This window comes from Lentzea atacamensis (assembly GCF_003269295.1).
Classification (GTDB): Bacteria; Actinomycetota; Actinomycetes; order Mycobacteriales; family Pseudonocardiaceae; genus Lentzea; species Lentzea atacamensis.
In genome coordinates, this window is the sequence record NZ_QLTT01000015.1 from 1 (window position 1) to 56,961 (window position 56,961).

Here is a 56,961-nt window from a genome sequence, read left to right on the forward strand (position 1 = left end):
GCAGGAACACGTGTTCGAATGCCATTCCACAATCGGGTGAACACGCAGGTCAGCGGCCCTATGGCACCGTGCGCGCACACTCTCTCTAGTGCGCACCACGCGCCCAGCAACCACCTGCGCAACCGGCGCTCGACGCACGCAGCAGGGGGGCATGTGCCGGGTCGCCGAAGGTGAAGCCGTGCCACCCCAACGCAACCGCCGCCCGCCCACGCAACGTAACCACCGCCCAAAACAAACGCACCCGGCAGGCGTTGACGAGCCGGCTCAAAGCTCCCAGCTGACGAACGCCCCGTCGTCGATCGACCCGCCCGCCTTCTTGTAGGTGGCCTGCGCGGCCGCGTCCCCCGCCGCGGTACCGGTCCACATCGCGTAGCAACCCCGTTCGGCGGCAAGGGCTTTGAGCGCCTCCACCAGCGCCGTGCCAATACCGCGGCGCAGGAACGCGTCGTCCACCCCGAGCTCGTAGAGGAACATCTCGGTGCCCTTGTCGGGGTGTGTCGTCTCCACTCCGGACACGAAGCCGACCGGCTGGTCGCCAACGTAGGCGATCAGCAGATGGCTGTGATCCTGCGCCAGGAAGCGGGACGTCGCGTCCGGCAGCGGCGGCGCGTCGAACAGGTGCGCGGCGGCGAACACGTCGTCGGGGGTGGCGGCGCGGCGGATCTTCATACCGCCAGGCTAGGTGAACTTTCCGGAACAGGCCCGAAGGCGCGTCAGCGGTCCTCCACGACGGCGGGCAGCTTGCCGTTCTTGACCAGGTCGGCCAGCGAGGCGTGGTCGGCCTCGGTCTGGTCCGCGTAGTCGAAGGCGTACTTCGCGAACGCCTCGTCCAGGTCCTCACCGCCGCCGTTCTGGAAGTACCCGGCGAGCAGGCGCGGATCCAGCGACCTGGTGTGCGCGCGGGCCAGCAACGCGCCTGCGAAGCGGCCGTAGTCGTCGAGGTCGTCGCGCTTCAGGGTCGTCGCGTCGATCTCGCCCTTGCGGTTGCGGAACTGCCGCACGATGAACGGCCGGCCCTCGATCGTCGTCCAGCCCAGCAGGATGTCGGACTCGGCCTGCACGAGCCGCGCGCCGTGGACGATCCGCTTGCCCTCGTGCTTGGCGGGCTCGACGTCCAGGAACGGCTGCAGGGCCGAGGTGCGGGCTTCCTTGGCCTGCAGCACCAGTGCCTCGGAGCCGTTGCCGTGCAACAGGATGAGGTAGTTGCGCAGGCCGACGCTGCCGGTGCCGACGACGCGGAACGCCACGTCCGACACGCCGTAGCGCATGATCAGGTTCGTCCGCGACTCGCGCAGAGTGTCCACGTAGGACGGCAGCGCGGCGATCACGGCCTCTTCGGTCTCGGGGGAGACGTCCGTGAACGTCGGCGGGTTCGTGATGAACCGCCACTTCTCGCCGTCGTGCGCCGTCCACTTGGCGGCGAAGCGGGCGCTGGTGTTCTTGCGCGACTTCTCTGCGGCCTTGGAGAAGTCGTTGAGCAGGTCGTCAGCCTTGACCTTCGACAGCGTCGACTCGTCGCCCAGAGCCGTCCACGAGTCCATGAACGGGATCTCCGCGAGGTGCCTGATCACGTTGCGGTACGCGCGCACGGCGTCCTCGGCGGCGTCTCGGCACCCCTTGTCGGACACGCCGCCGACCCGGCCCGCCAGCACCAGTGACGCGACGAGGCGCTTGAGATCCCATTCCCACGGGCCCGGCAGCGTCTCGTCGAAGTCGTTGATGTCCATGACGATCTGGCCCTCGGGCGTGCCGTAGAGGCCGAAGTTCGCTGCGTGTGCATCACCGCACAACTGAGCGTGCAGGCCGGTCGAGCACCCGGCGGCGAGATCGCCCGCCTGGAGTCCGGCGGCGCCGCGGAAGAACGCGAACGGGTTGGCGAGCATCCTGCCGATCCGCAGCGGGATCAGGTGCTCCAGCCGCCCCTCGTTGCTGGCGTGCATGAACTCCAGGACGGTCGGGCGCGAGGGCGCCAGCGACACCGCGCGGTGCGCCTTGAAGTCCACAGAGGACCTCAGCGCGCGGCCTCGCGCGTAGACCTCCTCCGGCTCAGTCCATCTGCCCAGTGCGACAGCGGCCTCAGCACGCACCCGTTCACCCATACGAGCAATGATGCCTGCGGCGGACGAGCCAGATGGACCGTCCGCCGCAACTGTGACCTAGCGAGGCGGGAAAATCAGCCCAAATCGGGACGAACAACCTCCGCGATCGCCCGCACGCCCAGGTCGATCTCGTCCCGAGTGATCACCAGCGGGGGTGCGACGCGCAACGTGGTCGCCTGCGTCTCCTTGCACAGCACGCCACGTGCGGCCAGCGCCTCGGAGGCGGCGCGGCCGACCGGCCCGCCGGGGGAGATCTCGACGCCGGCCCACAGCCCGCGGCCGCGGACCTCGGCGATGCCGTGCCCGACCAGCTTGTTCAGCTCGGCGTGGAGGTGGTCGCCCAGTTCGCGGGAGCGCTCCTGGAACTCGCCGGTCTCCAGCAGCCGCACGACCGCACGGCCCACCGCGCACGCGAGCGGGTTGCCGCCGAACGTCGACCCGTGCTCACCCGGCTTCAGCACGCCCAGCACCGCGCGTGAACCGACCACGGCGGACACCGGCAGGATGCCGCCGCCCAGCGCTTTGCCCAGCGTGTAGAGGTCGGCGCGCACACCCTCGTGATCGAGGGCGAACAGCGCGCCGGTGCGGCCGAGCCCGGACTGGATCTCGTCGGCGATCATCAGCACGTTGTGCTCGTCGCACAGGCGGCGGATCCCGGGCAGGTAGCCGGCGGGCGGTACGACCACGCCGGCCTCGCCCTGGATCGGCTCGATCAGGATCGCGGCCGTGCGCGGCGAGATCGCGGACTCGATCTCGTCGAGGCTGCCGTACTTGACGACCTTGAAGCCCGGCGTGAACGGGCCGAAGTCGTTGCGGGCGGTCTCGTCGGTCGAGAACGACACGATCGTCGTGGTGCGGCCGTGGAAGTTGGATCCCGCGACGATGATCTCCGCGGTGCCCTCCGGCACGCCCTTGACCTGGTAGGCCCACTTGCGCGCCACCTTGATCGCGGACTCCACGGCCTCGGCGCCGGAGTTCATCGCGAGCACCATCTCGGTGCCGGTCAGTGCCGCGAGCTCACGGCAGAACAGGCCGAACTGGTCGTGGTGGAACGCGCGGCTGGTCAGCGTCACGCGGCCGAGCTGCTCGACGGCGGCGGCCACCAGGGCGGGGTGGCGATGACCGAAGTTCAGCGACGAGTAGCCGGACAGGAAGTCCAGGTAGCGGCGGCCTTCGACGTCGGTGACCCACGCCCCCTCGCCGTGCGAGATGACCACCGGCAGCGGGTGGTAGTTGTGCGTGCTCCACTCCTCGTCGAGAGCTACGTAGTCAGCGCTGGTGGTGGTCTGGTGCTCAGCGATGGCTGTCATCCTCCAAGGCTAAGGGGCCGAACAAGCGATTTCAGCCGCGAAGTGTTGCGAACGACCGTTAAACGTTGCGTAGATTCACTGAACAGTGGGTGATCTTTGCGCAACAGGCGGGCCAGACGGTTCATCGCTACGCTCGGTTGATGGCGAAGAAGTCGGTTCGTGAAGCTCTGCGACTCGATGAGGTGGATCTCTCCACCCTCGACCCGGCCGGCCGCCCGGTCGGCCCCAAGAACAAGAAGGAGGCGGCCGAGGACCTCGCCACCACCGGGGCAGAGCTGGACGGCCTGCAGGAGGCGTTGTACGCGGAGAACTCTCGCGCGGTCCTGCTCGTGCTGCAAGGTATGGACACCTCCGGCAAGGGCGGCGTCGTCAGTCACGTCGTCGGCCTGGTGAACCCGCAGGGTGTGCGCATCGCGTCGTTCAAGAAACCGACTCCCGCCGAACGCCGTCAGCACTTCCTGTGGCGCATCAAGAAGGTGCTGCCGGAGAAGGGGCGCATCGGCGCGTTCGACCGCTCCCACTACGAGGACGTGCTCGTGCCCAAGGTCGAGCGTCTGCTCACCGCCGCCGAGATCAAGAAGCGGTACCAGGAGATCAACGCGTTCGAGAAGGAGCTCGCGGACAGCGGCACCACGGTGATCAAGTGCTTCCTGCACATCTCGCCCGAGGTGCAGAAGGAACGGCTGCTTGCCCGTCTGGACGATCCGAAGAAGAACTGGAAGTACAACCCGGCCGACATCGACGTGCGTTCCAAGTGGTCCAAGTACCAGGACGCGTACACCCGGGCGTTGAAGAACTGCTCGGACGCGCCCTGGTACGCGATTCCCTCTGACCGCAAGTGGTACCGGAACTGGGCCGTGAGCCGGTTGCTGCTGGAGACCATGCGCGAGATGGACCCGAAGTTCCCGCCGCCCGTCTACGACATCGAGGCCGAGAAAGCCCGGTTGATCGCCCACGACCCGTTGCGCTGAGCGCAATCTTCGTTGCGGCTATTGCCTGACTGTAACGGTCTAGGCCACTGTGGGCTGCGCCGCCGTTGAGTATCCCGGAGGTGTGGACGTGGGTGTGGACCGGCGACGATTTCTCGGAGCCATGGGTGTGGGAGCTGGACTGCTGATGACCGGAGGGACCGCGCAGGCGGCCGCGACGCGGAGAGTCTTCTTCGGCGCCTACACGACGTGGAGCGGTGGCGCCAAAGGCATCGGCATCGGCACCTACGACACGGCGAACGGCCAGCTGAAGACGACCGGCGTGATCGGCGGCGTGGTGAACCCGTCGTTCGTGATCGAGTCGCGCGACGGCCGGTTCCTGTACGCGGTCAACGAGATCAGCAAGGGCGAGGTCACGGCGATCAACGCGGGCTCGCACAAGGTGATCAACAAGCAGCCGACCGGCGGCGCGGACCCGTGCCACCTGACGCTCGACCCGTCGGGGAAGTTCCTGATCACCGCGGACTACTCGTCCGGCTCGCTCAGCGTCTTCCCGGTCAAGGCCGACGGCAGCCTCGGCGCGCGCACGCAGAAGGTGCAGCACAAGGGCTCAGGGCCGGATCCCTCGCGTCAGGAGGGTCCGCACGCGCATCACATCGTGTTCGACCCGGCGGGCAAGCACGCGCTGGCGGTCGACCTCGGTGCGGACTCGGTGTTCGTGTACTCGTTCACCGGCGGGAAGCTGACGCTCGTCTCGACGGCGAAGTTCAAGCCGGGCGCCGGGCCGCGCCACATCGCGTTCCACCCGAACGGCAAGACCGCGTACGTCGCGAACGAGCTGGACTCGACGATCGTGTCCTGCGCTTACGCGGACGGGAAGCTCACGCCGGGTCAGGTGCTCAAGACCGCGCCGCCCGCGACCGTGCGCAACTACCCGGCCGAGGTGCTGGTGTCCGGTGACGGGAAGAACGTGTACCTGTCGAACCGCGGGCACGACAGCGTCGCGCACTTCGCTGTCAACGGGGCGGAGCTCGCGCTGGTCGGCCACACACCGGCCGGCGGCAAGTACCCGCGGCACATCACGCTGGACCCGTCCGGGCGATTCCTCTTCGCGGCCAACCAGAACTCGAACCTGGTGACGTCGTTCGCGGTGGACGCCGTGACCGGCAGGCTGACACCGTCCGGCACGCCGCTCAAGACCGAGATCCCGGTGTGCGTGCTGCCCACCCGACTGGGTTAACGCCCTTCAAGTCGATCGTCCACAGTGGTACTCCGGCCTCATGGGTCTCATGGCTGGAGTACTGGCAGTTGCGTTGATGGCGCCCGCACCGGTCGCACCGGAGTACGTCGCACTCGGCGACTCCTACGCGTCCGGCGCGGGTGCCGGTTCCTACTCGGGCGGCTCGTGCCGTCGCAGCGCGAACGCCCATCCGGCGTTGCGCGGCAAGGACTTCCCGTCGTTCCGGTTCGTGGCGTGCAGCGGGGCGACCACGAGGTCGCTCAAGCCGCAGTTCAAGGCGCTCAGCCCGGCGACGACGCTGGTCACGGTCACCGTCGGCGGCAACGATCTCGGGTTCGCCGACGTGATGACGACCTGCACGCTCAAAGGTGACAGGGCCTGCGTCTCGCGAGTCGCCAAAGCGGTGAAGTTCATCCACGAACAGCTGCCCGCACGGCTCGACGCCACCTACGCCACGATCAGGAGCTCCGCGCCGGCGGCCGAGCTGGTCGTGCTCGGCTATCCGCGGTTGTTCACGCCGAACGACAGGTGCAGGACGCTCTCGGCCGCCAAACGTGCGGCGCTCAACGGCGCCGCGGACCAGCTGTCCGAGGTGACCGCGGCGGCTGTGGCACGGGCCGGTGCGCGCTATGTCGACGTGAGGCAAGCGTTTGCGGGGCACGGCGTCTGCTCCGGGGAGCCGTGGATCAACGCGCTGGTCAGCCCGACCGACGACTCCTACCACCCCAACAAGGCCGGTCAGGCGGCGTACTTCCAGGCGTTGACAAGCTCGCTTTGGTAAGTTCAGACTTACCGTTCGTGGGGACTTACCAAGAGGCCTTCGCGGCGCTCGGCGATCCGACCCGCCGCGAGATCTTCACGCTGCTCGCGGCCAGGCCGCGGGCGGTGGGGGAGATCGCCGCCGAGCTCCCGGTGTCGCGGCCGGCCGTGTCCCAGCACCTCAAGGTGCTCAAGGCGGCACGGCTGGTCCGCGTCGAGGCCGAGGGGGCCCGGCGGCGGTACTCCGTGGACCACGTGGGGGTGGCCGCGATGCGCGACTACCTCGACGACGTCTGGGGCCAGGCGCTCGCCAACTTCGCTGCGGTGGTGGAGGAGACATGACGGAAGTCAGGCGATCGGTAGTGGTGAACGCGGGCGCCGACCACGCGTTCAAGGTGTTCACGGAGAAGTTCATGACGTGGTGGCCGCCGGCGCACCACATCGGCGATGCGGACCTGAAGGACGTCGTCGTCGAACCGCGCGAAGGTGGGCGCTGGTACGAGATCGGCACCGACGGCGCCGAGTGCGACTGGGGTGCGGTCAAGGCCTACGAGCCGCCGGCACGGCTCCTGCTGGCCTGGCACCTCAACGGTGACTGGGACTACGACCCGGACCCGGCGCGGGCATCCGAAGTGGAGATCACCTTCACGCCCGAGGGCTCCGGCACCCGCGTGGAGCTGGTGCATCGCAACTTCGAGCGGCACTTCACCAAGCCGGAACGGCTGCGTGAGGGCGTCAGCGGCGAAGGCGGCTGGGGAGGAATTCTGCTCGGCTTCCAGCGGGCGTTCGTGTGATCATGCCCCGGTGAATTCGTTGAGGGAGGTCACGGCCACCCGGTACGTGACGCCGTTCCGAGAGGGCGGTTCCATGCCGGGGCTGGTCGAGGCCGACGACCTGGGTATGTACGTGGTCAAGTTCCGCGGCGCCGGACAGGGCGTGAAGGTGCTCGTCGCCGAGATCATCGTCGGCGAGCTGGCGCGGCGGCTGGGCTTCCGGATACCCGAGATCGTCCTGGTGCACCTCGACCCGGAGCTGGCACGCGCGGAACCCGACCAGGAGGTCCAGGAGCTGCTGCGGGCCAGCGGCGGCCTCAACCTCGGCCTCGACTACCTGCCCGGCTCGTTCGACTTCAACCCGATCGTGCGCGACCCCGGCACCGAGCTCGCGACGCAGCTGCTCTGGTTGGATGCCCTGGTGCTCAACGTGGACCGCAGCTGGCGCAACCCGAACATGTTGCTGTGGCACCGCGACGTGTGGCTGATCGACCACGGCGCCTCGCTGTACTTCCACTACTCGTGGAGCCCGGAGAAGCCCGCCACGAAGGACTTCCGGTTCGACCCCTCGGACCACGCGATGCTGCCGAACGCGGGCGCTCTGTCCGAAGTGGACGCCGAGCTGTCCGCCAGGATCACGCCGAAGCTGCTCGACGAGGTCCTCGCACTCGTTCCCGACGAGTGGCTGGAAGGTGATCCGGTGGAACTCCGCCAGCGTTACAAGGACTTCTTCACCCACCGCCTCGCCCACCGCGGCTGGGTCGACTCGCTGGAGGCCGCGCGTGCCGCACGTGTTTGAGTACGCGCTGCTGCGGGCTGTGCCGCGGCAGGAGCGCGGCGAGTTCATGAACGTCGGCGTCATCGTCTACTGCGCCGCACTGGACTTCCTGTGTGCGAAGACCTATGTGGACGGTGATCGGCTGCGGGCGCTGGACCCGCGGCTGGACGTGGAGATGCTGGAGACGTCGCTGAGGCACCTCACGAACTCGTGCGACGGCACGCCCGACGCCGGGCCGGTCAGCAGGACAACGGTTGGGCAACGGTTCCGCTGGCTGACGGCGCCGCGCAGCACCATCGTGCAGACCTCACCTGCGCACACGGGCTTCACCGAAGACCCGTTGGCCGAGGTCAACCGGCTTTTCGAAGCGCTGGTGCTGCCACCCCGGTAGGTTCGTCGCAACCTGAAGGGGCGCGTCGCGTCCCTAGTTGCAAAGCGAATCTAAAGCGATCGGGGTTGGCGACACATGAGCGCTGGGTATCACCACGGCTACCAGCAGCCGCGGCGTCCCATGCCGCCGCAGCGGCCGATGAAGAAGAAGAGGCGTCCTGGACGCGTCGTTCTGGTGCTGCTGCTGGTCCTGCTGCTGGCCGTCGTCGGATTCGGCTTCTACGTAGACTCGACGCTGAAGCGGATCGACGCGCTGCCCGACTACCAGGGCCGTCCTGCCGAGACGCCGGGCACCACCTGGCTGCTCGTCGGCTCCGATGCTCGCGACGGACTGACGCAGGAGCAGAAGGACACGCTCGCCACCGGTGACGCGGCCGGCCGGCGCACCGACACCATCATGATGCTGCACCTGCCGGACAACAGCGCCGCCAAGCCGGTGCTGCTGTCGATCCCGCGTGACTCGTACGTCGCGATCCCGGGCAACGGTCGCAACAAGGTCAACGCGTCGTACGCGTTCGGCGGGCCGCAGCTGCTCGTGCAGACCGTCGAGGGCGCGACCGGCGTGCGGATCGACCACTACATGGAGATCGGCTTCGGCGGGTTCTCCGACATGGTCGACGCGGTCGGCGGCGTGGACATCTGCCTCGACCAGCCGATCAAGGACCCGCTGGCCGGCATCGACCTTCCCGCCGGTTGCCAGGAGCTCGACGGGCCGCAGGCGCTCGGGTTCGTGCGGACCCGTGCGTTCGCGACCGCCGACCTGCAGCGCGTGCAGAACCAGCGGCAGTTCCTGTCGGCGCTCTTCACGAAGGTCAAGAGCCCGGCCACGCTCGCGAACCCGTTCCGCGTGATCCCGCTGATGAACGCGGCGTCCGGCTCGGTGTCGGTCAACGAGGACGACCACGTGTGGCACCTGGCGAGCGTCGCGCTCAACATGGGTGACGCGACGAGCGGCACCGTGCCGGTCGGGTCCACGCCGACGGTGCCCGGTGCGGGCTCGGTCGTGCAGTGGAACAAGGAGAAGGCCTCGCAGCTCTTCGACCTGATCAGCAAGGATCAGCCGGTCCCCGCCGAGCTGATCGCCCCTCCGAAGTAACTACTCGGCGGGCTCGGAAGTGGGCTCCGAGCTTGTCAACCCGGCCTCCTGTGCGATCTCCTCGAGTTCGCGCAGGAGGTCGTCGTAAATCGGTGTCGTGGACATCGTCTAGCCCCCTCGTTCTGGATCTTCCCCCGTTCAGGTGACGGGAGCTTACGCCCCTGTACCCGTTCTTCTCGCGTCATATGCCTGTGAGACGCTAAATGTTGGCTAACGCCACCTCTTGACCAGGCAATATGTGTGCCAGCCACATGTTGGGCACGCCGCGTGACGCCTACCGTTTCCGGTCATGTCGAGTGTCACTGGTCACACCGCGCTGGTCACCGGAGCCGCGAGCGGCATCGGCCTGGCCTGCGCCCGCGCCTTGGCCGATGCCGGCGCGAAGGTCCATCTGGTCGACCTCGATCCCGGCGTGCGGGACATCGCCTCCGAGGTCGGTGGGGTCGGGCACGTTCTCGATCTGACGTCCTCGGTCTCCGCGTTGCCCGCCGAGGTCGACGTGCTGGTCAACAACGCAGGTGTCCAGCACGTCGCACCGATCCACGAGTTCCCCGCCGAGCGCTTCTCGGCGATGGTCGAGCTCATGCTGGGGGCGGCGTTCCGGCTCACCCGGCACGTTCTGCCGCACATGTACTCACGTGGCTGGGGCCGGTTGGTCCACATCTCCAGCGTGCACGGACTGCGCGCGTCCGCGTTCAAATCCGCTTACGTCGCCGCGAAGCACGGCCTTGAGGGGTTCTCCAAGGTCGCGGCTTTGGAGGGCGCGCCTCACGGCGTGACGTCCAACTGCGTGGCCCCCGGGTATGTGCGGACTCCCTTGGTGGAAAAGCAGATCGCGGACCAGGCCCGTGTGCACGGCATCTCCGAAGCGGATGTCTCCGGGCAGATCTTCCTGCAGCGCACTGCCGTCAAACGGCTGATCGAGCCTTCCGAGGTTGCGGACGCCGTGATGTGGTTGTGCGACAACAGTTTTGTCACAGGCACGTCGTTGGCCGTCGACGGCGGCTGGACCGCTCAATGAGGAGTTGTCGATGATCAAGAAAGTGGTAGGCGCGTCGCTCATCGGAACAACTGTCGAGTGGTACGACTTCTTCCTCTACGGCTCGGCAGCCGCCCTGGTGTTCAACAAGCTGTTCTTCCCGACCGCGGACCCGCTGACCGGCACGCTGCTCGCGTTCACCACGTACGCCATCGGGTTCCTCGCCCGGCCGCTGGGCGGTCTGGTGTTCGGCCACTACGGCGACCGCTTGGGGCGCAAGAAGTTGCTCGTGTTGTCGTTGCTGCTGATGGGTGGCGCGACGATGCTCATGGGTGTGCTGCCGACGTACGCCGCAGTCGGTGTCGCGGCGCCGTTGCTGCTCACGTTCCTGCGGCTGGTGCAGGGCTTCGCATTGGGCGGTGAGTGGGGCGGGGCCGTGCTGATCGTGTCCGAGCACGGTGATCCGGCGCGGCGCGGCTTCTGGGCGTCGTGGCCGCAAGCCGGTGTGCCGTGCGGAAACCTGCTGGCGACGGGCGTGCTCGCGGTGCTGGCGGCGGTGCAGTCGGACGCGGACTTCCTGGCGTGGGGCTGGCGGATCCCGTTCCTGCTCTCTGGTGTGCTGGTCGTGATCGGCCTGTGGATCCGGCTGACGGTGTCCGAGTCGCCGATCTTCCTCGCAGCCCAGGAGAAGGCGGCGCAGCAGAAGGAGCCGGCGCTGGAGAAGGCGCCCGCGCTGGAGCTGCTGAAGCACAACTGGCGCGAGGTGCTGATCGCGATGGGCGCGCGGTTCGCCGAGAACGTGTCGTACTACGTGATCACGGCGTTCATCCTCGTCTACGTGGTGACCGGGCTCGGGCTGTCGAAGTCGGTGGGGCTCAACGCGGTGCTCATCGCGTCGGCCGTGCACCTGGTGACGATTCCGGTCTGGGGTCACCTGTCGGACCGGTTCGGGCGGCGGGTGATCTACCTGGTCGGCGCGGTCGGCATGGCGGGGTGGATCTTCGCGTTCTTCGCGCTGCTCGACACGAAGGACCCGGTGCTGATCACGGTGGCCACGACGGTCGGACTCGTGCTGCACGGTGCGATGTACGGGCCGCAGGCGGCGTTCTTCTCGGAGCTCTTCGGGACGCGGGTGCGGTACTCGGGTGCGTCGGTCGGCTACCAGCTGGCGTCGATCGTGGCCGGTGCGCTGGCCCCGTTGATCGCGACGGCGTTGCTGCAGGCGTACAAGTCGTCGTTCCCCATCGCGATCTACGTGGTGATCACGTGCGTGATCACGGTGGCGGCGATCGCCCTGGCGCGTGAGACCCGTGGTGCGGATCTGGAGGAACGTGACAGGGTTGGGGTGTGACACGACGGCGTGAGGCCGAACTGGCGGCGTTGTTCGAGACCGCGTCCGAGCTCGCGGGCATGCGCGACCCGGACGCGGTCCTCCGCTCGATCGTGCGGAGGGCACGAACCCTGCTCGGCACCGACCTTTCGTACCTGACGATGAATGACCCGGCCGGCACCTACATGCGGGTGACGGACGGGTCGGTCTCGCCGTTGTTCCAGAAGGTGCGGCTGGGGCTCGGCGAGGGCCTGGGCGGGCTGGTGGCGCAGACCGCCAGCCCGTACGCGACGTCCGACTACTTCGCCGACGCCCGGTTCAACCACACCAGGCCGATCGACTCGGCCGTGCGGGACGAGGGCCTGGTGGCGATCCTGGGTGTGCCGCTGAAGCTCGACGCCAAGGTCATCGGCGTGCTGTACGCGGCCGATCGGACCTCGCGGGAGTTCCCGCCGGAGGAGGTCGCCCTGCTGTCGTCGCTGGCCGACCACGCGGCGATCGCGATCGACACCGCGTCGTTGTTCGCGACGATCCAGTCGCACAACGAGGCGATGAAACGGGCGGAGGAGGCGCACGACCGGCTCACGGACCTGGTGCTGCGCGGCGGGTCGTCGGCCGAGGTCGCGGCGGCCGTGGGAGAGCTGCTCGGCGGGCCGGTCGACGTGCTGGAAACCGTGCCTTCCCAGGCGGTGCGGGCCAACGGACGCGCTGTGCTGTTCGACGGCGTGTGGGTGTGCGCGGTGCTGGCGGGCTCCGAGCTGCTGGGCGGGATCACGTTGTCCGGGCGGCCCGACCTGCCGGACGCGGACCGGCGGGTGTTCGAGCGGTCGGCGGCGGTGACGGCGTTGCTGTTGCTGCTGCGGAGAACCGTGGCGGAGGCGGAGAACAAGGTCCGCGGCGAGCTGATCACCGACATCCTCGACGGTCGGGACCCCGCCGGGTTGCAGGCTCGGGCGCGGCGGGTCGGGGTGGAGCTGAAGGACCCGCACGTCGTGCTGGTGGCGGACGGGAACCTGTCCGCCGCAACGCACTACGCGTCGGTCCACAGAGGACTTGCCGGGTCCCGCGGGCGTGACGTGGTGCTGGCGTTGCCTTCCGCCTCCACGCACGTCGCCAAGGACGTGGCTCGGGCACTGGACGCGACGGTGGGCGCGTGCGGGCCGGTCGTCGGGCCGGTGGCCATCGCGGCGGCCTACGAGGAAGCGCGGCGGTGTCTGAGAGCGTTGCGGCAGCTGGGGCGGGAGAAGGACGCCGCGACGATGGACGACCTGGGATTCGTCGGTGTGCTGCTGGGCGATCGTGCGGACGTCTCCGGGTACGTGCGGTCGGTGCTGGGGCCGGTGCTCGACTACGACGCCGAACGCGGCACTGAGCTGGTGCACACGCTGGAGGTCTACTTCCGGTGCGGCGCGAACCTGAGTCGTGCCAAGGCGGAGCTGCACCTCCACGTCAACACGGTCACGCAACGGCTCGATCGAGTCTCGTCGTTGCTCGGCGACTGGCAGACGCCGGACCGTGTGCTGGAGGTGCAGCTCGCTTTGCGCCTACTTCGTCTGCAGGGATAGCACCGCGTCCCCTGCGGGGGCGTCGGAGTTGCCGAACGGCTTCGCGATCGCCATGTAGACGAGACCGATGCCGACCACCAGAGCGCCGCTCAGGATGACGACGTAGTTGTCGTACCAGGGCGCGCCCGGCGTGCGCGGCCACACCATGTTGACCATCGCCGCGACGCCGTACGCGAGCGCCAGGACGTTGATGACCACGCCCCAGCGGCCGAGCGTGAACTCGCCGGACGGCACCCAGCCCTTGAGCCTGGCGCGCAGTGCCGCGAACACGACCATCTGGAAGCCCAGGTAGATGCCGAGCGTCGCGAACGACACGATCTTGTCCAGCGCGTTCGTCGACAGCATCGACGCGAACACGATGACCACCGGGATGACGCCGGCGAGCGCCAGCGCGTACGGCGGGATGTGCCGCTTCTGGTTGAACTTCGCGAGTGCCCTGTGCCCGAACAGCATCTTGTCGCGGGCGTAGGAGTAGGTCAGCCGGGATGCCGCTGCCTGCAGGGACATCGTGCAGGACAGGAACGAGATCAGCACGACCGCGATCACGATCTTGTACCCGACCGGGCCGAACGCGTTGGTCAGGATGTTCGTGACCGGGTCCGCGTCCTCGCCGCTGATGACCTTGCCGAAGTCGGGCACCGCGAGCAGCAGCGACAGGCACGCGAACGTGGCCGCCGCGCCGCCGATGTAGATGGTGCGGCGCATGGCCTTCGGAATGACGCGGCCGGGGTCCTTGACCTCTTCCGCGGTGTCACCGCAGGCCTCGAAGCCGTAGTACTGGTAGAGACCGATGATGCCCGCCGCGAAGAACGCGGGCAGGTAGCTGCCCGGTTCGCCCGCGCCGAAGTTGTCGAACAGCACGCCCAGGCCGTGGACGCGGTTGTCGACCAGCAGCCAGATGCCGACCGCGAGCGCACCGACGATCTCCGCGGCGAACCCGAAGATGGCGGCCCAGCTCAGCACCTTCGTGCCCGCGTAGTTGATCAGCGTGGACACCACGATGATCGCGATCGCGCACAGCACGGTGTTGCCGACGGTGGCGGTGTAGCCGAGAAGCGTTGCCAGGTAAGGGCCCGCGCCGTAGCTGACGGACGCGATGGTGACCAGCAGGGCGATCATGTAGACCCAGCCGGTCATCCACGCCCAGCGTTTGCCCCACAGGCGGCGTGCCCACGGGTAGACGCCGCCCGCGACCGGGTACTGCGCGACGAGCTCGCCGAACACGAGCGCGACCAGGAACTGGCCGACGCCCGCGACGACGAAGCTCCAGATCATCGGCGGACCGCCCAGGGCGAGGGCGGTGCCGAACAACGTGTACGTGCTGACCACGGGGGAGAGGTAGGTGAAGCCCAGCGAGAAGTTCGCCCAGGGACTCATGTCCCGCTTGAACTCCGACGTGTAGCCGAGATCCTTGAGCCTGTCGGCCTCGGTGAGCGCGGCCGGTGTCCGAGTGGCTGTCATCCGGCCGCCCCCTTGATCAGATCTGCGGCTCGTTCTCCAATCATGAGAACCGTGACCATCGGGTTCACGGTCGGCATCGTGGGGAACACGGACGCGTCGACGACCCGGAGGCCCTCGAGTCCGATGACCTTCAGGTCACCGTCCACAACGGACCCGATAGCGCAGGTGCCTGCCGGGTGGTAGACGGTGTGGGCGGCTTTTCTCCCGTACTCGGACAGCGCCTCGTCGCTCGTGACGTCCGGGCCGGGCGCGATCTCCCGCTTGAGCCACGACTTCAGCGGCTCCTGCTCGGCGATCTTGCGGGCGATCTTGAAGCCGTCGACCAGGGTCTGCTCGTCGTAGCCGTCGGGGTTGGTGAAGTAACCGAAGTCGAGCGCCGGCTTCTCGGCGGGATCGCTGGACTTCAGCCACAGCTTGCCCTTGCTGTGCGGCCGCGGGATGTTCGGCGTCATGCACACCCCGTGCTCCACCTTCGGGTAGCCGAGGCGTTCCGTGTTGGTGGTGAACGGGATCTGGTAGAAGTGGAACATCAGGTCCGGGCGCGGGTCGGAGGAGTCGCGCCGGATGAAGAGGCCCGCGTCGGAGTCCATCACCGAGTTCTCCGGCAACGGTTTCGTGGTCTCCCACACGATGACCGACTCGGGGTGGTCGAGCAGGTTCTCGCCGACGCCGGGCAGGTCGTGCCTGGGCTCGATGCCGATGCTGCTCAGGTGCTCGGCGTCGCCGATGCCGCTCAGCATCATCAGGCGCGGGGTGTCGATGGCACCCGCGCAGAGCAGGACCTCTTTGCGGGCCTCGACGTAGCCCTTGTCGGTGTGCACGCCGATCGCGCGCGTGCCGTCGAACTCGATCCGGCCGGCCCACGTGTTGAGCAGCAGGGTCAGGTTCTTGCGGCTGCCCAGGATCGGGTGCAGGTAGGCGGTCGACGCGCTCGACCGCTGGTTGTTCTTCTCCGGGTGGTAGGCGATGGAGAAGAAGCCGACGCCGTCCTCGAACGGCTCGGCGTTGAAGTTGTCGATCTCCGGGACGCCCGTGGCCTTCTGCGCGGCGGCGACGAAGTCCCTGGCGATCGGGTTCCGGTCCTTCTCCTCGACCGGGATGATGTTGAGCGCGACCCTGTCGTAGTACGGGCCGATCGCGTCCCACGTCCAGCCGTGGCCCCAGTCGTCGAAGTCCTGGGGCAGCGGGTTGAAGCAGATCAGCGTGTTGTGGCTGGAACAACCGCCGAGAACCTTCGCGCGGCTGTGCCGGATGTGCGAGTTGCCGCGCGGCTGCTCGACCGTGGGGTAGTCGTAGTCGTACTCGGTCTCCAGCAGGTTGATCCAGTTGCGCAGGTTGAGGATCTTCTCGTCGCCCACGTCGGAAGGACCGCCCTCGATGACCGCGACCGTGACGTTCTCGTCTTCGGTGAGTCTCGCGGCGAGCACGCAGCCCGCCGTTCCGCCGCCGACGATCACGTAGTCATATGCGGTCACTGGGAATCCTTTCGCGCGAACCAGTTCTGTGCTGCGGGCTTGAGGTTCTGGTAGACGTGCTTGGGCTCGGTGTACTCGTGCAGGCCCGCGGTGCCGAGCTCACGGCCGACACCGGAGCGCTTGAAGCCGCCCCACTCGGCCTGCGGCAGGTAGGGGCCGAACTCGTTGATCCACACCGTGCCGTGGCGGAGCTTCTTCGCGACGCGCTGGGCCTTCTCGAGGTCCTGGCTCCAGACACCGCCCGCGAGGCCGTAGTCGGTGTTGTTGCCGAGGAACGTCGCCTCGTCCTCGGTCGTGAAGCGTTCGGCGGTGATGATCGGGCCGAACGTCTCGTCCTGGACGAGCTTCATGTCCTTGTGGCAGTCCGCGTAGACGGTGGGACGGAAGAAGAAACCGTTCTGCAGCTCGGGTTCGTCCGGCCGCCTGCCGCCCGCCTTGAGGGTGGCGCCCTCCTGCTGGGCGATCTCGATGTATCCCTCGACCTTGGCGCGGTGCTCGGCGCTGACGAGCGGCCCGGACTCGGTGTCCTCGTCGAAACCGTTGCCCAGCTTGATGAGATCCGCCCGGCGCGCGACCTCGTCGACGAAGTCGTCGTAGATGTCCGTGTGCACGATGAGCCTCGTGCCGGACGAGCACACCTGGCCCGCGTGGAAGAACGCGGCGGTGAGCGCGTAGTCGACCGCGGTGTCGATGTCGGCGTCCGCGAAGACGATGTTCGGGTTCTTGCCGCCGAGCTCCAGCGCGACCTTCTTCACGGTCTTCGCGGCCGAGGCCATGATCCGCTGCCCGGTGGCGAGGCTGCCGGTGAACGAGACGAGGTCGACGTCCGGGTGTTCGCTCAGCGGCGCGCCCACTTCGGGGCCGGTGCCGAGGACGAGGTTCGCGACGCCGTCGGGCAGTCCGGCTTCCTGCAGGAGCTCGAAGAGCTTGATCGTCGTGAGCGGCGTGATCTCACTCGGCTTGCCCACCAGCGTGTTGCCGGCGAGCAGGGCAGGGGCGATCTTCCAGGAGATCTGCAGCAGCGGGTAGTTCCAGGGCGCGATCAGGCCGCAGACGCCGACCGGTTCGTAGTCGATGCGGCTGATGACGTCGGGCGGGGTGCCCTGCACGACCTTCGGGTGCAGCAGGCCGGCGAGGTTGCCGTAGTAGCGGAACACGGCGACGACGTCGTCCACGTCGATGCGGCTCTCGACCAGCGTCTTGCCGGTGTCGAGCGTCTCGGTGCGGGCGATGTCCTCCTTGTCGCGCTCCAGCAGGTCCGCGACCCTGTTCAGCACGGCGGCGCGGTGCTCGGGGCTCGCGTGCGGCCAGTCGCCGTGGTCGAAGGCGTTTCTGGCCTTCGCGATCGCCTGGATCGCCTGTTCGCGGGTTTGGTCCTCGATCTCGGTGAGAACACTCTGATCGAAGGGGTTGATGATCTGCCGCACCGGCGACACTGACTGCCTCCCTGTTCGTGTGTCCACGTAGGACAATGGGGTGTAGCCGGTCGCCGGTGGCGGTAAACCGTGACGACCGTCTCAAGTGGTCTGAGCGCAATCTTCACCACGTCTTTCGGCGCCCAGCAGGGCACCTCGCGGCGCCGCGATGCACCCGTCTGGACGGCGAAACACGGGGCAAAGGTTCGCGCTCAGACCGCTTGCTTCAAATTCCTGCGCAGTCGGGTGAAAAGACGAGCGTTGCTCATTGCCACGATGCCGACAATGTCTTCTTCGTTCGAACTGTCTCGATAGGTCGCCACGAACTTCCGGTCCTCGATGGACCCATCTTCGATGCGAACGTCGTTCGTCGCCCGTCCGATGAACTGGATCCGCACGCCGTACTGATCCGACCAGACGTAGCCGCCGTTGGTGTGCGTCGCGACGGTCTCACCCGCCAGCAGGTTGCGGGTGGCGACTTGCGCCTGCTCGGTCGCGGACGTCCAGTGCTCCGCGCGGTGGCCGGCGCAGTTCGCGACGTCGCCGACGGCGACGATGTTCTTCAGGTTCGTCACGCCGCCCGCGTCGCACACGACGCCGTTGTCGACCTTGACCGGCCCACCGGCGAGCCAGTCCGTGGCTGGACGCACGCCGATGCCCGCGACGACGACGTCGGCGTTGACATGACGGCCATTGGCCAGGTTGATTCCGCCGTCAACGTTGACTGAATCAACATTGATTCCGGTGATCAATGTTGATCCGTGGTCGCCGTGCAGCTGTCCACATGCGGCGCCCATCTCCGCGCCCAGTACGCGCGTGAGTGGTGTCGGGAGCGCCTCGATGACCGTGACGTCCTTGCCGAGGGAGCGCGCGCTCGACGCGATCTCCGCGCCGATGAACCCGGCGCCGATGATGCCGACGTGCTGGGCGGTGGCGAACGCTTCGCGGAGCTTGACGGCGTCGTCGAGGGTGCGCAAGACGTGCGTGTTCGGGATTGTGCGCGGTATGCCGCCCGTTGCGATGACGATGCCGTCGGCCTCGACTGTCGTGCCGTCGCTGAGCGCTACTTTGCCGTGGGACAGGAGTGCGGTCGCGCAGTTGCCGAGGCGCCATTCGGCGTTGAGGGCGTCGAGGTCGTCCTGATCGGCGAGCGGCACCGCCTCCACCTTGCCGAGAAGGAAGTCCTTCGAGAGAGGTGGCCGGTCGTAGGGCAGATGCACCTCATCGCCGACGATGACGAGCCGTCCGTCGAACCCCTGTCGGCGCAGTGCCTGCGCCGACCTCAAGCCGGCGAGTGATGCGCCGATGATCGCGATCGTCCTCACGCCACGTCCTTGTTCACCTCGACATCGACATAGACCACTCCATCTTTCACAAGAACGGGATAGGTCTTCACCGGTCTTTTGGCGGGCAGACAAGTCGGCTCGCCGGTGCGAAGGTCGAAGCTCGCGGCGTGCAGCGGGCACTCCACGAAGCATCCTTCGAGCCAGCCCTCGCTGAGGGAGGCGTCCTGGTGGGTGCAGGTGTCGTCGATGGCGTACAGGACACCGTCGGCGTTGAACACCGCTATGGGTGCATGAGGACCGACGATGCGCACCGCCTCTCCCGGGGGCAGGTCCATGAGAGCGCAGGCGCGGATCATCGTCGGCCTCCGTTGCGTGACGCGGCACACGTTCCGAATGACGCAACACAATGTGAGGCTCGCGCGACACGTAGTCAATAGTTCGAGTGAGTGTTTTGCCTGCCGGTTACTGTTGCGCGATGAGCAACTCCGACTCGGCAGCTCAGGTGCAGTCCGTCGACAGAGCCATCAGCGTGCTGGAACTCCTCGCCCAAGGCGAGGCCGGCATCACCGAAATCGCTGGTGAGCTGGGTGTGCACAAGTCCACGGTGTCCAGACTCGTCTCCGTGCTGGAGGCGCGTGGCCTGGTCGAGCAGCTCGGGGAAAGAGGCAAGTACGCCATCGGCTTCGGAGTCGTCCGCCTGGCCGGTGCCGCCACCGGTCGCATGGATCTGACCAAGCTCGGCCAGCCGGTGTGCCAGACGCTCGCCGACGAGTTCGGCGAGACCGTGAACATCGCCGTGCACGACGCCGGCGTCGCCATCAACATCACCCAGGCCCGCGGGTCCGCGGCCGTGTCGGCGGTGAACTGGATCGGCCAGCGCACGCCGTTGCACGCCACGTCGTCCGGCAAGGTCCTGCTCGCGTACCTGCCGGTCGAGGAACGCAAGCGGCTGGCGTCGCTGCCGCTCGACTCCTACACCGAGAACACCGTCGTGGATCCCGAACGGTTGCTGGCTGAGCTCGAGACGGTCGCATCGCAGGGGTATGCGGCCTGTTTCGAGGAGCTGGAGCTGGGACTGCACGCGGTCGCCGTCCCGGTGCGCGGTCATCGGGGTGAGGTCGTCGCGGCGATGAGTGCCTCCGGGCCGTCGTACCGGTTGTCGCGGCAGCGGGTCGAGGACATCGTGCCGGCGATGGTGTCGGCGGCGGCCGACCTGTCCGCGCAGCTCGGCTACTTCGCGGGCTGATCCCACCAGGGGACCCAGCCCCGGTCGTCCAGGTCCGTCCAGGTGGCCCTGAGGCGGTCGGCGAGCGTGCCGGCGAAGGCCACGGACGACTCGTGTGAGGCGTAGGCGATCCAGTCGAGGGTGTCGTCGGTCCAGGCACCCTCGGCTCCGGTGTAGACAGGTTCGAACAGGTCGAGGTCCAGCAGGGGAGCACGGGTCACCGTGCTCCCGGACCTCGACCACCCGGCGCAGGCCCATGCCCGCCAGCGCCTCGCGGACCAGCTCGATCCCGGGACCGTCCCACATCGCCGAGGCGTCGACCACGAGCACGTCCTCCGGAACGTCCTGCGTGATCAGCGGGTGCCACATGGTCTGTTGCAGGCCCCACCGCTGCTCCAGCCTGTGGCGCCACCCGGCCACCTCCTCGTCGCTGAAGACGCGGCGGTACCCCAGCGGCTCGACCACGAGGTCCTTCGCCGCCGGCCAGCTCTTGATCGACCTGCGGAACAGCTCGCGCTCGGCGGCGGCCGCCTCGGCCTCGATCGGGCCGAGATCGGTGGTGAAGACCGACTGCGCCGTCGTCGCGGCGGTGGCGAGGGCGGCGGCGAGCCGGTCGGGCGGCGGCAGGTCGTCCGGGTCGAGGCGCTCGATCTCGCGCAGCATCGCGGCCACCACGTTCTGCCGGGGGAAGATCCGCTTCTCTTCGTCGGTGTGGTCGCCGAGGCGCCTCCTGCTCTCCGGAGGGAGCGCGGCGTACTCGGCGTACAGCTTCCCGTTGCGGCTCCTGAGGTATCTGCGGGCCATCGTGTGCAGGGTGGCGGACTCCATGCGGGCGATTGTGCGCGACTTTCGAACGGCGGTATTGACACCAGGGCGCACTGGCCACAACTTGTTGCAGATGGCGGAACATGTTCTGTTTCGCGCAACGGCGGCGAAGGGGTGTCCGGATGCCTGCAGAGGTGCCTCGCGTGGTGATCGTGGGGGCGGGGATCGTCGGCTGTGCCCTTGCCGACGAGCTCACCGAACGGGGCTTCACCGACGTCACGGTCCTGGACCAGGCGCAGGGGCTCGCCGCGGGCGGTTCGAGCAGCCACGCGCCGGGGCTGGTGTTCCAGACGAACTCCTGCCGCAGCATGACCGCTTTCGCCCGCTACACGGTCGAGAAGTACACCGCGCTGGGGTGCTTCGACCAGATCGGCGGCCTGGAGATCGCCACGACCGAAGCCCGGCTGGCCGACCTGTCGCGTCGCCACGGCTGGGCCACGTCCTGGGGCGTGGAGAGCCGGCTCGTCGGGCCGGACGAGGTCGCGCGGCTGCACCCGCTGCTGGTCCGCGAGCAGATCCTGGGCGGGTTCCTGATTCCCAGCGACGGGCTCGCGAAGCCCGTGCTGGCGGCGGAGGTGCAGGCCCGGCGGGCCATCGCACGGGGTGCGCGCTTCGAGCTCGGGCAGAAGGTCGTCGCGGTGGAGACCTCCGGCGATCACGTCACCGGGGTGCGGACCGAGGCGGACACCTTCCCCGCCGACATCGTCGTGTCGTGTGCCGGGATGTGGGGTCCGGTGCTGGGGGAGATGGTCGGGCTGACCGTTCCGCTCGTGCCGATGGCGCACCAATACGTGTTCACGGGCGACCTGCCGGGAGTCAGTGCGGAAGCGCTTGCGCGGCAACCCATTCTGCGGCACCAGGAAGCCGACCTGTACTTCCGCGCCCACGGTGAGGCGTTGGGGATCGGGGCGTACGGGCACCGGCCGATGCCGATCGCGGCGCGCGACATCGCCGGATCGGAGCTGCCGTTCACCAAGGAGGACTTCGAGGCGTCGTGGGAGTCGGCCGTCGAGCTGATCCCTGCGCTGGCCGAAACCGGGGTGGATCGCGGGTTCAACGGGCTGTTCTCCTTCACCAGCGACGGGATGCCGTTGCTGGGCGAGCATCCGCGGCTCGGCGGGTTCTGGGTCGCGGAGGCGGTGTGGATCACGCACTCCGCCGGCGTGGCGAGGTCGATGGCCGAGTGGATCGTCGACGGGCAGCCGGAGCTGGACCTGCACTCGAGCGACCTCAACCGGTTCGAGCAGGTGCAGCTGGCGCCGGACTACGTGCTGGAGCGCAGCTGCCAGAACTTCGTCGAGGTGTACGACCTGCTGCACCCGTTGCAGCCCATGGAAAGCCCGCGGCCGGTCCGGACGAGTCCGTTCTACGAGCGGCAGAAGGACCTCGGCGCGTTCTTCCTGGAAGCCTCCGGCTGGGAGCGGCCGCACTGGTACGAGGCCAACGCGAACCTGCCGGAGGTCGCCGAGGTCCCGGACCGCAACGAGTGGGCGAGCCGGTACTGGTCGCCGATCTGCGGGGCCGAGGCGCTGGTGACGCGCAAGCGCGTGGCGATGTTCGACATGACACCGTTGAAGCGGCTGGAGGTCAGCGGGTCAGGGGCGCTGGAGTTCCTGCAGCGCATGACGACCAACAACCTCAACCGCAAGCCCGGTGCGGTCGTGTACACCCTGTTGCTCGACAACCGGGGCGGGATCAGAAGCGACCTCACCATCGCACGTCTCGACGAGACCACCTTCCAGGTCGGCGCGAACGGCAACCTCGATCTCGACTGGCTCACGAGGCACGCGCCGGACGATGTCCACGTCAGGGACATCACCGCCGGCACGTGCTGCATCGGCCTGTGGGGCCCCAAAGCACGCGATCTCCTCGACGACATCTCGCACACGATGAACACGCGGAAGGGTTACTTCACGGCGCAGCAGGCGTTCATCAAGAACGTGCCTGTGACGGCACTGCGACTGTCCTATGTGGGCGAACTCGGCTGGGAGCTCTACACGACCGCCGACCTCGGGCCGAAGCTCTGGGACACGCTGTGGGAGGCCGGGCAGCGCCACGGCGTCATCGCGGCAGGGCGAGGCGCGTTCAACAGCCTGCGACTGGAGAAGGGCTACCGGTCGTGGGGTACGGACATGACGACCGAACATGATCCGTACGAGGCGGGTCTCGACTTCGCGCTCTCGAAGGACAAGCAGTTCTACGGCAAGGGAGCCCTCCACAGGCGAATACCGGGCAGGAAGCTCACCTGCCTCACGATCGACGATCCGCGGCAGGTCGTCATGGGCAGCGAACCCGTGTTCCACCAAGGGGAAGCGGTCGGGTACGTCACGAGCGCGGCGTACGGGTACACGACCGGGCTCAACATCGCGTACGCGTGGTTGCCGCTCGGCGTGGACGAGGTGGAGATCGAGTACTTCGGCGAGCGCGTCAAGGCGCGTGCGGCGAGGGAGCCGTTGTTCGACCCCGAGATGAAGCGGCTCCGGGGCTGACGTGGCCCCGGGGACTCCATACGACGTCATCGTCATAGGGCTCGGCGGCATGGGCAGTGCCGCCGCGTACCGGCTCGCCCAGCGCGGGAAGAGGGTGCTGGGGCTGGAGAAGTTCACGCCCGTGCACACGCGGGGGTCGAGCCACGGTGGGTCGCGGATCACGCGGCAGGCCTACTTCGAGGACCCCGCGTACGTGCCGTTGCTGCTCAGGGCTCACGAGATGTGGGACCAGGTCGAGCGCGACAGCGGGGAGCGGATCTTCCACCGGGTCGGCGGTGTCATCGTGGGCCCGCCCGAGTCAGGCGCGGTCAGCGGCAGCAGGGCCAGTGCCGAGCAGTGGGGTCTGAAGCACGAGCTGCTGGACGCCCAGGAGATCCGCAAGCGCTTTCCCGCGATGCGTCCCCGGTCGGACGAGATCGCGCTGTACGAGGAAGCGGCTGGGTTCGTCGTGCCGGAGAACGCGGTGCGGGCCCACCTCGAACTCGCCGCGAAGGCGGGCGCCGATCTCCACTTCGAGGAGCCCGTGACGCACTGGGAGGAAGGCAGGGTCACCACGGCCGAGGCGACCTACCAGGCCGAGCACCTCGTGGTGTGCCCCGGCCCGTGGGCGCCGGAACTGTTGGAGGACCTCCAAATCTCGTTCGAGGTCGAACGTCAGGTCCAGTTCTACTTCACCCCGGAGGAGGACTTCGCCGGTCACCCGATCTACCTCTGGGACCGCGCGGACGGCACCGAGTTCTACGGGTTCCCGGACATCGGCGGCGCGGTGAAGGTCGCGTTCCACAGCGGTGGGGCGATCTGCACGCCGGAGACCGTCGATCGCACGGTGCACGACCACGAGGTCGAGGCCATCACGAACGCCACCAGGCCCGCGATGCCCGGCCTCGCCGGCACCTTCCAGCGTGCCGTCACCTGCCTGTACACCAACACCGCGGACCACCACTTCGTCATCGCACGGCATCCCGGGCACGGCGACGTGACCGTGGCGTGCGGCTTCTCCGGGCACAGCTTCAAGTTCGTGCCCGTCGTCGGCGAGATCCTCGCCGACCTCACGATCGACGGGGCCACGCGGCACCCGATCGCCCTTTTCGACCCTGCTCGCTTGAGAGGCGGAGCATGACCGGCAGCCTGATCTCCACCCTTGAGGGCCGCTACTACACCGACCCGGGGATCTTCGCGCAGGAGCAAGCCAGCATCTTCGAGAAGATGTGGTTCTGCGCGGTCAAGTCGGGTGACCTCGCGAACCCCGGCGACTTCCGCACCGTGCAGGTCGGGCGGGAAAGCGTGCTCATCGCACGGGACCGGCACGGCGGCCTCAACGCGTTCCTCAACGTCTGCCGGCACCGCGGCGCGCGCATCTGCGTCGACGAGGCGGGCAGCGTCAAGCGGGCGTTCCAGTGCCCGTACCACGCGTGGACCTACGCGTTGGACGGCAAGCTGATCGCCGCGCCGAACCTCACGTCGATGCCGGACGTCGACCGGGTGGAATACGGGCTGACGAAAGTCCATCTCCGTGAATGGCTCGGCTATGCCTGGGTGTGCCTCGCGGACGAACCGCCCAGCTTCTCCGACGACGTCCTGCACGCCGTGACGGAACGACTCGGCTCGCTGGAAGCGATCGACGGCTACGAGATCGACCAGTTGTCTGTGGGCAAACGAATCGTCTACGACGTCAAGGCCAACTGGAAGCTGATCATCGAGAACTTCATGGAGTGCTACCACTGCGCGACGATCCACCCCGAGCTCACCGAGGTGCTGCCCGAGTTCGCCGACGGCTACGCGGCGCAGTACTACGTCGGGCACGGCGCGGAGTTCGGTGACGAGATCAAGGGCTTCACCGTCGACGGCAGCGAGGGCTTCGGAAAACTTGCGGCCCTGGAAGAGGAAAGGGACCGGAAGTACTACGCGATCACGATCAAGCCGCAGGTTTTCGTGAACCTCGTGCCGGACCACGTGATTCTGCACCGCATGTACCCGGTGGCGGTCGATCGCACGATCGTCGAGTGCGATTGGCTCTACGCCAAGGAAGTGGTCGCCACCGGGCGTGACGTCTCTCGCTCGGTCGAGCTGTTCCACCGGGTGAACGAGCAGGACTTCGAAGCATGCGAGCGTTGTCAGCCCGCGATGTCCTCACGCGCTTACGCGCGCGGCGGAGTGCTGGTGCCCTCGGAGCATCACATCGGCGGTTTCCACGAGTGGCTCGTTCAGAAACTGGAATCAGCCGACTAGGGGATCGACGCGTCACCCGTGCACGCGAAAGCTTGCACGGGTGATGGAGCAGACGGACTTCTTGCTCCCGGACGGGGAGCACGATCTCCTCCGCCGCATCCGGCAGCTGGCCGAGCGCGCGGAACGGACGGCGCACAACCGGTCCAACCTCGTTGGCCCGCCGCCGTCGCAGGAACACCTGGACATCCTCGCGGAGATCAGGAAACTCACCGAGGAGATGACCACAGGCAGACGGGCCGAGGTGCTGCCCCGGCCCGCCAGACCCGCGGACGATCTCATCGGCGAGAGGTGGTGACCGTCAGCGGCGCTGGCCGCGCACCATCTTGACGAGACCCTTCATCGTCTCTTCCAGTCCCGAGCCGAACGGGTTGTCGTGCACCAGGTACGTCCACGTCGAGCTCGGGCGCTTCACCCCGGCGTCGGCGAGGTCGTAGCCGTCGTCAGTGATCTTGGCCGCCTCGTACTTGTCCTTGGCCATCTCCCACGACTCCGGCACGATCTTGTTGAACGCCGGGATCGCCTCGCGGTGGAACTCGTCCAGCGGGTTCTGCCGTGCCAGCGCACGCAGGTGGATGCCCTCACGCAGGTCTGACAGGAACGTCAGGTGGTGCGTCCACAGGTCGTCGAGGAAGAACAGCGTGATCTTGCGGGCGGCCTCACCGGCCACCTCGTTGGACACGCCTTCCTTCTCACCGAGCTTCTCCAGCGCGGCGTCCGTGCGCAACACCACGTCGCGGTGCTTGAGCAGCAGGTCGCGCTGGTGCTCGATCAGCTTGTTGTAGCGCCACGTGTTGCGGTGGATCTCCAGGTTCACGCCCTCGGCGACGCGCTGAGCGTGCTCGAAGGTGTGCAGCAGGCCCTTGTCCCGCACCCGGCCGTCGTTGTCCACTTCGGACGGCTCTTCCGCGTCTGGCGCGTACTGGGTGATCAGGTCGTCCTGCATCGAGGAGAAGAACACCGAGCCACCGGGGTCGCCCTGACGGCCGGCCCGGCCGCGCAGCTGGTCGTCCAGGCGTGAGGACGAGTGGCGCCCGGTGCCGATCACGTACAGGCCGCCCAGCTCGGCGATCCGGTCGTGATCCTCACCTTCGTGGCCGCCCAGGCGGATGTCCGTGCCGCGACCGGCCATCTGCGTGGAGACGGTGATGCGCTGGTACGAACCGGCGTCGGCGATGATCGCCGCTTCCTCGGCGTCGTTCTTCGCGTTGAGCACCACGCATTCGAGCCCGGCGTCGCGCAGCTTGGAGGAGATCCGCTCGGACTCGGCGACGTCGAGCGTGCCGACGAGGATCGGCCGCCCGGTCTCGTGGACGGTCTTGATCTCCTCGACGATCGCGTCTTCCTTCTGCTCCAGCGTCGCGTAGAGGCGGAACGGCTCGTCCTCGCGGATGTTCTCCTTGTTCGGCGGGATCACGAGCACCTCGAGCTCGTAGAACTCGCGCAGGGTCTCCGCGACGGCCACCGCGGTACCGGTCATGCCGCAGCGCGTCGGGTACCGCGACAGCAGCGCCTGCACCGTCATCGAGTCGAGGATCTCGCCGGACTCGGTGGTCTGCACGTTCTCCTTGGCCTCGACCGCGGCCTGCAGGCCGTCCGGCCACCGCTGGAGCTTCGCGACGCGGCCGCGGGTGTCGTTGATCAAATGCACCTTGCCGTCGCGCACGATGTAGTCGACGTCGCGGTGCAGCAGCACCTGCGCGTGCAGAGCCACGTTCACCTTCGACAGCGTGGAGGTGACGTGCTCCTGCGAGTAGAGGTCGATCTCGCCGAGCGCGCGTTCGACGGCCTCGGAGCCCGCACCCGTGAGGAACACGTTGCGCTCCTCGTCGTCGATCTCGTAGTGCAGGTTCTGCCGCAGTCGCTTCACCAGGTCGGCGATGACGGGGTCGGCAGCCTCCGCGCTGGTCGAGCCGGCGAGCACGAGCGGCACGCGGGCCTCGTCGACGAGCACCGAGTCGGCCTCGTCGATCAGCGCGACCTCCGGCTCCGGCACGATCAGGTCGTCGGGGCTCGTGACGATCCGGTCGCGCAGGATGTCGAAGCCGATCTCGCTGACCGGTGCGTACGTGACCTCGCACTGGTAGGCCTCGCGGCGCTCCTCTGCCTTCGAGCTGCCGTTGATCCAGCCGACCGTGACGCCGAGCAGCCGGTAGAGCGGCCCCATCCACTCCGCGTCGCGCTGGGCGAGGTAGTCGTTGACGCTGACCACGTGGACGCGCTTGCCCTTGATCGCGAACCCGCCGGCGGCCATGGCGCCCGCGAGCGTCTTGCCCTCACCGGTGGCCATCTCGACGACGAGCCCGCTGAGCATGCCGAGCGCGCCGAGCACCTGCACGTCGAACGGACGCTGCCCGATGGCGCGCTCGGCGGCCTCACGCGTGAGGGCCACGAGCTCGGTGTCGTCGCACTCTTCGCGCAGCTTCGCGGCGTGTGCCGTCAGCTCCTCGTCGCTGAGCGCTTTGAACGTCTCAGCGTGTTTCTCCACGTCCTTGAGCAGTGCCTGGAACGGGGCGAGGTCAACCGATGCCGGTTTCTGCGCGAACCGGCGCATCCGCTGCTTGAAGCGCGCCATGAGAGTGGTCACGAGCCAGGAACGTACGGCATCGCCTCGGGGTTCCGCAGAGGTCTTGACAGTGAAGGTGCGATTTGTCCGAATTTTACCTGATTTGCCCAGGTCAGCGATCGAACTCGGTCTCGCGGGGGCACCTTCTCCCAGAGCGCGATCTCGGCTTTGACGTCGTCGAGGTGGGTGAGCACGGCGTCGACCGCGTCCCCGCCCAGCGTCGGCCTGAGCGGGGTTTCGGCGGCGTCGAGCGCGGTCAAGATGGCGGCGGCGGTCTTGGCGGGGTCGCCCGGCTGCTTGCCGTTGCCCGCCGTGATCATCTGCCTGGTCCTGCCGACCGAGTCCGCGTAGATCTCGGTCTCCTTGGAGCCGCTGTAGCCGCTGAACAGGCTGGTGCGGAACGAGCCGGGTTCGACGATGAGAACTTTGACGCCGAACGACTTCATCTCGTCGGCCAGCGCCTCCGAGGGCCTTCCAGGGCGAACTTCGTGGCGCTGTGCGCGCCGAAGCCCGCGAACGACAGCTGGCCGCCCATGCTGCTCAGCTGGACGATCGCGCTGGGCTTCGAAGAGGTCGCGGAGCTCCTCGTCGGTCGTCTCCTCGACGGCGCCCACGTGGGTGCGGCCGGCGTTGTTGACGAGCACGTCGATGCGGCCGTGTTCCGCGATCACGTTGGCGACCGTGGTCCGGATGGCGTCGTGGTTGGTCACGTCCATCCGCACCGGGACGACCTGGCGAGGGTGGGTCCTCACCAGGTCGTCCAGTGACTCGATGCGACGTGCGGTGGCCACCACCTGGTCGCCCGCCGCCACCGCGGCCTCCGTGATGGCGCGGCGGAAGCCGCTGTTGGCGCCGGTGATCAGCCATACCCTGCTGGACGAGGTGCAGTCTCCCTCGGGTGAGTCGAGCCGTCCTGAAGAAGGCTTGCCAGACTCGTCCCCGAGAGAAACGTGGTCAAACGACTAACTGGCGTTCACCCGATGCGTCTCCGGCAGCTTGAGGGCCGAGAACAGCGTGGCCAGGCCCATCAGGCACAGGAACGCGGACACCGACATCGACGTCCCGGTCGCCCCGAGCAGCGCGGTCATGATGAACGGCGTGCCGCCGCTGACCAGGATCGACGCCAGCTGGTAGGCGAGCGAGGCGCCCGAGTACCGCACGTGCGGCTCGAACAGCTCGCCCAGGTACGCGGCGATCGGCCCGTACACGAGAGAGGACGCGATGCCTCCGATCGTCGTTGCGACGAACAGCAACAGCAGCGAGGCCGTGTCCACGAGCAGGAAGTACGGGAACGCCCACACGACCAGGCCGATGGCGCCCGCGATGATCAGCGGGCGGCGGCCGAGCCGGTCGGACGCGTGGCCCGCCCAGAGGATCACCGGGATGCTCACGGCCGACGACAGCAGGCTGACGACCAGCACCGACTCGCGAGAGAGGCCCAGCGTGACCGTGGCGTAGGAGAGGACGCCCGCGATCGAGACGTAGAAGATCGCGTTGGAGGCGAACATCAGGCCCGCACCGAGCAGGATCGGCCTGCGGTGGGTGCGCAGGGCCTCCTTCAGCGGGGCGTGCGCGACGGCGGGTGCGGTGGCGCGGCGTTCCTTCAGCTCGCGGAAGACCGGGCTGTCCTCGACCTTCAGCTGGATGAAGAGGACGACCGGGAAGAGCAGCGCCGAGGCCAGGAACGGGACGCGCCAGCCCCAGGACGCGAAGGCCTCGGCCGACATCGTCGTGGTGGCCGCGATGAACGCCACGTTGCCCAGCAGCACGCCGATCGGGACGCCCGCCTGGCCGAACGTGCCCGCGAAGCCGCGTTTCCCTGCGCCCGCCGACTCGGTGAGCAGCAGGACCACGCCGCCCCACTGGCCGCCGACCGCGATGCCCTGCAGGAAGCGGAGCGTGACGAGCAGGACGGGTGCGCCGACGCCGATGGTCGCGGACGTCGGGAGCAGGCCGATGAGGAACGTCGCCGCCGCCATGAGGGCCAGGCAGATGACGAGAGCGGGCTTGCGGCCGAACTTGTCGCCGACGTGGCCGAAGACCAGGCCGCCGATGGGACGGGCGATGAAGCCCGCCCAGAACGTGCTGAAGGACAACAGGAGGCCGACGATCGGGGTGGCCTCCGGGAAGAACAGTTTGGGGAACACGAGGGCCGCGGCGGTCGCGTAGATGAAGAAGTCGTACCACTCGATGGAGCTACCAACGAGTCCGGCTGCCATCAGCCTGCGCAAGGTCTTCTGTTCAGTCGGGGCGACACTGACCACGGCTTCTCCTCACCAGGTATCGACGAACGGGCGTTTCTTCCCTTGGGGGCGGGAAGTTGCGGGGGCGAGCGCGGTGGCGATCCAGCGGCGCGTGTCGGCCGGGTCGATCACGTCGTCGATCTCGAAGACACTCGCGACGTTCAGCGCTTTGCCGTGTTCGTACGCGCTCGCGACCATCTGGTCGAAGCGCTGCTTGCGTTCTTCGGGGTCCTCGATGGCGTCGAGCTCGCGTCTGAACCCGAGCTTGACCGCGCCTTCGAGGCCCATCGGGCCGAACTCGCCGGTGGGCCAGGAGACGGCGAACTGGGGAACCTTGAGCGAGCCGGCCGCCATCGCCTGGGCGCCGAGGCCGTACGCCTTGCGCAGGATCACCAGTCCGAAGGGGACGGTGAGGTTGGCGCCGGTGACGACCATGCGGGTCAGGTGGCGGACCGTGGCGGTGCGTTCGGCGTCGGGGCCGACCATGAAGCCCGGGGTGTCAGCCAGGGAGACGACCGGGAGATCGAACGCGTCCGCGAGCTGGAGGAAGCGGGCGCACTTGTCGGCGGCGTCGGCGTCGATCGCGCCGCCCAGGACGTTGGGGTCGTTGGCGATCAGGGCGAGCGGGCGGCCTTCCACGCGGATCAGGGCGGTGACGATGGCCTTGCCGAAGCCGTTCCTCAGCTCCAGGACCGAGCCGGTGTCCGCGAGGGTGTCGATGACCTTGCGGATGTCGTAGGCGCGGAGGCGGTTCTGCGGGATGGCGTGGCGGAGGAGGCGCTGGTCGGCGCACTTCCACGAACCGGAATTGTCGGTGCTGTCTGGGAGAATTGGATTCAGGGGTTCCCCCGAGGGCGCGGACGAAGGCTGCGCGTTCGGCGAGGGGACGCCTGCGGGAGCCTGGAAGCCTGCTGGAGCCTGGAAGTACGAGAGGTACTTCTTGGCGACGGCCACCGCTTCCTCTTCGGTGCGCACGGCGATGTCCACGACGCCGTTGGGCACCTGCACGTCGAGCGGGCCGATGTCCTCCGGCCGGAACGTGCCCAGGCCGCCGCCCTCGATCATCGCCGGGCCGCCCATGCCGATGTTCGCGCCGTCCACCGCGATGATCACGTCGCACGTGCCGAGCAGCACCGCGTTGCCCGCGAAGCAGCGGCCCGCGACGATCCCGATCAGCGGGACCTGGCCGCTCAGCCGGGCGAACGCGTGGAACGAGCCGCAGTCGAGGCCGCTGACCATGCTGTGGTCGGTGTCGCCTGGACGTCCGCCGCCACCCTCGGCGAACAGCACCACGGGCAGGTTCTCCTGCTGTGCCAGGGCGAACAACCTGTCCTTCTTCTGATGGTTGCGCAGGCCCTGGGTGCCGGCGAGCACGGCGTAGTCGTAGGACATCGCCACGATGCGTTGGCCGTTCACGACGCCGATGCCGGCCACCAGGCCGTCGGCGGGAGTGCGCTCGATCAGCTCCTGAAGCGAGCGGCGCTGGCGTTGGGCGGCGATCGCCAGTCCGCCGTACTCGACGAAGGACGAACAGAGGTCCGCGATGTTCTCGCGCGCGGTCCGCCCGCCGGCGGCGTGTCGTCGCGCGGCAGCTTCGGGACGATCGAGCTGATGGCGTTCGAGCACCTCGGCCAGATCCGGCCGGACGTGCTCGAGATCGACCTCGGCCGAGTCCTCGGTGGACTCACCCGAACCGGACGCGAGCAGCTGCCCCTCCGCGACCGTGTCGCCCACGGCCACCAGCACATCGCCGGACACGCGCACGACGTGCTGCATCTTCATCGCTTCCAGCACAACCGAATCAGCCGTCACGGCCACGACGGTGCCCGCCAGCGGAGCCCGCATGCCGGAAGCCGGCTCCTCGGCCACGAAGTCCGTGGTCGCCCCGACGATGTCGCGGGACAGCAGCGACTTCAGGAACTCCAGGTTCGTCGAGACGCCCTCGATCCGGAAGTCGCGCAACGCCCGCCGCGCCCGGTTCAGGGCGACGTCGAGATCCTCACCGTGCACCACGAGCTTCGCCAGCAACCCGTCGTACCGCGTCCCGACCCGGTAGCCCGGATACCCGTGCGTGTCGACGCGGATTCCAGGCCCGGAAGGCAGCGCGAACGTCGACAACACGCCACCGGACGTCTGGTTCACCCGCACCTGCACTGCCGCACCGCGATCAGCCGGGGTGAAGTCGACGTCGCCGCCCCAGGCCAGCAACAGCTGGGTGCGCACGAGGTCCACACCGGACACCATCTCGGTCACGGTGTGCTCGACCTGCAACCGCGGGTTGACTTCCAGGAACGCGAACGAGTCCCCGGCCACCAGGAACTCCACCGTGCCGACCCCGGTGTACCCGACAGCGGAGGCGATGGCGGCGGCCGCTTCGTGAAGTGCCTTGCGCAGCGACGGATCCAGCAGGGGCGCCGGAGCGATCTCCACGACCTTCTGATGGTGCAGCTGCAGGGAGCAGTCGCGGTCACCGACCACCGACGTGCCGACCAGCTGCACCTCGATGTGCCGGGCGGAGGGCAGCAACCGTTCGAAGTAGACGTCCCCGACCCCGAACGCCGCCAGCGCTTCCGCCCGGCACGCCTCGACGGCGCTGTCGAGGTCCTCGGGCGCGTACACCGCCCGCATGCCCTTGCCGCCACCGCCGGCGACCGCCTTGACCATCACGGGGAACTCGCCCGGTGCCGCGTCCAGCACCGGAATCCCCAGCGAAGCCGCCAGATCCCGTGCCCGGCGCTTGTCGCCCAGCAGCTCCAGCACGTCCGGCCGCGGCCCCACGAACGTCAGCCCGCGCGCCTCGCAGGCACGGGCGAAGCCGGCGTTCTCGGAGAGGAAACCCCACCCCGGATGCACCGCCTGACAGCCGTCCGCCGCATCCAGCAGCTGATCCACGTCCAGGTAGGGCGCATCTCCACGGAGCGCGACCGCGCGGTCCGCCAGCGTCACGTGCAGGGCGGAGGCGTCGTCCTCCGCGTACACCGCCACGGTGCGGATGCCCAGGTCAGCGGCCGCGCGCAGCACGCGGACGGCGACCTCACCCCGGTTGGCGACGAGCAGCACGGCAATCCTCCTGAGCGACCGCTTAGTATGTGACGGCGGTCGCATGTTGCCACCTGAGGTCAACAGAAGTCCATACGGAACCGATCGGGGAGGTGAGACGTCAACGGAACGCTTCAGCGCGAACCGACGATTCAGTGGGCAGACTTCCCCGCAAAGTTGCGAAGGGCTTCAGGAGGCCGCAGTGGTGTTCAAGAGGATGTTGCGCGCGTTCGGCGTGGGCGGGCCGACTGTCGACACGGTGCTGACCAACCCGAACGTGCGTCCCGGCGAGATGTTGTCGGGCGAGGTCAGGATCGCCGGTGGCGACCACCCCGCCGAGATCGACCACGTCACGCTGGCGCTGCTCACCCGCGTCGAGGTCGAGAGCGGCGACAACGAGTACAACACCAACATGGAGTTCCACAAGTTCTCCGTGGGACAGCGGATCATGGCGCAGCCGCACCAGAACCTCTCGCTGCCGTTCCAGGTTCCGGTGCCGTTCGAGTGCCCGCTCAACGTCGTGGGAGGCATGCAGCTCTCCGGCATGCAGCTGGGCCTGCGCACCGAGCTGGAGGTCCGCGGCGCTGTCGACCCCGGTGACCTCGACCCGATCTGGGTGCACCCGCTGCCGTCGCAGGACGCGGTGCTGCAGGCTTTCGGGCAGATGGGCTTCCGCTTCACCAAGGCGGACAACGAGCGCGGCCGCATCCACGGCGTGCCGCAGCAGCTGCCGTTCTACCAGGAGATCGAGTTCTACCCGCCGCCGCAGTTCGCCGGCCGCGTCAAGCAGGTCGAGCTGACCTTCGTGACGACGCCGACCGAGCTGCACGTGGTCCTGGAGGCGGACAAGCGCGCCGGCCTGCTCCGTGCGGGCGGCGACGCCTACGGCAGGTTCGCCGTGTCGCACCAGCAGGCCGCCGGCACCGACTGGACCGCCACGATCAACCAGTGGATGAGCCAGGTCTCCGGTAGCCGCTGGTAGCTCTCGAGCTGCGGACCGCGACGAGTGACGGGATGATTTTCTGCGAGATCCCCCACCTCAAACGGGGACTGGCGTAGGAGGCGGTCGTGACCATCGACAGCATCATCGGCGCACTCATCATCGGTCTGATCCTCGGCCTGCTCGGCAAGCTGTTCGCACCGGGCAAACAGGCCATCCCGATCTGGCTGACCCTGCTGGTCGGCATCGCGGCCGCGTTCATCGGGTCGTGGATCGCGAAGCTGCTCGGCGTGCAGACCACACCCGGCATCGACTGGATCGAAGTGATCGTTCAGATCATCGTCGCGGCGATCGGCGTCTCGGTCGTGGCGGGGGTGTACGGCCGCAAGTCGGTCAGTTAGCCGGGCGGAGCATCCTGAGGACGAGGTCGGCGTACAACGCGCCGATCTCGTCCGGGGTCCGCTTTCCGCCGGGCTGGTACCAGCGCGCGACGTCGATGCACAGCGACAGGACGGCGAGCGTCGCGCCCTTCAGGTCCGGGACGTCGAAGACGCCCTCGGCCACGCCGTCCGCGATGTAGGACCGCATCTGCTGGTCGATCTGCCGGCGCAGCTCCGCCACCTGCGCGTGGTGCTCTGGGGAGAGCGCGCCGAGCTCGTACTGCACCACCCGCGCCGTCGTGTGGAACTCCGCGTGCCAGCCCGCGAACGCCGCCACCGCGTTCCTCAGCCGTTCCACCACGTCGCCGCCCTGGATGCGGGACAACAGCTTGAGCGACGTCTCGTGACCGACGAGCGAGATGTTGAAGAGGAGCTCCTCTTTGGACCGGTAGTGGATGTACACGGCCGCCGGCGACATTCCCGCCAGAGAGGCGATGTCTCGGGTCGTCGTGGCGTGATATCCCTTGCCCGCGAACGCGTGCGCGGCGGCGATGAGCATGCGGCGGGCGGCGTCCGGGGTGACCGAGCGCCACGTCTCGTCGAGCAGCGCGAACTCATCCAGTCCGGTCGTCGTCATCGGGCCTGCTCCTCGCGTGTTGACAGGTGATGAATCGTACTGCACGCTAAGCGGGCGCTTAGCGCTAAGCAACCGCTTAGTATGGAGGTAGTCGTGCAGCGGACGCTGTTCAACGAGGATCACGCCGCGTTCCGGGAGTCGGCGAAAGCGTTCGTCGAGCGCACGATCACGCCGAACGTCGAGAAGTTCATCGAGCAGCGCGTGATCGACCGCGACGTGTGGCTGGAGGCCGGTCGCCAGGGCCTGCTGGGGCTCGAGATCCCCGAGGAGTACGGCGGCAGCGGCGCGAACGACTACCGGTTCAACACCGTGTTCGCCGAGGAGCTGTGCCGGGTCAACGCCGCAGTCGCGTCGTCGCTGGGCATCCACGGCGACGTCGTGGCGCCTTACCTCGTCGACCTGTGCACCGAGGAGCAGAAGCAGCGCTGGCTGCCCGGCATGTGCACCGGTGAGATCAAGACCGGTATCGCGATGACCGAGCCGTCCGGCGGCTCCGACCTCGCCGCGCTGAAGACCAACGCCGTGCGTGACGGTGACGACTGGATCCTCAACGGCTCCAAGACGTTCATCACCAACGGCTACACCGCCGACATGATCGTCGTGGCGGCCCGCACGGACCCGTCGAAGGGTGCGAAGGGCATCACGCTGTTCGCCGTCGAGACCGGCATGCCCGGCTTCGAGCGCGGCCGCAAGCTCGACAAGGTCGGCCAGCACCCGTCCGACACCGCGGAGCTGTTCTTCTCCGACGTGCGCCTGCCGTCCGCGAACGTGATCGGCGAGGTCGACAAGGGCTTCATCTACATGATGGAACGCCTGCCGCAGGAGCGGATCGGTGCCGCCATCTCGAACCTCGCGCACGCGCAGGGTGTCTTCGACGAGACGCTCGAGTACGTGAAGGAGCGCAAGGCGTTCGGGCAGGCGATCGGCAAGTTCCAGCACAACAAGTTCCTGCTGTCGGAGCTGCGCACCAAGCTCGACGTCACGCAGGCGTTCGTCGACACCCTGACCATGCAGCACGTCCGGGGCGAGCTGACCTCCGTCGAGGCGGCGCAGGCGAAGTACTGGAGCGCCGAGGTCGAGAACGACGTCATCGACGCATGTGTGCAGCTGCACGGCGGCTACGGCTACATGACCGAGTACCGCGTCGCCCGCGCCTGGATGGACGCCCGTGTCACGAAGATCTGGGCGGGCTCCAACGAGATCATGAAGGAACTCATCGGCCGCGACCTGGGCCTGTAAGGGGTGTCTTGTGGCTGAAGCAGTCATCGTTTCCACCGCCCGGTCGCCGATCGGCCGTGCGCGCAAGGGATCTCTGGTCTCGTTGCGCCCGGACGACCTCGCCGCGCAGGTGATTTCCGCGGCGCTGAAGGACGTTCCGGCCACCGAGATCACCGACCTGCACCTCGGTTGTGCCGAGCCGCAGGACGAGCACGGCCAGAACATCGCGCGCCGTGTCGCCGTGCAGCTCGGTTACGACAACCTGCCGGGCACGACCGTGAACCGGTTCTGCGCTTCTTCGGTGCAGACCGCGCGCATGGCCTTCCACGCGATCAAGGCGGGGGAGGGGCACGCGTTCATCTCCGCGGGTGTCGAGTGCGTCTCCCGGTACATGCACTCCGGTGCGCCGTCGTTCAACCCGTTGTTCGACGAGGCTCAGCAGCGGACGCTGGACACGGCGGCGTCCAACGTCGCCTGGACCGACCCGCGGCTCGACGGCAAGCTGCCCGACTACTACATCGCGATGGGGCAGACGGCGGAGAACGTCGCCACGCAGATGGGCATCTCGCGGCACGACCAGGACGAGTTCGGCGTGCGGTCGCACAACCTCGCGGAGAAGGCGATCGCGGACGGGTTCTTCGCCCGCGAGATCACGCCGGTGGTGCTGCCCGACGGCACGGTCGTTTCCACCGACGACGGACCCCGTGCCGGCGTCACCTACGAGGCTGTTTCGGCGCTGAAGCCGTCGTTCCGGCCCGAGGGCACGGTGACGCCCGGCAACTGCTGCCCGTTGAACGACGGTGCCGCCGCGGTGGTGATCATGAGTGACGTGCGGGCGCGTGAGCTCGGGCTGACTCCGTTGGCACGCATCGTGTCCACGGGTGTCTCCGGGCTTTCGCCGGAGATCATGGGGCTCGGCCCGGTCGACGCGACCCGCCAGGCTCTGGCGCACGCCGGTCTGTCCATTTCGGACATAGACCTGGTGGAGATCAACGAGGCGTTCGCGGTGCAGGTGCTCGGCAGTCAGCGGCAGCTGGGCATCGACATCGACAAGCTGAACGTGCACGGTGGTGCCATCGCTCTCGGGCACCCGTTCGGCTCGACCGGTGCGCGGATCATGACGACGCTGATCAACGGCATGCAGGCCCGCGACGCCCAGTTCGGTCTCGAGACGATGTGCGTCGGTGGCGGACAGGGCATGGCGATCATCCTGGAAAGGCTTTCGTAGTGGGCATCCTGGACAAGTTCCGGCTGGACGGGAAGGTCGCGATCGTCACGGGCGCGTCCTCTGGTCTCGGTGTGGCGTTCGCGCGCGGTCTGGCCGAGGCGGGCGCGGACGTGGTGCTGGCGGCACGTCGTGCGGACAAGCTGAAGGACACGGCTGCGCTCGTCGAGTCGGTCGGGCGGCGTGCTCTTGTGGTGCAGGCGGACGTTTCGCAGCCCGACGACTGCCGTGAGGTGGCGCGTGCGGCGGCTGAGTTCGGCACCGTGGCGGTGCTGGTGAACAACGCGGGTGTCGCCTCGGCGGTGCCGGCGTCGCGCGAGACGCCGGAGGAGTTCCTCGGCGTCATGGACGTGAACCTCAACGGCGCGTACTGGATGGCGCAGGCGGCGGCTTCGGTGATGAAGTCCGGCGGGTCGATCATCAACATCTCCAGCGTGCTGGGGCTCGTGACCGGTGGCATCCCGCAGGCGGCCTACTCGGCGTCGAAGGCCGGTCTGCTGGGCCTGACGCGCGATCTGGCGCAGCAGTGGACCGGGCGCAAGGGCATTCGCGTCAACGCGATCTGCCCAGGGTTCTTCTCCTCGGAGATGACCGACCAGTACCCGCCCGGCTACATGGAGAAGATGCAGGCGGCCCTGCCCTCCGGTCGCATCGGTGATCCGGAGGAGCTGGCCGCGGCCGTCGTCTTCCTGGCCTCACCGGCCGGTGGGTACGTGACCGGTGCGACGCTCGTGGTCGACGGTGGAGCCGTCATCGTTTGACCCTGATCGGCGTAATGCAAAACGGCCTCCTCGACGCGTCTAATCCTTGTCGAGGGGGCCGTTTTGCATGAGGGGGAGCCGTGCATGAGCCGGAGTTCAAAGCCGTCGATCCGCGAAAACGGTTCCTGCTGTGGTTCGTGCCGCCGCTCGCGGTGTTCGCGGCCGGCCTGACGGTGTTGCTGGTCTCCGGGCACGTCACCGGTCCGTTCCGGCACATCACCGTGGTGCGCGCGATGCTCGCGTCCAAGCGCGACTTCTTCCAGGACGAGCAGGTCAAGCGCATCCTCATGGCGCGCGGCTACCAGGTGCACGTGACGCCGGTCGGCTCCCGCGACCTGGCCCGCACGCCCGACCTGGACTCCTACCACTTCGTGTTCCCCTCCGGGCACGTGGCGAACGAGCACGTGAAGGCCCGGCGGACGGGGAAGCACGCGGTGCCGTTCCGGCCGTTCTTCACGCCAGTCGTGCTCGGTACGTTCCGGGAGTACGCCGAGGCGCTCGTCAAAGCGGGTGTGGCGACGCCGTACGACAGGGGCGAGCAACCGTTTTACTACAACCTGGACGTCGACCAGTTCATGAAGCTGGTCGTTGCGCACAAGCGGTGGAGCGATTACAAGCTGGCCAACGGCAACCGGGTGATCATCCAGTCACCGGACCCGTGCAAGGCCTATTCGGGAGCGGTGCTGGTCGGGTTCCTCGCGTCCGCCGTCGACGACAACCCGCCCCAGACCGTGGCGGACGCTGAGGCACGGGCCAGAGAGGTCAAGCCGCACGTCGACGCGCAGGGCCAGGCCGGTGAGGACATGGCGCCGAAGTACTTCGCGCCGGAGGGGCCGACGCACGCGGTCATCGCGGTGATCTACGAACACCAGTACCTCGCCCACCAGCTGAACAGACGGGGTGCCGACAAGGAGCGCGTGCTGCTCTACCCGACCGTGCAGCACCAGAGCACGCCAGAGCTGATCTCGTTCTCGCCAGAGGGCGACCGGATAGGCGAGCTGATGATGACCGACCCTGCGCTGCGGCGGCGCGCGGTCGAGCTGGGTTTCCACTCACTGGGCTGGAACGGCGCGACGGAGCAGGACTTCGCCGGCCACCTCACCGGGCAGGGGCTGCCGGAGCCGCCGAGCGGTGAGACGGGGCGGGTGGCGCTGCCCAAGGCGGAGCTCTTCGAGCGCATGCTCGACGTGGTCGGCGACTGCCGATGAGGATCCTCGCCGCGGTGGTGCTGCTCCTGCTGGCCGCGTGCACGGCCAGCACGCCGGAGCCGGTCCGGTTGAAGGTGGTGGCGAGCCCGGAGCTCGCCGACCTCGGTCCCGTGCTCGCGGAACTGAAGCGCGCCACCGGGGTCGAGCTGGCGGTCGAGCACCGCGGCACGGTCGAGGCCAGCCGGTCGCTCGCCGGGTTCGACCTGGCGTGGTTGTCCACCAACAGGTTCCTGCGGCTGCGGGGCGCCGAGCCCGCGCTGTCGTCGAGCATCATGACGTCCCCGGTGGTGCTCGGCGTGAAGCCGGGCAAGCGGGCCGTGCTCGGCGAGAAGCCGACGTGGGCGGACGTCGCCGACCGGGCCGCGGTGGGGGAGTTTCGCTATGGCATGGCTGATCCGCAGGTGTCCGGTGGCGGGATGGCCGCGCTCATCGGGGTCGCCACGGCGGCCGCGGGCACCGGAGCGGCGTTGCGGCCCGAGGACGTGAGCTGCGACCGCCTGCAGGGATTCCTGGCGGGGCGGGTCTTCGACGTGCCGGACCCGATCTCCGAGTACACCCGCCGCCAGTCCGATGTGGACGGAGTGGTCGCGCACGAGTCGGAACTGCTGGCGCTCAACGCGTCCGGACGTGTCTCCGAGCCGCTGGAGATCGTCTACCCGCGCGACGGCATCGTGCTGTCGGACTACCCGCTCATGCTGGTCGATCCCGCGCACCGGGCCGCCTACGACCGGGTCGTGGAGTGGCTGCGGTCGCCCGCGGCGCAGCGGATGATCGCCGAACGCACCTGGCGCCGCCCCGTCGACCCGGCCACCCCGCGCGACGAGAAGCTGCGCACCGGCATCGGCACCGCGCTGTACTTCCCGGACACCCAGCAGGTCCTCGACCGGCTGCTCGTCTTCCACGACCGCGCGGGCGACGGCCGCCAGGTGATCTTCGTGCTGGACTACTCGACGTCCATGCGCGGCCCGCGAATCGCCGCGTTGCGGGAGGCGTTCGCGTCCCTCAACGGGTTCGACCGCTTCTACACCGGCGAGACGGTCACGATCGTGCGGTTCGCGGGCTCCGTGCTGGAGGAGCGGTCGATCACGGTGCGCGGCCGGCCGGACCTCGACGCGCTGCTGGCCGTCGTGGCGTCCGACGACCTGCGGGACAACACCGCGATCTGGGCCGCGCTGGACCACGCGCTGCGCCTCGCCCGCGGTGAGACGACGGTCGTGCTGATGACGGACGGCGAGAACAACGCGGGCCCGTCAGTCGACGAGTTCCTCCGCGTAGGGCGGGGCGAGGTGCCCGTGTACCCGGTCAGGTTCGGCGAGGCCTCGGTGGCGGAGCTGGACCGCGTGGCCCAGGCCAGCGGCGGCCGACTCGTGGACGCCGGCGCGAAGTCGTTGCTGGAGGCGGTGAGGGAGATCCGTGGGTGTCGATAGAGCGCTCTGGTGGTCCGTGTCGTGGGGCTGGATCCTGCTGTGGGTCGCGACGCTGATCGCGTTCGTCGTGGTGGTCGTCCTGGCGGTGCGGTGGGCGCGGCGGCGCGTCCCGCAGTCCGAGGTGCCGGGCCTGCTGTTCTACGTGCACGGCCTGAGAATGATCAACCTGTGCAAGGTGGGCCGGTACGACGACGCGGTCACCCGGCAGTTCGTCAAGCAGATCACCGTCACCAAGAACGGCAAGCTGCAGGTGGGCCCCAGCGAGTTCGGCATCGGTGTGGACGGCTCGGTGATCGAGCAGAACACGGCCAACTACGAGAAACCCGCGACGGAGATCGACGTCATCGGCGTCGTGCTGGCGGGACTGCGCGCCGCGCACGGCGTGGTGGACGTCGACCTGACGACGCAGACGATCGTCGCCGACGAGGCGTGGCGCCGCGGGAAAGCAAGACGGCTCAACGACATCCGCGACTACGTGTCGCTGCGCGGCCGGTTCCAGCTCGACGGGGGAACCGACGAGAAGGCGGTGCTGCTCGCCCCGGCCGGCAAGCACCGCGTCCGCGTCGAGTGCGACCGCGCGAGCCTGCGCGACACCCTGCCGCCGGGCCAGTTCAACGCGCGGTGCCTGGGCAAGGTCCAGTCGTGGAACGCGGAGACCGGCGAGATCGTGGTGCTGCCGGTCGTCGTATTCCAGTAGACGGGCAGGGGACGATCAGCGCGTGATATCGCTGGACCACGTACTGGTCGTCGACGTGGAGTCGACGTGTTGGGAAGGATCTCCGCCTCCCGGTGAGGTCTCGGAGATCATCGAGATCGGCATCTGCCCGGTCGAGGTCGCCACTGGCGTCCGCGGCTCGCGGCGCAGCATTCTCGTGCGGCCTTCGCGGTCGTCCGTCAGTCCGTTCTGCACTCGGCTGACGACGCTGACACAGGCCGATGTCGACGGTGGTGTCTCGTTCGCCGAGGCCTGCGCTTTGCTGCGCAAGGAGTTCCGGTCGGATCGCCGGGTCTGGGCCTCGTACGGTGACTACGACCGGAAGATGTTCGAGCGGCAGTGTGCGGACTTCGGCGTGAAGTACCCGTTCGGGCCGCGGCACGTCAACGTGAAGACGCTCTTCGCGTTGGTGCACGTGTTGCCGCGCGAGGTCGGGATGGCAGAGGCGGTGCGCATCGCCGGGCGGCAGCTCGACGGCACGCACCACCGCGGCCACGACGACGCCTACAACATCGCGGGCCTGCTGGCCGGGCTGCTCAGAAAGTGATCACGTCGGCCGTGCTCGGGTCCGTCTTGCCCGCCAGCACGGCCTGCCACACCTCGGCGAGCTCGTCCGGACCACTGTGCTGAACGACGCTCACCCAGTCGCCGGCCTGAGCGGTGAACGCGCGCCAGGCCGCGCCGAAACGCTCAGCGAGACCCTCGGAGCCCCAGTCGGCGGTGCGCTTGCGCAGCTGCTCGGGAGCGAAGAAGAACTCCGACCGCGGGTCGGCCGAGGCCTTCTGCTGGGTGAGACCGATCGAGATGTCCTTGACCAGGTTGTCGCCGAGGCGGTCGTGCAGCGTTGAACGCAGGTCGGCCGAGCCGCTGAAGTCGAGGTAGACCGAAGGTTCGACATCCACCAAAGCGTCGTAGGGGAGCACGCTGTCGTAGAGGCCGAGGCCGGTCGTGAACTCCACGTTGCGCGGCGAGGTGAGGCCCACCAGCCGTACGCCCTTGTCCTTGAGGCACTGGGCGGTGCCGAACGCCGTCTTGCTGGAGGCGGAGGAGATCACGACGGTGCGGGCGCCGTGGAAGTCGTTGTCCGCCAGCTGGTCGGCGAGCAGGAACGACGTCAGGAACAGCGGGCGGTACAGCACCTGCAGGTCTTCCTGCTGGGCGTCGTAGGCCGGGTCCTTCGACGTGACCAGGTAGCTGTTGTACACGGCCGGCAGGTCGGCGCGGTGCTCGGCCGTGTCGACGAAGCCCGCTGAGGTCAGCTTGGCGCGCACGACGAGGTGGCTCGCCATCGGCAGGTAGCCGTAGACGCGGGTGCCGGCCGGCAGGGCGTCCACTGTGGAGTCGACGACGTCGGCGAAGCCCCACACCGGGATGACGCCGCGGCCCTCGGCGGCGGTGGGGAAGAAGCGCCAGTAGCCGATCATGTCGCCGATCACGCCGTAGGTGACGTTGTTGGCGGTGAGGCCGACCCGGTCGACGCGGAGCAGCACCTCGCAGTCGGACAGCTCGGAGGACTCGGGGAGTTCGTCGTGCAGGACTTCGGTTTTGGTGAGGTCGTCGCGGTCAACGACGACGGTCCAACGACTGATCATTGCCAGGATTCTCCTTGGTCGGGAGGTACGCTCCGGTCGTGACCGTGCCTGAAAGACTGATCGACGCCGCCACCCGCCTGTTCGCGGACAAGGGGTACGAGCGGGTCGCCGTGCAGGAGATCGTGGAGCGCGCCGGTGTCACCAAAGGCGCGATGTACCACTATTTCGGGTCTAAGGACGACCTGCTGCACGAGATCTACGGGCGGTTGCTGCGGATGCAGACCGAGCGGCTGGAGAAGATCGCGAACGGGGACGGGCCGATCACCGACCGGCTGCGCGAGGCGGCCGTCGACGTGATCGTCACCAGTGTCGACAACTTCGACGCCGCCAAGGTGTTCTTCCGCTCGATCGACCACCTCTCCGCGGAGAAGCAGAAGGAAGTGCGGGCGGAACGGCGGCGGTACCACGAGAAGTTCCGCGGGCTGGTCGAGGAAGGGCAGCGGGACGGGACCTTCCGCGCCGACGTGCCCGCTGATCTGGCCACCCACTACTTCTTCGGGTCGCTGCACCACCTGGGCACGTGGTACCGCCCGGACGGGGAGATCCCGGCCGGGCGGCTGGCGGAGCACTACGCGGATCTGCTGATCCACAGCCTCGGTGTCTGATCTCTAGGGGACGATCACGCTGACGATCTCGGCGACGCACGCGGGCTTGTCGCTGCCCTCGATCTCGACGACGACCTTGGTCACGAGCTGCTTGCCCAGCGAGATGTCCGAGATGTCCAGCAGCTCGACGCCCGCGCGCACCCTCGCGCCCACGAGCACCGGCTGCGGGAAGCGGACCTTGTTGCTGCCGTAGTTGACGCCCATCTTGATGTTCTTGACGGTGTAGATGTCGCGCACCAGGTACGGCACCAGCGATAGCGTCAGGTAGCCGTGCGCCACCGGGCCGCCGAACGGGCCCTGCTTCGCCTTCTCGACGTCGACGTGGATCCACTGGTGGTCCAGCGTCGCGTCGGCGAAGAGGTTGACCTGCTCCTGCGTGACCTCGTGCCACTCGCCGAAACCGAGGTGCTCGCCCTTGGCGGCGACCAGCTCGTCGATGTTCTCGAAAGCGCGCATCCGCTCAGTCCTTCGGTCCGCCGGCGACGTAGATGACCTGGCCGGACACGAAGCCGGCGCCCTCGCTCACGAGGAACGACGCGGTGTGCGCGATGTCCTCGGGCTGGCCGACGCGCGCGACCGGGATCGTCTGCGCGGCACCGTTGATCAGGTCCTCGAACGAGATCTTCATGCGCTCGGCGGTCGCCTTGGTCATCTCGGTGGCGATGAAGCCGGGCGCGATCGCGTTGACCGTGACGCCGAACTTGCCGAGCTCGATCGCGAGGGTCTTGGTGAACCCCTGCAGACCGGCCTTGGCAGCGGAGTAGTTGGCCTGGCCGCGGTTGCCGAGAGCGGACGTGGAGCTGAGGTTGACGATGCGGCCGAAGCCTTCCTTCGTCTGGTGGGCCTGCACGGCCTTGCTCATCAGGAACGCGCCGCGCAGGTGCACGTTCATGACGGTGTCCCAGTCCTCGGTGGTCATCTTGAACAGCAGGTTGTCGCGCAGCACGCCCGCGTTGTTGATCAGCACGGTCGGCGGGCCCAGCTTCTCGGCGACCTTCGCGACCGCGGCGTTGACCTGCTCCTCGTCGGACACGTCGACCTTGAGGCCGATGGCGCGCCCACCGCCCGCGACGATCTTGTCGGCGCCGTCGAGCACACCCTGCTCGTCGAGGTCGAGCAACGCGACGGCCAGACCGTCCGCGGCGAGACGCTGCGCGACGGCGGCACCGATACCGCGCGCCGCGCCGGTGACGATCGCAACCCTGTCGGCCACGGGTCCTCCTTCGTTGAGGGATGGTGAGCTAAGCAAGCGCTTAGTAACGTACCTATCAGTCCGCTTGACGTCCAGCGCTGTCCGGACGACCATACCGACTGGTCGGAATGTTGCGAAGAAGTCGTCTCAGCGAGGAGGCAGATGCCCGTGGAACTCACCGGCAAGGTCGCACTCATCACGGGTGGGTCGAACGGCATCGGCGCCGCCTCTGCCCGCCGGCTGGCGTCGCTCGGGGCTCGGGTCGTCGTCGCCGACATCGACGCTGACCAGGGCAAAGTCGTCGCCGACGAGGTCGGTGGCGTTTTCGTGCGCTGCGACGTGACGGTTCCGGAGGACTCCGCTGCCGCGGTCGACGTCGCCGTGCGCGAGTTCGGCGGGCTCGACATCGCCTTCCTGAACGCGGGCATCGGCACCGGCTGCTCGTTGGGTGACGACTTCGACATCGAGCTCTATCGCCGTGCGATGGCCATCAACCTCGATGGCGTGGTCTACGGCGTGCACGCTGCTCTGCCCGCGTTGCGGTCGCGGGGTGGGCAGATCATCGCTACGGCGTCGATGGCCGGTCTCATGCCGATGCCTGGCGATCCGGTCTACGGCGCCAACAAGGCTGCCGTGGTCGGACTGGTTCGAGCTCTGGGCGGTGCGTACGCCGACGTCCGGGTGAACGCGCTCTGTCCCGCGTTCGCCGACACCAACATCATCACCCCGCTGCGGTCGACGCTGGAGGACATCGGGATGCCGATCCTGCCGGTGTCGGCCGTGGTGGACGCGTTCATGTCCATCGTGGAAGGTTCCGGGACCGGCGAGGCGTGGTTCGTCCAGTTCGGACGCCCGTCGGAGCCGTTCGGGTTCCGGAACCCGCCGGGGCCGAGGGCCGCTGACGGCTCACGGGTCGAGGCCGCTCGCAAGGACCCCATTTCCATCGCGCTCAAGGAGAGCTGACGTGCGTGCCATCCAGATCACCGAGTTCGGCGGGCCCGAGGTGCTGCGGCAGGTGGAGCTGCCTGATCCGGTGCCGGGCGAGGGCGAGGTGCTGATCGACGTCTCGCGCGCCGGGCTCAACTACGCGGACACGCACCAGGCGGAGAACTCCTACCTGGCGAAGATGACGCTGCCGCTGGTGCCGGGCGGAGAAGTCGTTGGTACCACTGCGGATGGCCGGCGGGTCGTCGCGCTCACCAAGAACTCCGGCGGCTACGCGGAGAAGGCCGTCGCGCCCGCGTTGACGACGTTCGACGTGCCGGACGCGGTGGACGACCTCACGGCACTGTCGTTGATCGTGCAGGGCGCCACGGCGTGGTTGCTGCTGCGCAAGTCGACTCACCTGGAGCCCGGTGAGTCGGTTGTCGTGCACGCCGCCGCCGGTGGTGTCGGCACGATCGCGGTGCAGCTGGCCAAGCTGTGGGGCGCGGGTCGCGTGATCGCCACCGCTTCGTCCGACGACAAGCGGAAGCTGGCGCTCGATCTCGGGGCGGACGTCGCCATCGACTCGCGTGCCGAGGACATGACCGCCGCGCTGATCGAGGCGAACAACGGACGGCGCGTCGACATCGTGCTGGACATGACCGGGGGTGCTACCACTGATCAGTCGCTGGTTGCGCTGGCTCCGTTCGGGCGGCTTGCGTTTTATGGCATGGCCTCGCGGGAAAGGCCGAAGCCGGTCGACCTCGGAGCGCTGCTCGTGCACTCCACGACCGTTGCGGGTATGTGGCTGCCGCACGCTCTGAAGGTGCGTGACGCTGAGCACGGAACGCTTGCTCACCGCGCCATGGCTGAGCTGTTCCAGCTTGTCGGTGACGGCAAGTTGAAGGCTGTTCCTGGTGGGGAGTACGGCATGGGGGAGATCCGGCAGGCGCACGAGGACCTGCGGTCGCGCAGGACCGCGGGCAAGCTGCTGCTCGATCCGTCGCGTTAGCGCTTCACGCAAGACGAAGGGGGCGGTCCACCACGGTGGATCGCCCCCTCCTGCTTCGTACTACTCGGAAAGCTCAGCCAGCTGGGCCTTCACCCTGGCCAGCTCGGCTTCCAGCTCCTCCATGCGGGTGCGGTGCTGGTCGCGCGCCGCCTCGAGCACCGTTTCGATGCCCTCCGCGATGTCCTCGTGCAGCTCCTTGGCCGCCTTGGCGACGGCGATGGCCGGGATGACCAGGCCCGACACGACTCGCTGCGTGCCGTGGACCAGGTCGGCCTGCCATTCGCCCTCGGCGGTACCGGTCACCGTGAGCGTGAGCTCGACGGTGCGGGTCTTCTTCGCCGTGCTCTTGGGGCGGGCCGCCTTCGGCTTTTCAGCCTTGGGAGCCTCGGCCTTCGGAGCCTCGACCGGCTTCGTGGCCTCGGCCTCGGGGGCCGGCGTCGGAGTCTCCTCCACGACGGTCTCCTCGACTGCCTGCACCTCGGTGAGCGTGTCCGACACGATCAGGTTTCCTCTCTGCGCAACGACGTGACCCCGCGCACAGTCTAGAACACGTGTTCGATCAGAAGTGAATGGGGTCAGCGCAGAGCCTAGTCAGTACGGCGGGAGCTGCACGCGCCACTGCCGCTCCACGTCGATGACGCCGGGTACCGCTTGCAGGGACGGGATCGCCCTGACTTCCGCCGTGCCGGTCACCACGCCCAGGGCCTCCAGGACCGTGTCCACGACCAGGCCGGCCTCCCGCAGGTCGTCGAGGACCCGCGGGAGGCTGCCTTCGGTCACGGAGACCATCACCTGGTCCACCGAAGCTGTCATGGTGCCTGGACTAGCCCGCTGCCGATGTCGGTGGACGGCAGGGGGAGGCGGAGTGCGGTGCCGGCCAGGCGGGCCCACAGCTCGAAGCCTCTGGCGCCGGTCTTCTCCGCGATCAGGGCCGCGATGCCCGAGACGTGCGGGGTGGCCATGGACGTGCCGCGCAGGCGGCGGTACTTCTCCGGCAGTTTGAAGGACGAGTACACGTCGACGCCGGGGGCGCAGACGTCGATCTGGCCGATCCTGTCGGCGCTGCCGGACGAGAAGGACGCGATGGCCCGGTTCACGTCGATCGCGGCCACGGCGATGATGGACGGGCAGCGTGCGGGGTGGCCGACCGGGGCGATGCGGGCGGGGCGCATGGAGGCGTTGCCCGCCGCGGCGATGATCAGGGTGCCCTTGGCCATGGCGCGCTGGGCCACGGTCTCGTAGATCTGCGAGTACGGGGTGCCTGCCGGGACGTCGGCGCCCAGGGACATCGAGATGATCGCGCAGCCGTTGGAGACCGCCCAGTCGATGCCCGCGAGGATGCCGCCGTCGGAGCCGGAGCCCGCGTTGGACAGGACCTTGCCCGCGAAGATCTCGGCCTCGTGCGCCACGCCGTAGCCGGGGAGGGTCGACGGCTTGCGCGGGCCCGCAGAGGTGCCGATGCAGTGCGTGCCGTGGCCGTGGCCGTCCTGCACGTCCTCGCCGGTGATGAAGGACTTGGTGGTGATCGCGCGGCCGACGAAGTCCGGGTGGTTCTTCTCCCAGCCCGTGTCGAGGACGGCGAGCTTGATGCCCCTGCCGGTGGCCGTGCTGACGTCGGCGCCGACGGCCTGCAGACCCCAGGTCAGCACGGACTCGTCAACGGCCACGGCCTCGGGCTCCTCCGCCGGAGCCGCGTCGAACACGTGCACGACGCGTTCCGGTTCGACGATCTGCACAGGGCCGGGCCGGTCGGCGGCGCCGTTCAGCTCGGCCAGCAGGTTCGGGTCTCCGGACACCACCGCGACGCCCAGCTCCGGGAACACCTCCAAGGTGTCGGAGCCGAGTTCGCCGGTGTTCGGGTCGAACCCGGCGATCGCCCCGAGCTCGGCCACCCCCTCCTCGATGGCGTCTTCCTGCAGCAGTACCAGGTACCGGCCGGTGGTCTCCACTTCCGCGGGTTCGGTCATGACGGTTCGCCCCCTACTCTCCTGTAGCCCTACATAAGAGAGTCGTCATCCAGGGGCTCGTGTTTCAGGCCATCTGCCTTCTCCGCTGGAAGAATTCCCCGATCGGCTCAACGTACTTGGCCGCGATCGGCCCCAGGATCGCCATCAGCAGTACGTAGGCGGTTGCGAGAGCTGCCAGGTCACCGTTCACCTGACCGGACGCAACGGCGAGGCCCGCGATGACGATGGAGAACTCGCCACGGGCCACCAGGGCGGCGCCCGCACGCATGCGGCCCATCTTGCCGATGCCCTGCCTGCGTGCCGCCCACCAGCCGGTGACGACCTTCGTGAGGGTGGTGACGGCGGCCAGCGCGACGGCGATTCCAAGAACAGGTGGAATCGAGCGCGGGTCGGTGTTCAGTCCGAACACGACGAAGAACATCGCCGCGAACAGGTCGCGCAGGGGTTCGAGGAGGCGCGTCGCGTTCTCGGCCGTCGAGCCGGAGATCGCGATGCCGAGCAGGAACGCGCCGACCGCCGCCGACACCTGCAGCTGGGAGGCGACACCGGCCACGAGCAACGCAGAGCCGAGGAGCTTCAGCAGGAACACCTCGTGGTCGGGACTGTCCACAATGGCCGAGATGAACCGGCCGTACTTCAGCGCCACCACCAGAACCACGGTGATGGCCAGCAAGGAGATGCCGACCGACGTGAGCCCGCCGACGAAGCTCACGCCCGCCAGCACGGCCGTGAGGACCGGCAGGTACACGGCCATCGCGAGGTCTTCGAAGACCAGCACGGACAGCACGACCGGTGTCTCGCGGTTGCCCAGCCGGCCCAGGTCGCCGAGCACCTTGGCGACGATGCCGGACGAGGAGATGTAGGTGACGCCGGCCATCGCCAGCGCGCCCACGGTGCCCCAGCCGAGCAGCAGTGCCGCGATCGCGCCGGGGGCCGCGTTGAGCACGAGGTCGAGGACACCGGCCATCCAGGACTTCTTCAGCCCGGTCGTGAGCTCGGACGCCGAGTACTCGAGCCCCAGCAGCAGGAGCAGCAGCACCACGCCGATCTCACTGGCGAGATGGGTGAACTCCTCGATGCCGTGCAATGGCACGAAACCGCCGGAGCCGAACGCGAGACCACCGATCAGGTAGAGCGGGATCGGCGAGATGCCGATCCGCCTGGCGACGCGGCCGAGCAGGCCGAGGCCGAAGAACACCGCGCCAAGCTGGATCATGGCGATAGTTGTCTCGTGCACTGTGATTAACCGCCGTGGAGGATCTCAGCGGCGGCGTCGAGGCCTTCCGCGGTGCCGACGACGACAGCGAGGTCGCCGTTCTCGAAGATGAAGTCGGGGCCGGGCGACGGATGCGCGTTGCCCGAGCGCACGACGGCCACGATGGACGCACCGGTCCTCGTGCGCAGAGCGGTCTCACCGAGCGTGTGGTTCGCGAACGCGGTGACCGGCAGCTGACGGGTCGTGATGCCGCTGATGCCGCGCGTCTCCTCCCGCAGGTGCGCGACGAGCTGCGGGGCGCCGAGCAGGCCCGCGAGCGTGTTCGCCTCTTCCGGTGAGAGGGGTATCGACGCGGCACAGGAGTCGGGATCCGACGCCTTCGAGAGGATGAGCTCGAACCGGCCGTCCCGGTATGTGATCACACCGACGCGACGACCGGCGCGGATCATGAAGTCCTGGCGCGTACCGATTCCCGGCAAAGGCGTGATCTCTACGTTCACACAGATCATGATACTTGGATGACTCTGCGAGTACGCCCGGTGCGACGCGGGTGGGTGGTGCGTGACCGCGTGCCCGGCCCTGACGTCGACGAGTTCGCCGAACCCGGTCAGGTGATCGGGGCGCTCGCCAGGGCGCCGCACGGCACGTTGCTGGGCGTGCAGCACCCGCACCGCACGCCGGCCGCGCTGGCCGCCGGGACGGGCCTGCTGGACGCGTTGCCGCACGCCCGCGCCGAGCTCGCGGTGCTGGTCCGGCGGGCGTACCGCGAGGTGACCGACGTCGTCGCGCCGTACCGGGTGGACGGACCGGACGGGACGGCGTGCGGGGTGTTGTGCCTGGTCGACCCGGACGCGATCGCGCACACCGAGGACGTCTACCCGGACGTGGTCGCCGAGCGCGGTCAGGTGCTGGCCTCGCTCGGCACCGCCACGAGCGCCGCGATGCTCATCCCGATCACGCCTCACGACGGGCTGACGTCACTCGTGCTCGGGATGACCGGCGAGCCTGCGGTGTCGCTTGTGGACTCCGGCGGGCGCAGGCACTGGGTGTGGCTCGTCGGGCCGGGCGAGCTGCAGGACGCGTTCCTCGAAGCGGCGGGCGCGCATCCGTTGCTCGTGGCGGACGGCAACCACCGCGTGGCGGCGGCGCGGTCGGCGGGACTGTCAGGTCTGCTGGCGCTCGTCACGTCGGGGCCGGGGCTGCGGGTCGGGCCGATCCACCGTGCGCTCGTGGGCACCGGGTTGGGCGCGTCCGATCTGGTGACGGCGTGGAAACGGGTCGGTCTGACGGTGTCGTCGTTGCCCTACGTCGTCGAGCCGGAACCCGGCGTGGTGGTGGTGCGCTGCGCCGACGAGGTGTTGCGGGTCGAACTTCCTGCGGGACAAGGGATCGACCACGCCGTCGTGGAGTCGCTGTTGCTGCACGAGGCGCTGGGACTGGACCCCGAGAGTCCGTGCGTGCGGCCTGTCGTCGACCCGTCGGTCGAGGCCGACGCGGTGCTGCTCATCGCGCCCGTTCCCGTGGAAGAAGTGCTGGCGGGCACGAAGATGCCGCGCAAGAGCACCTACTTCACGCCCAAGCCGCGCAGTGGCCTGCTGCTCGCCGATCTGGCTCATCCGTAGGGCCCTGCCGGGCGGATTCGTTCGGCCCTGTCGGACGGTCGGCCCGGCGAACAAACTCAGGCAATGCATCAGGACGCGTCGCCCTCGTTGCCACCGCCTCATTGCAAGGTCGGACTTGTGCACGTCAGGCACCTGAGGGCGATGACGGCCGCGTTGCGGGCGGTCGACTACCGCTACGGCGGCGGGTCGTGCCGTACTCAGGTGCAGGCGCTTTTGTCGTGGTGTGACAAGGCGTTCGCGCATTCGGCGAGTGCCGCGGTGCGTCGTGAGTTCCGCGCGGCCATCGCGGAACTGCACGCGCTCGCGGGATGGACCGCCTTCGACGCCGGGCTCGGCGGGTCCGCGCACCGCCACTTCCTCCTCGCCCTGGACTTCGCCCAGGACGAGGACCTGGTGGCGAACATCCGGTACCGGATGGGGCGGGTCCACCTGCACCACGGTGGACCCGCCGAGGCGCTCGGCATGTTCCGGCTGGCCGGGCTCGTCGGTACGAACCACCACACGAACGCGATCCTCGCCGCGAACCAGGCGTGGTGTCATGCCGACCTGGGACAGCGCGTACCCGCACTGGCGTCGCTGGGGCGTGCGCACGACGAGTTCGCACGGGCAGATGTGGACAGTGCGGAACCGTGGGCGGCGTTCTTCGACGTGCACGACCTCGCGGGCATCACGGGTGCCGTCTACACGTCTCTCTCGCGCACGGTGGACGTGAGCTTCGCGCGACCGGCGATCACGTCGCTGGGGCACGCCGTGGCGGGCTATCGCGATGACATGGCCCGCAGCAGGACGTTCGCTCTCATCGCGTTGTCGCTCAACCACCTCGTGGAGGGAGATGCGGACGAGGCGGCGGCGGTCGCAGCTCTGGCCGTCACGCAGTCCGGAGACATCATGTCCGCACGTACGCGCAAGAAGCTCGAACCGCTGCACGCCGAAGCGGGCAGACGCCGTGCGACCAGGCTGAGGGAGCTGATCACGCCTTTGCTGGCGGCTCCGTCGCACGCGGCGTGATGAGCGCGCGGACCCGCTGGTTTCCGGCGGTCCCGGGCTCCCTGCCCGAGATCCGGGCTTTCGTGCGTGATCTCGCCGGTGAGTCCGGGCTGAACGGCGACGACGCGCGGGACGTGCTGCTCGCGGTGTCCGAGGCGGCGGACAACGCGGTGCGGCGCGGGGGAGCGTCCGTCGTCGGAGTGACGTGGGAACCGCGCGACCACGCGGTGTTGCTGACCATCGAGGACGACGGCGTGTTCGACCTCGAAGCCGGGTCGCCGGCGCGGCCGCTGGGGCTGCGGCTGCTGTTCGGCATCGCCGACGAGGTCCAGGTGCGGCCCGGCAAACCGACCTGGCCCGGCACCGTCGTGCGAGCGCTCGTGCGGGTCTGGTCGCGCGCAATCGTCCCGGACATGCCCGCGCCACCGGGACGCCCGCGCGTGCTCCTCGTGGACGGCGACAGGTTCTCCGGCCAGGCGCTGGCGGCGTTCCTGCACGCCGAGGGCTACGACGCGACGCTCGTGACGACGATCGAGGCCGCCGACGCGGCGCTGCGGAACCCGCCGGCGCTGGCGGTCGTCGACCTCCTGACGTCTCATGGTGAGGGGACACGGTTCGCGGCTGTCGCGCGGGCGTTCGGAGTGCCGGTTGTAGCCGTTTCGGCGATCGCGCCGGCCGCTCACGTCGCCGATGCTTGCCTACCGAAGCCGGCGCACCCGCTGCGTGTGCTCGCGGCGGTGCGCGACCTGCTGTCTCCCGATTCGTGAGGCGCACGATGGAACCCGAGCCAGGCCTGCTGGAGGTACGTCGCCACGGTGCGGTGGTGACGCTCGTCGGCGAGGTCGACCTCAACACCAGTGAGTTGCTGAAGTCGGAACTGGCACTGGCGTGCGCGTCGGGGGACGGGGCGGGGGACGTCGTGATCGACTTCAGCGCGTTGACGTTCATCGGGTCGAGCGGCCTGCACGTGCTGATCGAGACAGCGACGGCGCTGGGGGAGCGGCGGCTGGTGCTGCTCGGTGGCGGGTGGGCCGGCTACGTCGTGAACCTGCTCGATCTCACCGTGCGGTTTCCCAACATCGTCGTCGGCCGATGAGTCTTGATCGGCACACGCACCGCACTGCCGTTGCTAATCGTGCGCGCGTCGGGCGATTACGGCCGAATTTTTGCGTGCCGCGGGTCGACGTTTCGTGCGACGACGGCAAACGTAAAGCGTCCCGGTGACACACACGGCGCTGCGGGCGTACGAGGTCGTACCGCGCTAGGGTCGGGCGTATGGCGGTGCGAGCGATCAGGGGAGCGACGCAGATCGACGCGGACTCGCGTGACCTGCTGCTGGAGGCCACGGCCGAGCTTGTGCGCGAGGTGCTGGACCGCAACGCCCTGTCGCCGGACGACCTGATCAGCGTCGTTCTCACCGCCACACCCGACCTCACGTCCGAGTTCCCGGCCTACGCCGCGCGCCAGGCGGGGCTCTCGGACGTGCCGCTGCTGTCCGCCACCGAGATCGCGGTGCCCGGCTCGATGCCCCGCGTGATCCGCTTGCTCGCCCACGTCGAGACGGACCTGCCGCGGTCGTCGGTGAAGCACGTGTATCTGCGCGGAGCGGCCGCACTTCGCACCGATCTGAATCACTGATCATTTCGGGAAAACCCCGAGTTTCTGTGCAACCTGGAATTTTCGAACTCGCCCGAATGGGTGTTTTGCTCCTGCCTGAAGACCGATAGGAAGGAGGCGAAGCCGCCGTCTGATTCGTATCGCGCATTGTTCTGGGCCACCTGGGGGAAGTCGTGGCCGGCGTTGACGCGAACGGGCGGAAACCTTGGGGGCAGGGGGAACTGTGGGGGTTCGAGCGGCGCGCCGTGCGCGCCTGTTAGCGCTGAGCTGTGTCGTGGTGGTGGGCGCGAGCCTGCTCCAGGCCGTGACGTACGGGCCGGCGGCAGGGGCCGCGCCCGGTGTCACCGCGGGTGCCGGTCCGGTCGATCGGCCCGAGCCCGCGTCCGCGCGGCCGGACGAGGCCGTGCCGCCGGACAAGTGGCCACCGGTCGTCCCGGCCGGACTGAAGGCCGGTGGCGCACCGGCCAAGGTGGACCGGGCGAGACTCGCACAGGTCAGGGCGGAGGCCGACGAGGTCTTCGCGAACGTCGACCTGCGCTCGGGTTTCGTGCTCGGCGACACCTCGCTGGTGGCCTACTTCGACGTGAAGGACGACCCGCGGCCGTGGCAGTCCTGGCGCGTGCGGGTGTTCGACGCGCAGAGCGGGACCGAGCAGGCCTCGACCACGCTGCCGCGGTCCGAACTGAACGTCCGATGTGGAGCTGTGCGGCAGTTCTGCCGCTCGTTCGGCGCGGCTGACGGCTGGGTGCTGGACCGCGAGAAGGACTACTTCATCACGATCGCCGCGCTGCTCGACGAGGGTGGCGAGCTCGTGTCGGCGCCGAGCCCGAACAGCAGGCCGCGCACGACGGAGCTGCCGGATCCTCTTCCGATCGAGCAGGTGTCCGGGTGCGGGTGCGGTGCGGCGCTGAGCAGCACCGGCGCGCGGCCGGCGTTCCGCGGTGACGGCGTCAACACCGCGACCGGCGCGTACAGCAGGCTCGAACCGGACCTGGCGATGGCATCGTTCGGCATCCCGTTCGCATCGAACCGCGTGTACTCGTCCAGCCTCACGATTCCCGGGCCGTTCGGGCCTGGCTGGGCCTGGTCGTACAACATGCGCGTGACGCCGACCGACCAGGGCGCTCTGGTGCTCGCGGACGACGGCGCGCAGGTGCTCTACAAGAACGCGGACGGCGGCGGTTTCCAGCGTCCGCCGGGCGTGCGGTCGACGCTGCGCAAGACCGCGACCGGCTGGGAGCTGGTCACCCTCACGCAGATCGTCCACGAGTTCGACGGCCAGGGCAGGCTGATCGCGATCCGCACGCCGCGCGGTGTCGCGACGAAGCTCGCGTACACCGGTGAGGGCGTCGAGATCACCGACCCGTCCGGTCGCGTGGTGAAGGTGCGCGTCGAGAACGAGCGGATCCGCTGGATCCAGCTGCCCGACCACCGCAAGACGTTCTACGACTACGACGATGCCGGACGCCTGAAGGCGTTCAAGGACGCGCGCGGCTTCAAGTGGAAGTACGGCTACGGTGCCGACGGCCGGTTGACCGAGGTGCACAGCCCGCAGGACCACAAGCGGATCATCTTGGTGCGCAACGAATACGGCGCCGACGGCCGTGTCACGAAGCAGCTCGACGCGTTGGGCAACGCCACGTCGTTCGCGTGGAACGGCGAGACGCAGGAGTCGACCACGACCGACGCGGACGGCGTGATCGTCCGTGACGGATACCGCGGCAACGTGCTGCTCTACACGCGTCGTGGTGCTGGTGACACGGACAACCACCGCTACGACAAGTCGTTGAACCGCGCGTTGGTCGTCAACGGCAACCACAACCAGCACGAGTCGCTCTACGACCTGAACGGCAATCCGGTCACCCGTCGTGCGCCGCAGCCGATGGCGTTCGACGAGAAGACCAAGTACGACGCGCGCAACAACCCGATCGAGTTCACCGACGCGAACGGAAACGTCTGGAAGAACACGTACAACGAGTTCAACGAGCTGATCCGCAGCACGGACGCGGAGAACCACTCGATCACCTACGCCTATGACGAACGCGGGCTGCGCATCAGTCAGACCGATCAGCGCGGCAAGGTGACGAAGTACGAGTACTTCGCCGCCGGACAGCCGAACTCGGGTCTGCTCGCCGCCGTCGTCTCGCCGGAGGGCAGGCGTTCCGAGCTCGGCTACGACAAGACCGGCCGCCGCGTCGCGGAAACCGACCCGCGCGGC

57 protein-coding genes (1 of these 57 only partly in view) are annotated in these 56,961 nt (G+C 68.4%); 35 read left to right on the forward strand and 22 right to left on the reverse strand.

Annotated elements, in window-relative coordinates; genetic code table 11:
- Positions 1-264: 264 nt before the first annotated feature.
- The 3 genes from C8D87_RS42360 to rocD form a co-directional block, all read right to left on the reverse strand.
- The gene (locus C8D87_RS42360; RefSeq protein ID WP_109638961.1) at positions 265-669 is read right to left on the reverse strand and encodes a GNAT family N-acetyltransferase; all 405 of its coding nucleotides are present in this window, start codon (positions 667-669) and stop codon (positions 265-267) included.
- A gap of 44 nt (positions 670-713) precedes the next feature.
- Entirely contained in the window at positions 714-2,099 is a 1,386-nt protein-coding gene (locus tag C8D87_RS42365; protein ID WP_112232102.1) for a DUF2252 domain-containing protein, read from the reverse strand.
- Positions 2,100-2,173: 74 nt separating this feature from the next.
- The gene (gene rocD / locus C8D87_RS42370; protein WP_112232104.1) at positions 2,174-3,409 is read right to left on the reverse strand and encodes an ornithine--oxo-acid transaminase; all 1,236 of its coding nucleotides are present in this window, start codon (positions 3,407-3,409) and stop codon (positions 2,174-2,176) included.
- 140 nt (positions 3,410-3,549) lie between these two features.
- Here rocD and C8D87_RS42375 point away from each other — a divergent pair, with 140 nt between their 5' ends.
- From C8D87_RS42375 to C8D87_RS42425, 11 genes are all read left to right on the forward strand, one after another.
- On the forward strand, positions 3,550-4,380 hold the full coding sequence (locus C8D87_RS42375) for a PPK2 family polyphosphate kinase (protein ID WP_112232253.1): 831 nt from the start codon (positions 3,550-3,552) through the stop codon (positions 4,378-4,380).
- A gap of 145 nt (positions 4,381-4,525) precedes the next feature.
- Positions 4,526-5,578: a lactonase family protein gene (locus C8D87_RS42380; RefSeq protein ID WP_233442546.1), complete on the forward strand. Its 1,053-nt coding sequence runs from the start codon at positions 4,526-4,528 to the stop codon at positions 5,576-5,578.
- Positions 5,579-5,627: 49 nt separating this feature from the next.
- Positions 5,628-6,359, forward strand: coding sequence for an SGNH/GDSL hydrolase family protein (locus C8D87_RS42385; protein ID WP_233442547.1), 732 nt, complete (start codon positions 5,628-5,630; stop codon positions 6,357-6,359).
- A 17-nt stretch (positions 6,360-6,376) separates the two neighbouring features.
- Positions 6,377-6,679: an ArsR/SmtB family transcription factor gene (locus tag C8D87_RS42390; RefSeq protein WP_215732644.1), complete on the forward strand. Its 303-nt coding sequence runs from the start codon at positions 6,377-6,379 to the stop codon at positions 6,677-6,679.
- Positions 6,676-7,131 carry an SRPBCC family protein gene (locus tag C8D87_RS42395; protein WP_109638955.1) on the forward strand — a complete coding sequence of 152 codons (456 nt, stop codon included), beginning with the start codon at positions 6,676-6,678 and terminating at the stop codon, positions 7,129-7,131. Before C8D87_RS42390 ends, C8D87_RS42395 begins: the two co-directional genes overlap by 4 nt.
- A 10-nt stretch (positions 7,132-7,141) precedes the next feature.
- A complete protein-coding gene (locus C8D87_RS42400) occupies positions 7,142-7,909 on the forward strand; it encodes a HipA family kinase (protein WP_112232109.1) in 768 nt (255 codons plus the stop codon).
- Positions 7,893-8,279, forward strand: a complete 387-nt coding sequence (locus C8D87_RS42405) for a DUF3037 domain-containing protein (RefSeq protein WP_112232111.1) — start codon at positions 7,893-7,895, stop codon at positions 8,277-8,279. Before C8D87_RS42400 ends, C8D87_RS42405 begins: the two co-directional genes overlap by 17 nt.
- A gap of 75 nt (positions 8,280-8,354) precedes the next feature.
- On the forward strand, positions 8,355-9,374 hold the full coding sequence (locus C8D87_RS42410) for an LCP family protein (RefSeq protein ID WP_109638952.1): 1,020 nt from the start codon (positions 8,355-8,357) through the stop codon (positions 9,372-9,374).
- A 289-nt stretch (positions 9,375-9,663) separates the two neighbouring features.
- Positions 9,664-10,395 carry a 3-hydroxybutyrate dehydrogenase gene (locus tag C8D87_RS42415; protein ID WP_109638951.1) on the forward strand — a complete coding sequence of 244 codons (732 nt, stop codon included), beginning with the start codon at positions 9,664-9,666 and terminating at the stop codon, positions 10,393-10,395.
- Positions 10,396-10,405: 10 nt separating this feature from the next.
- Positions 10,406-11,704, forward strand: coding sequence for an MFS transporter (locus C8D87_RS42420; RefSeq protein ID WP_109638950.1), 1,299 nt, complete (start codon positions 10,406-10,408; stop codon positions 11,702-11,704).
- Positions 11,701-13,248 carry a helix-turn-helix domain-containing protein gene (locus C8D87_RS42425; protein WP_233439954.1) on the forward strand — a complete coding sequence of 516 codons (1,548 nt, stop codon included), beginning with the start codon at positions 11,701-11,703 and terminating at the stop codon, positions 13,246-13,248. Before C8D87_RS42420 ends, C8D87_RS42425 begins: the two co-directional genes overlap by 4 nt.
- On the opposite strand, the gene C8D87_RS42430 is transcribed toward C8D87_RS42425, so the two are convergent.
- The 5 genes from C8D87_RS42430 to C8D87_RS42450 all read right to left on the reverse strand — a co-directional run bounded on the left by C8D87_RS42430 (position 13,228) and on the right by C8D87_RS42450 (position 19,241).
- The gene (locus C8D87_RS42430; RefSeq protein ID WP_109638949.1) at positions 13,228-14,709 is read right to left on the reverse strand and encodes an APC family permease; all 1,482 of its coding nucleotides are present in this window, start codon (positions 14,707-14,709) and stop codon (positions 13,228-13,230) included. The genes C8D87_RS42425 and C8D87_RS42430 overlap by 21 nt on opposite strands.
- On the reverse strand, positions 14,706-16,184 hold the full coding sequence (locus C8D87_RS42435) for a GMC family oxidoreductase (protein WP_109638948.1): 1,479 nt from the start codon (positions 16,182-16,184) through the stop codon (positions 14,706-14,708). Before C8D87_RS42435 ends, C8D87_RS42430 begins: the two co-directional genes overlap by 4 nt.
- Entirely contained in the window at positions 16,181-17,620 is a 1,440-nt protein-coding gene (locus tag C8D87_RS42440) for an aldehyde dehydrogenase family protein (protein ID WP_233439952.1), read from the reverse strand. The genes C8D87_RS42435 and C8D87_RS42440 overlap by 4 nt, the downstream gene beginning before the upstream one ends.
- A 191-nt stretch (positions 17,621-17,811) precedes the next feature.
- A complete protein-coding gene (locus C8D87_RS42445; RefSeq protein WP_112232113.1) occupies positions 17,812-18,924 on the reverse strand; it encodes an NAD(P)/FAD-dependent oxidoreductase in 1,113 nt (370 codons plus the stop codon).
- The gene (locus C8D87_RS42450; RefSeq protein WP_109638945.1) at positions 18,921-19,241 is read right to left on the reverse strand and encodes a bifunctional 3-phenylpropionate/cinnamic acid dioxygenase ferredoxin subunit; all 321 of its coding nucleotides are present in this window, start codon (positions 19,239-19,241) and stop codon (positions 18,921-18,923) included. Before C8D87_RS42450 ends, C8D87_RS42445 begins: the two co-directional genes overlap by 4 nt.
- Positions 19,242-19,360: 119 nt before the next feature.
- On the opposite strand from C8D87_RS42450, the gene C8D87_RS42455 reads away from it, so the two are divergent.
- Complete coding sequence (locus C8D87_RS42455; protein WP_170155114.1) at positions 19,361-20,131, forward strand: IclR family transcriptional regulator; 771 nt, start codon at positions 19,361-19,363, stop codon at positions 20,129-20,131.
- Here C8D87_RS42455 and C8D87_RS42460 read toward each other — a convergent pair.
- Positions 20,116-20,331, reverse strand: coding sequence for a hypothetical protein (locus C8D87_RS42460; protein WP_112232115.1), 216 nt, complete (start codon positions 20,329-20,331; stop codon positions 20,116-20,118). The two genes, C8D87_RS42455 and C8D87_RS42460, sit on opposite strands and share 16 nt — an antisense overlap.
- Before the next feature lies 1 nt (position 20,332).
- Here C8D87_RS42460 and C8D87_RS45495 point away from each other — a divergent pair, with 1 nt between their 5' ends.
- The 5 genes from C8D87_RS45495 to C8D87_RS42480 are packed head-to-tail and all read left to right on the forward strand — an operon-like array spanning position 20,333 to position 25,948.
- Positions 20,333-21,085 carry a hypothetical protein gene (locus tag C8D87_RS45495; protein WP_146772065.1) on the forward strand — a complete coding sequence of 251 codons (753 nt, stop codon included), beginning with the start codon at positions 20,333-20,335 and terminating at the stop codon, positions 21,083-21,085.
- On the forward strand, positions 21,058-23,424 hold the full coding sequence (locus tag C8D87_RS42465) for a GcvT family protein (RefSeq protein ID WP_112232117.1): 2,367 nt from the start codon (positions 21,058-21,060) through the stop codon (positions 23,422-23,424). The genes C8D87_RS45495 and C8D87_RS42465 overlap by 28 nt, the downstream gene beginning before the upstream one ends.
- Position 23,425: 1 nt before the next feature.
- Positions 23,426-24,544: an N-methyl-L-tryptophan oxidase gene (solA, locus tag C8D87_RS42470; protein WP_170166788.1), complete on the forward strand. Its 1,119-nt coding sequence runs from the start codon at positions 23,426-23,428 to the stop codon at positions 24,542-24,544.
- Positions 24,541-25,653: an aromatic ring-hydroxylating oxygenase subunit alpha gene (locus tag C8D87_RS42475; RefSeq protein ID WP_170155112.1), complete on the forward strand. Its 1,113-nt coding sequence runs from the start codon at positions 24,541-24,543 to the stop codon at positions 25,651-25,653. Before solA ends, C8D87_RS42475 begins: the two co-directional genes overlap by 4 nt.
- A gap of 43 nt (positions 25,654-25,696) precedes the next feature.
- A complete protein-coding gene (locus tag C8D87_RS42480) occupies positions 25,697-25,948 on the forward strand; it encodes a hypothetical protein (protein ID WP_109638940.1) in 252 nt (83 codons plus the stop codon).
- A gap of 3 nt (positions 25,949-25,951) precedes the next feature.
- Here C8D87_RS42480 and secA2 read toward each other — a convergent pair whose 3' ends face one another.
- From secA2 to C8D87_RS42500, 4 genes are all read right to left on the reverse strand, one after another.
- Complete coding sequence (gene secA2, locus C8D87_RS42485) at positions 25,952-28,237, reverse strand: accessory Sec system translocase SecA2 (RefSeq protein ID WP_109638939.1); 2,286 nt, start codon at positions 28,235-28,237, stop codon at positions 25,952-25,954.
- Positions 28,234-29,079, reverse strand: coding sequence for an SDR family NAD(P)-dependent oxidoreductase (locus C8D87_RS42490; RefSeq protein ID WP_325049768.1), 846 nt, complete (start codon positions 29,077-29,079; stop codon positions 28,234-28,236). Before C8D87_RS42490 ends, secA2 begins: the two co-directional genes overlap by 4 nt.
- A 99-nt stretch (positions 29,080-29,178) precedes the next feature.
- On the reverse strand, positions 29,179-30,480 hold the full coding sequence (locus C8D87_RS42495; protein WP_233439943.1) for an MFS transporter: 1,302 nt from the start codon (positions 30,478-30,480) through the stop codon (positions 29,179-29,181).
- A gap of 9 nt (positions 30,481-30,489) precedes the next feature.
- A complete protein-coding gene (locus C8D87_RS42500; RefSeq protein WP_411711536.1) occupies positions 30,490-33,525 on the reverse strand; it encodes a carboxyl transferase domain-containing protein in 3,036 nt (1,011 codons plus the stop codon).
- A gap of 175 nt (positions 33,526-33,700) precedes the next feature.
- Here C8D87_RS42500 and C8D87_RS42505 point away from each other — a divergent pair, with 175 nt between their 5' ends.
- The gene (locus tag C8D87_RS42505; protein WP_112232121.1) at positions 33,701-34,480 is read left to right on the forward strand and encodes a sporulation protein; all 780 of its coding nucleotides are present in this window, start codon (positions 33,701-33,703) and stop codon (positions 34,478-34,480) included.
- A gap of 86 nt (positions 34,481-34,566) precedes the next feature.
- Complete coding sequence (locus C8D87_RS42510; protein WP_109638935.1) at positions 34,567-34,839, forward strand: GlsB/YeaQ/YmgE family stress response membrane protein; 273 nt, start codon at positions 34,567-34,569, stop codon at positions 34,837-34,839.
- On the opposite strand, the gene C8D87_RS42515 is transcribed toward C8D87_RS42510, so the two are convergent.
- Positions 34,832-35,455 (reverse strand): TetR/AcrR family transcriptional regulator, encoded by a 624-nt coding sequence (locus C8D87_RS42515; RefSeq protein WP_112232123.1) that lies wholly within the window; start codon positions 35,453-35,455, stop codon positions 34,832-34,834. The genes C8D87_RS42510 and C8D87_RS42515 overlap by 8 nt on opposite strands.
- Before the next feature lie 93 nt (positions 35,456-35,548).
- Between C8D87_RS42515 and C8D87_RS42520 the strand changes: the two genes are divergently transcribed.
- The 7 genes from C8D87_RS42520 (at position 35,549) to C8D87_RS42550 (ending at position 42,556) form a co-directional block, all read left to right on the forward strand.
- Positions 35,549-36,694, forward strand: coding sequence for an acyl-CoA dehydrogenase family protein (locus tag C8D87_RS42520; RefSeq protein ID WP_109638933.1), 1,146 nt, complete (start codon positions 35,549-35,551; stop codon positions 36,692-36,694).
- Between the two features lie 10 nt (positions 36,695-36,704).
- On the forward strand, positions 36,705-37,901 hold the full coding sequence (locus C8D87_RS42525; RefSeq protein ID WP_112232125.1) for an acetyl-CoA C-acetyltransferase: 1,197 nt from the start codon (positions 36,705-36,707) through the stop codon (positions 37,899-37,901).
- Positions 37,901-38,659, forward strand: a complete 759-nt coding sequence (locus tag C8D87_RS42530; RefSeq protein WP_109638931.1) for an SDR family NAD(P)-dependent oxidoreductase — start codon at positions 37,901-37,903, stop codon at positions 38,657-38,659. Before C8D87_RS42525 ends, C8D87_RS42530 begins: the two co-directional genes overlap by 1 nt.
- Positions 38,660-38,739: 80 nt before the next feature.
- The gene (locus C8D87_RS42535; RefSeq protein WP_112232127.1) at positions 38,740-39,867 is read left to right on the forward strand and encodes a hypothetical protein; all 1,128 of its coding nucleotides are present in this window, start codon (positions 38,740-38,742) and stop codon (positions 39,865-39,867) included.
- A complete protein-coding gene (locus tag C8D87_RS42540; protein ID WP_112232129.1) occupies positions 39,864-41,294 on the forward strand; it encodes a vWA domain-containing protein in 1,431 nt (476 codons plus the stop codon). Before C8D87_RS42535 ends, C8D87_RS42540 begins: the two co-directional genes overlap by 4 nt.
- Positions 41,281-41,991, forward strand: a complete 711-nt coding sequence (locus C8D87_RS42545; RefSeq protein WP_146772067.1) for a hypothetical protein — start codon at positions 41,281-41,283, stop codon at positions 41,989-41,991. The genes C8D87_RS42540 and C8D87_RS42545 overlap by 14 nt, the downstream gene beginning before the upstream one ends.
- 22 nt (positions 41,992-42,013) lie before the next feature.
- Positions 42,014-42,556, forward strand: a complete 543-nt coding sequence (locus C8D87_RS42550) for a 3'-5' exonuclease (RefSeq protein ID WP_109638927.1) — start codon at positions 42,014-42,016, stop codon at positions 42,554-42,556.
- Here the strand turns inward: C8D87_RS42550 and C8D87_RS42555 are convergent.
- A complete protein-coding gene (locus C8D87_RS42555; RefSeq protein ID WP_112232133.1) occupies positions 42,546-43,601 on the reverse strand; it encodes a DUF2855 family protein in 1,056 nt (351 codons plus the stop codon). The genes C8D87_RS42550 and C8D87_RS42555 overlap by 11 nt on opposite strands.
- 38 nt (positions 43,602-43,639) lie before the next feature.
- Here C8D87_RS42555 and C8D87_RS42560 point away from each other — a divergent pair, with 38 nt between their 5' ends.
- Positions 43,640-44,206 (forward strand): TetR/AcrR family transcriptional regulator, encoded by a 567-nt coding sequence (locus C8D87_RS42560; RefSeq protein WP_233442549.1) that lies wholly within the window; start codon positions 43,640-43,642, stop codon positions 44,204-44,206.
- 3 nt (positions 44,207-44,209) lie between these two features.
- Here C8D87_RS42560 and C8D87_RS42565 read toward each other — a convergent pair whose 3' ends face one another.
- Together C8D87_RS42565 and fabG are read right to left on the reverse strand one after the other, a co-directional pair.
- The gene (locus C8D87_RS42565; RefSeq protein ID WP_109638924.1) at positions 44,210-44,662 is read right to left on the reverse strand and encodes a MaoC family dehydratase; all 453 of its coding nucleotides are present in this window, start codon (positions 44,660-44,662) and stop codon (positions 44,210-44,212) included.
- A gap of 4 nt (positions 44,663-44,666) precedes the next feature.
- Positions 44,667-45,419, reverse strand: coding sequence for a 3-oxoacyl-ACP reductase FabG (gene fabG / locus C8D87_RS42570; RefSeq protein ID WP_233442550.1), 753 nt, complete (start codon positions 45,417-45,419; stop codon positions 44,667-44,669).
- A gap of 141 nt (positions 45,420-45,560) precedes the next feature.
- Between fabG and C8D87_RS42575 the strand changes: the two genes are divergently transcribed.
- A complete protein-coding gene (locus C8D87_RS42575) occupies positions 45,561-46,361 on the forward strand; it encodes an SDR family NAD(P)-dependent oxidoreductase (protein WP_112232139.1) in 801 nt (266 codons plus the stop codon).
- Position 46,362: 1 nt separating this feature from the next.
- Positions 46,363-47,334 carry a quinone oxidoreductase family protein gene (locus tag C8D87_RS42580; protein WP_112232141.1) on the forward strand — a complete coding sequence of 324 codons (972 nt, stop codon included), beginning with the start codon at positions 46,363-46,365 and terminating at the stop codon, positions 47,332-47,334.
- 60 nt (positions 47,335-47,394) lie between these two features.
- On the opposite strand, the gene C8D87_RS42585 is transcribed toward C8D87_RS42580, so the two are convergent.
- The 5 genes from C8D87_RS42585 to C8D87_RS42605 all read right to left on the reverse strand — a co-directional run bounded on the left by C8D87_RS42585 (position 47,395) and on the right by C8D87_RS42605 (position 51,017).
- A complete protein-coding gene (locus tag C8D87_RS42585) occupies positions 47,395-47,832 on the reverse strand; it encodes a DUF6319 family protein (protein ID WP_233439931.1) in 438 nt (145 codons plus the stop codon).
- A 93-nt stretch (positions 47,833-47,925) separates the two neighbouring features.
- Positions 47,926-48,147, reverse strand: a complete 222-nt coding sequence (locus C8D87_RS42590; RefSeq protein WP_233442551.1) for a hypothetical protein — start codon at positions 48,145-48,147, stop codon at positions 47,926-47,928.
- Positions 48,144-49,301 carry a S8 family peptidase gene (locus tag C8D87_RS42595; RefSeq protein ID WP_112232145.1) on the reverse strand — a complete coding sequence of 386 codons (1,158 nt, stop codon included), beginning with the start codon at positions 49,299-49,301 and terminating at the stop codon, positions 48,144-48,146. The genes C8D87_RS42590 and C8D87_RS42595 overlap by 4 nt, the downstream gene beginning before the upstream one ends.
- A 64-nt stretch (positions 49,302-49,365) precedes the next feature.
- Positions 49,366-50,517: a cation:proton antiporter gene (locus C8D87_RS42600; protein WP_407656978.1), complete on the reverse strand. Its 1,152-nt coding sequence runs from the start codon at positions 50,515-50,517 to the stop codon at positions 49,366-49,368.
- Between the two features lie 26 nt (positions 50,518-50,543).
- Entirely contained in the window at positions 50,544-51,017 is a 474-nt protein-coding gene (locus tag C8D87_RS42605) for a cation:proton antiporter regulatory subunit (protein ID WP_170155110.1), read from the reverse strand.
- A gap of 18 nt (positions 51,018-51,035) precedes the next feature.
- On the opposite strand from C8D87_RS42605, the gene C8D87_RS42610 reads away from it, so the two are divergent.
- The 6 genes from C8D87_RS42610 to C8D87_RS42635 all read left to right on the forward strand — a co-directional run.
- Positions 51,036-52,139 carry a DUF1015 family protein gene (locus C8D87_RS42610; protein WP_109638916.1) on the forward strand — a complete coding sequence of 368 codons (1,104 nt, stop codon included), beginning with the start codon at positions 51,036-51,038 and terminating at the stop codon, positions 52,137-52,139.
- A 117-nt stretch (positions 52,140-52,256) separates the two neighbouring features.
- On the forward strand, positions 52,257-53,147 hold the full coding sequence (locus tag C8D87_RS42615) for a hypothetical protein (RefSeq protein WP_109638915.1): 891 nt from the start codon (positions 52,257-52,259) through the stop codon (positions 53,145-53,147).
- Positions 53,147-53,893 carry an ATP-binding protein gene (locus tag C8D87_RS42620; RefSeq protein WP_146772068.1) on the forward strand — a complete coding sequence of 249 codons (747 nt, stop codon included), beginning with the start codon at positions 53,147-53,149 and terminating at the stop codon, positions 53,891-53,893. The genes C8D87_RS42615 and C8D87_RS42620 overlap by 1 nt, the downstream gene beginning before the upstream one ends.
- Positions 53,894-53,901: 8 nt before the next feature.
- Positions 53,902-54,222, forward strand: coding sequence for an STAS domain-containing protein (locus tag C8D87_RS42625; RefSeq protein WP_109638913.1), 321 nt, complete (start codon positions 53,902-53,904; stop codon positions 54,220-54,222).
- A gap of 179 nt (positions 54,223-54,401) precedes the next feature.
- Complete coding sequence (gene aroH, locus C8D87_RS42630; RefSeq protein WP_109638912.1) at positions 54,402-54,764, forward strand: chorismate mutase; 363 nt, start codon at positions 54,402-54,404, stop codon at positions 54,762-54,764.
- Between the two features lie 202 nt (positions 54,765-54,966).
- Positions 54,967-56,961, forward strand: the start of a protein-coding gene (locus C8D87_RS42635) for an RHS repeat-associated core domain-containing protein (protein ID WP_170166790.1). Its footprint extends 4,068 nt past the window's final position; only the first 1,995 of its 6,063 coding nucleotides appear in the window; it begins with the start codon at positions 54,967-54,969; its stop codon lies off the right edge, out of view.

Bases quoted from the DNA above. Each gene is read 5' to 3' on its own strand.
- C8D87_RS42360 (WP_109638961.1), bottom strand. From the start codon at position 669: ATGAAGATCCGCCGCGCCGCCACCCCCGACGACGTGTTCGCCGCCGCG.
- C8D87_RS42365 (WP_112232102.1), bottom strand. From the start codon at position 2,099: ATGGGTGAACGGGTGCGTGCTGAGGCCGCTGTCGCACTGGGCAGATGG.
- rocD (WP_112232104.1), bottom strand. From the start codon at position 3,409: ATGACAGCCATCGCTGAGCACCAGACCACCACCAGCGCTGACTACGTA.
- C8D87_RS42375 (WP_112232253.1), top strand. From the start codon at position 3,550: ATGGCGAAGAAGTCGGTTCGTGAAGCTCTGCGACTCGATGAGGTGGAT.
- C8D87_RS42380 (WP_233442546.1), top strand. From the start codon at position 4,526: ATGACCGGAGGGACCGCGCAGGCGGCCGCGACGCGGAGAGTCTTCTTC.
- C8D87_RS42385 (WP_233442547.1), top strand. From the start codon at position 5,628: ATGGCTGGAGTACTGGCAGTTGCGTTGATGGCGCCCGCACCGGTCGCA.
- C8D87_RS42395 (WP_109638955.1), top strand. From the start codon at position 6,676: ATGACGGAAGTCAGGCGATCGGTAGTGGTGAACGCGGGCGCCGACCAC.
- C8D87_RS42410 (WP_109638952.1), top strand. From the start codon at position 8,355: ATGAGCGCTGGGTATCACCACGGCTACCAGCAGCCGCGGCGTCCCATG.
- C8D87_RS42415 (WP_109638951.1), top strand. From the start codon at position 9,664: ATGTCGAGTGTCACTGGTCACACCGCGCTGGTCACCGGAGCCGCGAGC.
- C8D87_RS42420 (WP_109638950.1), top strand. From the start codon at position 10,406: ATGATCAAGAAAGTGGTAGGCGCGTCGCTCATCGGAACAACTGTCGAG.
- C8D87_RS42430 (WP_109638949.1), bottom strand. From the start codon at position 14,709: ATGACAGCCACTCGGACACCGGCCGCGCTCACCGAGGCCGACAGGCTC.
- C8D87_RS42450 (WP_109638945.1), bottom strand. From the start codon at position 19,241: ATGATCCGCGCCTGCGCTCTCATGGACCTGCCCCCGGGAGAGGCGGTG.
- C8D87_RS42455 (WP_170155114.1), top strand. From the start codon at position 19,361: ATGAGCAACTCCGACTCGGCAGCTCAGGTGCAGTCCGTCGACAGAGCC.
- C8D87_RS42465 (WP_112232117.1), top strand. From the start codon at position 21,058: ATGCCTGCAGAGGTGCCTCGCGTGGTGATCGTGGGGGCGGGGATCGTC.
- C8D87_RS42475 (WP_170155112.1), top strand. From the start codon at position 24,541: ATGACCGGCAGCCTGATCTCCACCCTTGAGGGCCGCTACTACACCGAC.
- C8D87_RS42480 (WP_109638940.1), top strand. From the start codon at position 25,697: ATGGAGCAGACGGACTTCTTGCTCCCGGACGGGGAGCACGATCTCCTC.
- C8D87_RS42515 (WP_112232123.1), bottom strand. From the start codon at position 35,455: ATGACGACGACCGGACTGGATGAGTTCGCGCTGCTCGACGAGACGTGG.
- C8D87_RS42540 (WP_112232129.1), top strand. From the start codon at position 39,864: ATGAGGATCCTCGCCGCGGTGGTGCTGCTCCTGCTGGCCGCGTGCACG.
- C8D87_RS42555 (WP_112232133.1), bottom strand. From the start codon at position 43,601: ATGATCAGTCGTTGGACCGTCGTCGTTGACCGCGACGACCTCACCAAA.
- C8D87_RS42565 (WP_109638924.1), bottom strand. From the start codon at position 44,662: ATGCGCGCTTTCGAGAACATCGACGAGCTGGTCGCCGCCAAGGGCGAG.
- C8D87_RS42575 (WP_112232139.1), top strand. From the start codon at position 45,561: ATGCCCGTGGAACTCACCGGCAAGGTCGCACTCATCACGGGTGGGTCG.
- C8D87_RS42590 (WP_233442551.1), bottom strand. From the start codon at position 48,147: ATGACAGCTTCGGTGGACCAGGTGATGGTCTCCGTGACCGAAGGCAGC.
- C8D87_RS42595 (WP_112232145.1), bottom strand. From the start codon at position 49,301: ATGACCGAACCCGCGGAAGTGGAGACCACCGGCCGGTACCTGGTACTG.
- C8D87_RS42600 (WP_407656978.1), bottom strand. From the start codon at position 50,517: ATGATCCAGCTTGGCGCGGTGTTCTTCGGCCTCGGCCTGCTCGGCCGC.
- C8D87_RS42610 (WP_109638916.1), top strand. From the start codon at position 51,036: ATGACTCTGCGAGTACGCCCGGTGCGACGCGGGTGGGTGGTGCGTGAC.
- C8D87_RS42620 (WP_146772068.1), top strand. From the start codon at position 53,147: ATGAGCGCGCGGACCCGCTGGTTTCCGGCGGTCCCGGGCTCCCTGCCC.
- C8D87_RS42625 (WP_109638913.1), top strand. From the start codon at position 53,902: ATGGAACCCGAGCCAGGCCTGCTGGAGGTACGTCGCCACGGTGCGGTG.
- aroH (WP_109638912.1), top strand. From the start codon at position 54,402: ATGGCGGTGCGAGCGATCAGGGGAGCGACGCAGATCGACGCGGACTCG.